51 protein-coding genes, 1 tRNA gene and 1 pseudogene (2 of these 53 only partly in view) are annotated in these 56,037 nt (G+C 72.5%); 26 read left to right on the top strand and 27 right to left on the bottom strand.

Going from position 1 to position 56,037, the window contains the following annotated elements:
* Positions 1 to 254: the beginning of an acyl-CoA dehydrogenase family protein gene (locus ABZ937_RS15550; RefSeq protein ID WP_361691492.1), read on the bottom strand. Its footprint begins 700 nt before the window's first position; only the first 254 of its 954 coding nucleotides appear in the window; its start codon is at positions 252 to 254; its stop codon lies beyond the left edge, outside the window.
* Entirely contained in the window at positions 254 to 1,393 is a 1,140-nt protein-coding gene (locus ABZ937_RS15545; protein WP_361691650.1) for an acyl-CoA dehydrogenase family protein, read from the bottom strand. The genes ABZ937_RS15550 and ABZ937_RS15545 overlap by 1 nt, the downstream gene beginning before the upstream one ends.
* A 50-nt stretch (positions 1,394 to 1,443) precedes the next feature.
* Between ABZ937_RS15545 and ABZ937_RS15540 the strand changes: the two genes are divergently transcribed.
* From ABZ937_RS15540 to ABZ937_RS15530, 3 genes are read left to right on the top strand one after another with little or no spacing between them, the layout of a single operon-like run.
* Positions 1,444 to 2,229, top strand: a complete 786-nt coding sequence (locus ABZ937_RS15540) for an SDR family oxidoreductase (RefSeq protein WP_361691489.1) — start codon at positions 1,444 to 1,446, stop codon at positions 2,227 to 2,229.
* Between the two features lie 26 nt (positions 2,230 to 2,255).
* Positions 2,256 to 2,867, top strand: coding sequence for a TetR/AcrR family transcriptional regulator (locus ABZ937_RS15535; protein ID WP_361691486.1), 612 nt, complete (start codon positions 2,256 to 2,258; stop codon positions 2,865 to 2,867).
* A 24-nt stretch (positions 2,868 to 2,891) separates the two neighbouring features.
* On the top strand, positions 2,892 to 4,049 hold the full coding sequence (locus ABZ937_RS15530) for an acetyl-CoA C-acetyltransferase (RefSeq protein ID WP_361691483.1): 1,158 nt from the start codon (positions 2,892 to 2,894) through the stop codon (positions 4,047 to 4,049).
* Positions 4,050 to 4,094: 45 nt separating this feature from the next.
* Here the strand turns inward: ABZ937_RS15530 and ABZ937_RS15525 are convergent, their stop codons facing one another.
* The 5 genes from ABZ937_RS15525 to ABZ937_RS15505 are packed head-to-tail and all read right to left on the bottom strand — an operon-like array spanning position 4,095 to position 8,129.
* Positions 4,095 to 4,736: an SIMPL domain-containing protein gene (locus tag ABZ937_RS15525; protein ID WP_361691480.1), complete on the bottom strand. Its 642-nt coding sequence runs from the start codon at positions 4,734 to 4,736 to the stop codon at positions 4,095 to 4,097.
* On the bottom strand, positions 4,733 to 5,797 hold the full coding sequence (locus ABZ937_RS15520; protein ID WP_361691477.1) for a nitronate monooxygenase: 1,065 nt from the start codon (positions 5,795 to 5,797) through the stop codon (positions 4,733 to 4,735). The genes ABZ937_RS15525 and ABZ937_RS15520 overlap by 4 nt, the downstream gene beginning before the upstream one ends.
* Entirely contained in the window at positions 5,797 to 6,537 is a 741-nt protein-coding gene (locus ABZ937_RS15515) for a CoA-transferase (RefSeq protein WP_361691474.1), read from the bottom strand. The genes ABZ937_RS15520 and ABZ937_RS15515 overlap by 1 nt, the downstream gene beginning before the upstream one ends.
* Complete coding sequence (locus ABZ937_RS15510; RefSeq protein WP_361691471.1) at positions 6,534 to 7,385, bottom strand: CoA-transferase; 852 nt, start codon at positions 7,383 to 7,385, stop codon at positions 6,534 to 6,536. Before ABZ937_RS15510 ends, ABZ937_RS15515 begins: the two co-directional genes overlap by 4 nt.
* A complete protein-coding gene (locus ABZ937_RS15505; RefSeq protein WP_361691468.1) occupies positions 7,386 to 8,129 on the bottom strand; it encodes an enoyl-CoA hydratase family protein in 744 nt (247 codons plus the stop codon).
* An 86-nt stretch (positions 8,130 to 8,215) separates the two neighbouring features.
* On the opposite strand from ABZ937_RS15505, the gene ABZ937_RS15500 reads away from it, so the two are divergent.
* On the top strand, positions 8,216 to 9,007 hold the full coding sequence (locus ABZ937_RS15500) for an SDR family oxidoreductase (RefSeq protein WP_361691465.1): 792 nt from the start codon (positions 8,216 to 8,218) through the stop codon (positions 9,005 to 9,007).
* Position 9,008: 1 nt separating this feature from the next.
* Positions 9,009 to 9,914, top strand: coding sequence for an SDR family oxidoreductase (locus tag ABZ937_RS15495; protein ID WP_361691462.1), 906 nt, complete (start codon positions 9,009 to 9,011; stop codon positions 9,912 to 9,914).
* Positions 9,915 to 9,938: 24 nt separating this feature from the next.
* Here ABZ937_RS15495 and ABZ937_RS15490 read toward each other — a convergent pair whose 3' ends face one another.
* Both ABZ937_RS15490 and ABZ937_RS15485 read right to left on the bottom strand, forming a co-directional pair.
* Complete coding sequence (locus ABZ937_RS15490; RefSeq protein ID WP_361691459.1) at positions 9,939 to 10,820, bottom strand: hypothetical protein; 882 nt, start codon at positions 10,818 to 10,820, stop codon at positions 9,939 to 9,941.
* Between the two features lie 67 nt (positions 10,821 to 10,887).
* On the bottom strand, positions 10,888 to 12,645 hold the full coding sequence (locus tag ABZ937_RS15485) for a beta-galactosidase family protein (protein ID WP_361691456.1): 1,758 nt from the start codon (positions 12,643 to 12,645) through the stop codon (positions 10,888 to 10,890).
* 128 nt (positions 12,646 to 12,773) lie between these two features.
* Between ABZ937_RS15485 and ABZ937_RS15480 the strand changes: the two genes are divergently transcribed.
* From ABZ937_RS15480 to ABZ937_RS15455, 6 genes are all read left to right on the top strand, one after another.
* On the top strand, positions 12,774 to 13,664 hold the full coding sequence (locus ABZ937_RS15480; RefSeq protein ID WP_361691453.1) for an AraC family transcriptional regulator: 891 nt from the start codon (positions 12,774 to 12,776) through the stop codon (positions 13,662 to 13,664).
* A 34-nt stretch (positions 13,665 to 13,698) separates the two neighbouring features.
* Positions 13,699 to 14,049, top strand: coding sequence for a chorismate mutase (locus tag ABZ937_RS15475; protein ID WP_361691450.1), 351 nt, complete (start codon positions 13,699 to 13,701; stop codon positions 14,047 to 14,049).
* 115 nt (positions 14,050 to 14,164) lie between these two features.
* Complete coding sequence (gene pepN / locus ABZ937_RS15470) at positions 14,165 to 16,669, top strand: aminopeptidase N (RefSeq protein WP_361691446.1); 2,505 nt, start codon at positions 14,165 to 14,167, stop codon at positions 16,667 to 16,669.
* 119 nt (positions 16,670 to 16,788) lie between these two features.
* The gene (locus tag ABZ937_RS15465; RefSeq protein ID WP_361691443.1) at positions 16,789 to 17,613 is read left to right on the top strand and encodes an NAD(P)H-binding protein; all 825 of its coding nucleotides are present in this window, start codon (positions 16,789 to 16,791) and stop codon (positions 17,611 to 17,613) included.
* A gap of 222 nt (positions 17,614 to 17,835) precedes the next feature.
* The gene (locus ABZ937_RS15460; protein WP_361691648.1) at positions 17,836 to 19,194 is read left to right on the top strand and encodes an aminotransferase class V-fold PLP-dependent enzyme; all 1,359 of its coding nucleotides are present in this window, start codon (positions 17,836 to 17,838) and stop codon (positions 19,192 to 19,194) included.
* Positions 19,191 to 20,603: a SidA/IucD/PvdA family monooxygenase gene (locus tag ABZ937_RS15455; RefSeq protein ID WP_361691440.1), complete on the top strand. Its 1,413-nt coding sequence runs from the start codon at positions 19,191 to 19,193 to the stop codon at positions 20,601 to 20,603. Before ABZ937_RS15460 ends, ABZ937_RS15455 begins: the two co-directional genes overlap by 4 nt.
* A gap of 130 nt (positions 20,604 to 20,733) precedes the next feature.
* On the opposite strand, the gene ABZ937_RS15450 is transcribed toward ABZ937_RS15455, so the two are convergent.
* Positions 20,734 to 22,539, bottom strand: coding sequence for a 5'-nucleotidase C-terminal domain-containing protein (locus tag ABZ937_RS15450; RefSeq protein WP_361691437.1), 1,806 nt, complete (start codon positions 22,537 to 22,539; stop codon positions 20,734 to 20,736).
* 149 nt (positions 22,540 to 22,688) lie between these two features.
* Between ABZ937_RS15450 and ABZ937_RS15445 the strand changes: the two genes are divergently transcribed.
* Together ABZ937_RS15445 and pyk are read left to right on the top strand one after the other, a co-directional pair.
* Positions 22,689 to 23,372, top strand: coding sequence for an SIMPL domain-containing protein (locus ABZ937_RS15445; protein WP_361691434.1), 684 nt, complete (start codon positions 22,689 to 22,691; stop codon positions 23,370 to 23,372).
* 139 nt (positions 23,373 to 23,511) lie between these two features.
* The gene (pyk, locus tag ABZ937_RS15440; RefSeq protein ID WP_361691431.1) at positions 23,512 to 24,948 is read left to right on the top strand and encodes a pyruvate kinase; all 1,437 of its coding nucleotides are present in this window, start codon (positions 23,512 to 23,514) and stop codon (positions 24,946 to 24,948) included.
* 76 nt (positions 24,949 to 25,024) lie between these two features.
* Here the strand turns inward: pyk and ABZ937_RS15435 are convergent.
* Positions 25,025 to 25,099: transfer RNA gene (locus ABZ937_RS15435), tRNA-Leu, on the bottom strand.
* Positions 25,100 to 25,199: 100 nt separating this feature from the next.
* On the opposite strand from ABZ937_RS15435, the gene ABZ937_RS15430 reads away from it, so the two are divergent.
* On the top strand, positions 25,200 to 25,856 hold the full coding sequence (locus ABZ937_RS15430) for a response regulator (protein ID WP_361691427.1): 657 nt from the start codon (positions 25,200 to 25,202) through the stop codon (positions 25,854 to 25,856).
* A 69-nt stretch (positions 25,857 to 25,925) separates the two neighbouring features.
* On the opposite strand, the gene ABZ937_RS15425 is transcribed toward ABZ937_RS15430, so the two are convergent.
* The 9 genes from ABZ937_RS15425 to ABZ937_RS15385 form a co-directional block, all read right to left on the bottom strand.
* Entirely contained in the window at positions 25,926 to 26,642 is a 717-nt protein-coding gene (locus ABZ937_RS15425; protein ID WP_361691424.1) for an ABC transporter ATP-binding protein, read from the bottom strand.
* Complete coding sequence (locus ABZ937_RS15420; RefSeq protein ID WP_361691421.1) at positions 26,639 to 27,637, bottom strand: ABC transporter ATP-binding protein; 999 nt, start codon at positions 27,635 to 27,637, stop codon at positions 26,639 to 26,641. The genes ABZ937_RS15425 and ABZ937_RS15420 overlap by 4 nt, the downstream gene beginning before the upstream one ends.
* A 5-nt stretch (positions 27,638 to 27,642) precedes the next feature.
* The gene (locus ABZ937_RS15415; protein ID WP_361691418.1) at positions 27,643 to 29,472 is read right to left on the bottom strand and encodes a branched-chain amino acid ABC transporter permease; all 1,830 of its coding nucleotides are present in this window, start codon (positions 29,470 to 29,472) and stop codon (positions 27,643 to 27,645) included.
* 5 nt (positions 29,473 to 29,477) lie between these two features.
* Positions 29,478 to 30,407: a branched-chain amino acid ABC transporter permease gene (locus ABZ937_RS15410; RefSeq protein ID WP_361691415.1), complete on the bottom strand. Its 930-nt coding sequence runs from the start codon at positions 30,405 to 30,407 to the stop codon at positions 29,478 to 29,480.
* A gap of 111 nt (positions 30,408 to 30,518) precedes the next feature.
* On the bottom strand, positions 30,519 to 31,754 hold the full coding sequence (locus ABZ937_RS15405; protein ID WP_361691412.1) for a branched-chain amino acid ABC transporter substrate-binding protein: 1,236 nt from the start codon (positions 31,752 to 31,754) through the stop codon (positions 30,519 to 30,521).
* Positions 31,755 to 32,044: 290 nt separating this feature from the next.
* Entirely contained in the window at positions 32,045 to 32,680 is a 636-nt protein-coding gene (locus ABZ937_RS15400) for a Tat pathway signal sequence domain protein (protein ID WP_361691409.1), read from the bottom strand.
* A complete protein-coding gene (locus ABZ937_RS15395; protein WP_361691406.1) occupies positions 32,677 to 33,138 on the bottom strand; it encodes a hypothetical protein in 462 nt (153 codons plus the stop codon). Before ABZ937_RS15395 ends, ABZ937_RS15400 begins: the two co-directional genes overlap by 4 nt.
* 54 nt (positions 33,139 to 33,192) lie before the next feature.
* On the bottom strand, positions 33,193 to 33,684 hold the full coding sequence (locus ABZ937_RS15390; protein WP_361691402.1) for a hotdog fold thioesterase: 492 nt from the start codon (positions 33,682 to 33,684) through the stop codon (positions 33,193 to 33,195).
* A 48-nt stretch (positions 33,685 to 33,732) separates the two neighbouring features.
* The gene (locus ABZ937_RS15385) at positions 33,733 to 36,045 is read right to left on the bottom strand and encodes an FdhF/YdeP family oxidoreductase (protein WP_361691399.1); all 2,313 of its coding nucleotides are present in this window, start codon (positions 36,043 to 36,045) and stop codon (positions 33,733 to 33,735) included.
* Positions 36,046 to 36,271: 226 nt separating this feature from the next.
* Between ABZ937_RS15385 and polA the strand changes: the two genes are divergently transcribed.
* Complete coding sequence (polA, locus tag ABZ937_RS15380) at positions 36,272 to 38,998, top strand: DNA polymerase I (protein ID WP_361691396.1); 2,727 nt, start codon at positions 36,272 to 36,274, stop codon at positions 38,996 to 38,998.
* 666 nt (positions 38,999 to 39,664) lie between these two features.
* Positions 39,665 to 40,066, top strand: coding sequence for a hypothetical protein (locus ABZ937_RS15375; RefSeq protein WP_361691393.1), 402 nt, complete (start codon positions 39,665 to 39,667; stop codon positions 40,064 to 40,066).
* Here the strand turns inward: ABZ937_RS15375 and ABZ937_RS15370 are convergent.
* Complete coding sequence (locus ABZ937_RS15370; RefSeq protein ID WP_361691390.1) at positions 39,984 to 40,844, bottom strand: DUF4184 family protein; 861 nt, start codon at positions 40,842 to 40,844, stop codon at positions 39,984 to 39,986. The genes ABZ937_RS15375 and ABZ937_RS15370 overlap by 83 nt on opposite strands.
* Before the next feature lie 317 nt (positions 40,845 to 41,161).
* On the opposite strand from ABZ937_RS15370, the gene ABZ937_RS15365 reads away from it, so the two are divergent.
* The 3 genes from ABZ937_RS15365 to ABZ937_RS15355 all read left to right on the top strand — a co-directional run bounded on the left by ABZ937_RS15365 (position 41,162) and on the right by ABZ937_RS15355 (position 44,275).
* On the top strand, positions 41,162 to 42,940 hold the full coding sequence (locus ABZ937_RS15365) for a lytic transglycosylase domain-containing protein (protein ID WP_361691387.1): 1,779 nt from the start codon (positions 41,162 to 41,164) through the stop codon (positions 42,938 to 42,940).
* 180 nt (positions 42,941 to 43,120) lie between these two features.
* A complete protein-coding gene (locus ABZ937_RS15360) occupies positions 43,121 to 43,255 on the top strand; it encodes an SPW_0924 family protein (RefSeq protein WP_361691384.1) in 135 nt (44 codons plus the stop codon).
* A 27-nt stretch (positions 43,256 to 43,282) separates the two neighbouring features.
* Positions 43,283 to 44,275: a DUF3068 domain-containing protein gene (locus ABZ937_RS15355; RefSeq protein ID WP_361691381.1), complete on the top strand. Its 993-nt coding sequence runs from the start codon at positions 43,283 to 43,285 to the stop codon at positions 44,273 to 44,275.
* On the opposite strand, the gene hrpB is transcribed toward ABZ937_RS15355, so the two are convergent.
* Positions 44,265 to 46,790 (bottom strand): ATP-dependent helicase HrpB, encoded by a 2,526-nt coding sequence (hrpB, locus tag ABZ937_RS15350; RefSeq protein ID WP_361691378.1) that lies wholly within the window; start codon positions 46,788 to 46,790, stop codon positions 44,265 to 44,267. The two genes, ABZ937_RS15355 and hrpB, sit on opposite strands and share 11 nt — an antisense overlap.
* 87 nt (positions 46,791 to 46,877) lie before the next feature.
* On the bottom strand, positions 46,878 to 47,714 hold the full coding sequence (locus ABZ937_RS15345; protein ID WP_361691645.1) for a class I SAM-dependent methyltransferase: 837 nt from the start codon (positions 47,712 to 47,714) through the stop codon (positions 46,878 to 46,880).
* A 364-nt stretch (positions 47,715 to 48,078) separates the two neighbouring features.
* Here ABZ937_RS15345 and rpsA point away from each other — a divergent pair, with 364 nt between their 5' ends.
* On the top strand, positions 48,079 to 49,569 hold the full coding sequence (rpsA, locus tag ABZ937_RS15340; RefSeq protein ID WP_361691375.1) for a 30S ribosomal protein S1: 1,491 nt from the start codon (positions 48,079 to 48,081) through the stop codon (positions 49,567 to 49,569).
* A 125-nt stretch (positions 49,570 to 49,694) separates the two neighbouring features.
* Here rpsA and ABZ937_RS15335 read toward each other — a convergent pair.
* Positions 49,695 to 49,823: pseudogene (locus ABZ937_RS15335) on the bottom strand (sheath polysaccharide-degrading enzyme); the annotation flags it as partial.
* A gap of 262 nt (positions 49,824 to 50,085) precedes the next feature.
* On the opposite strand from ABZ937_RS15335, the gene ABZ937_RS15330 reads away from it, so the two are divergent.
* From ABZ937_RS15330 to ABZ937_RS15320, 3 genes are all read left to right on the top strand, one after another.
* Complete coding sequence (locus ABZ937_RS15330; RefSeq protein WP_361691372.1) at positions 50,086 to 51,024, top strand: PAC2 family protein; 939 nt, start codon at positions 50,086 to 50,088, stop codon at positions 51,022 to 51,024.
* A 195-nt stretch (positions 51,025 to 51,219) separates the two neighbouring features.
* The gene (gene coaE / locus ABZ937_RS15325) at positions 51,220 to 51,837 is read left to right on the top strand and encodes a dephospho-CoA kinase (protein ID WP_361691369.1); all 618 of its coding nucleotides are present in this window, start codon (positions 51,220 to 51,222) and stop codon (positions 51,835 to 51,837) included.
* Between the two features lie 49 nt (positions 51,838 to 51,886).
* Positions 51,887 to 52,267, top strand: coding sequence for a tetratricopeptide repeat protein (locus ABZ937_RS15320; RefSeq protein WP_361691366.1), 381 nt, complete (start codon positions 51,887 to 51,889; stop codon positions 52,265 to 52,267).
* A 78-nt stretch (positions 52,268 to 52,345) separates the two neighbouring features.
* On the opposite strand, the gene ABZ937_RS15315 is transcribed toward ABZ937_RS15320, so the two are convergent.
* Positions 52,346 to 52,642, bottom strand: a complete 297-nt coding sequence (locus ABZ937_RS15315; protein WP_361691363.1) for a DUF6343 family protein — start codon at positions 52,640 to 52,642, stop codon at positions 52,346 to 52,348.
* A 193-nt stretch (positions 52,643 to 52,835) separates the two neighbouring features.
* Between ABZ937_RS15315 and ABZ937_RS15310 the strand changes: the two genes are divergently transcribed.
* Positions 52,836 to 53,516, top strand: coding sequence for a class I SAM-dependent methyltransferase (locus tag ABZ937_RS15310; protein WP_361691360.1), 681 nt, complete (start codon positions 52,836 to 52,838; stop codon positions 53,514 to 53,516).
* Positions 53,517 to 53,628: 112 nt separating this feature from the next.
* Positions 53,629 to 54,078, top strand: coding sequence for a DoxX family protein (locus tag ABZ937_RS15305; protein ID WP_361691357.1), 450 nt, complete (start codon positions 53,629 to 53,631; stop codon positions 54,076 to 54,078).
* A gap of 118 nt (positions 54,079 to 54,196) precedes the next feature.
* On the opposite strand, the gene ABZ937_RS15300 is transcribed toward ABZ937_RS15305, so the two are convergent.
* On the bottom strand, positions 54,197 to 54,901 hold the full coding sequence (locus ABZ937_RS15300; RefSeq protein ID WP_361691354.1) for an RNA-binding S4 domain-containing protein: 705 nt from the start codon (positions 54,899 to 54,901) through the stop codon (positions 54,197 to 54,199).
* 255 nt (positions 54,902 to 55,156) lie between these two features.
* Between ABZ937_RS15300 and ABZ937_RS15295 the strand changes: the two genes are divergently transcribed.
* On the top strand, positions 55,157 to 55,864 hold the full coding sequence (locus ABZ937_RS15295) for a uracil-DNA glycosylase (protein ID WP_361691351.1): 708 nt from the start codon (positions 55,157 to 55,159) through the stop codon (positions 55,862 to 55,864).
* Positions 55,865 to 55,885: 21 nt separating this feature from the next.
* On the opposite strand, the gene ABZ937_RS15290 is transcribed toward ABZ937_RS15295, so the two are convergent.
* Positions 55,886 to 56,037: the 3' portion of a GntR family transcriptional regulator gene (locus ABZ937_RS15290; RefSeq protein WP_361691348.1), read on the bottom strand. It continues 532 nt past the right edge of the window; only the last 152 of its 684 coding nucleotides appear in the window; its start codon lies beyond the right edge, outside the window — the gene reads right to left on this strand; its stop codon occupies positions 55,886 to 55,888.

Genomic DNA, 56,037 nt, shown 5'->3' with positions numbered 1-56,037 from the left:
CCGGGCACCGCGTGCCGGCCCAGCTCCACGAACGCCACCGCCAGTTCCACCGGACGCGGCCCCAGCCCGCCGTACTCCTCCGGCACCGCGAGAGCGAACACCCCGGCCCCGGCGATCCGCGACCACAGCGCGCGCCCGCGCGCGTGGTCGCCGCGGCTCCAGTCCCGGATCACCGCCGGGGTGTCCGCGGCGGTCAGCAGCGCGTGCAGCGAATCGGCGAAGGCTCGCTGGTCGGCGTCGAGGAGGAAGCGCATCAGCGGCGTCCCTTCGGCAGGCCGAGGAGCCGCTCGGCGACGATGTCCCGCTGGATCTCGTTCGTGCCCGCGTAGATGGGCCCGGCCAGGGAGAAGACGTACCCCTCGGACCAGGCGCCGTCCGCCAGTTCGCCCTCCGTGCCCAGCAGATCGAGCGCCGTCTCGTGCAGGGCGAGGTCCAGCTCGGACCAGAACACCTTGTTCATGCTGGACTCCGGGCCGAGCCGGTCGCCGCCCTGGACCCGGGAGGCGGCGGAGTAGGTGAACAACTGGTAGGCACGGGCCGCGACGAGGGCGTCGGCGACCCGGGCGCGGGCGTGCTCCGGCGACCCCTGGGCCCGCCACAGCTCCCGCAGCCGCGCGGCCGAGGCGAGGAAGCGGCCCGGGGAGCGCAGGGTGAGCCCGCGTTCGTTGCCCGCCGTGGACATCGCGATCCGCCAGCCCTGGCCCGGCTCGCCGATCACGTCCTCGTCCGGGACGAACACGTCGTCCAGGAACAGCTCGGCGAAGGCGGGCCTGCCGTCCAGGCGGCCGATCGGGCGGACGGTGACCCCGGGCGCCCGCAGATCGAACATCAGGTACGTGAGCCCCTGGTGCGGCTCGGCGGCGTGGCGATCGCTGCGGAACAGCCCGAAGGCCCGGTCCGCGAAGGCCGCCCGCGACGACCAGGTCTTCTGCCCGCGCAAGCGCCAGCCGCCGTCCGTCCGGACCGCGCGGGAGGCGAGCGCGGCGAGGTCGGAGCCCGCCTCCGGCTCGGACCAGGCCTGCGCCCAGACCACCTCGCCCGTGGCCATCGGCGGCAGCACACGCGCGCGTTGCTCCTCCGTGCCGTACTCGAAGAGCGTCGGCGCGAGCAGACTGACGCCGTTCTGCCCGACCCGCCCCGGCGCGCCCGCCGCCCAGTACTCCTCCTCGAACACCAGCCAGCGCAGCAGGCCGGCGTCCCGCCCGCCGTACCGCTCCGGCCAGGACACCACCGACCAGCGGTCCGCGGCCAGTTCGGCCTCCCACGCGCGGTGCGCCGCGAAGCCCTCCGCCGTCTCCAGGGACGGCAGCGGCGTGCGCGGGACGTGCGCCTCCAGCCAGGCCCTGGCCTCGGCGCGGAACTCCTCGTCGGCCCTGGAATGGGACAGGTCCACCACCGTCACCGCCCTTCCCTAACAAGTGTTTGGTAGGTTAGCGTGCCCCTATGACAGGCGTCGAGAGCCCGGTCTACGAACCCGGGCACGGACTGCTGCGCGGGCGCACCGCCGTCATCACCGCGGCGGCCGGCACCGGCATCGGCGGGGCCACCGCGCGCCGCTTCCTGGAGGAGGGCGCGCGGGTCCTGATCAGCGACGCCCACCGGCGCCGGCTGAAGGAGCACGAGGCCGAGCTGGCCCGGGAGTTCCCCGGCGCGGTCACCGCGGTGCCGTGCGACGTCACCGACGAGGCCCAGGTGCGGGCCCTGTTCGACGCGGCCGTGGCCGCGCACGGGCGGCTGGACGTCGTCGTCAACAACGCCGGGCTCGGCGGCACTTCGCCCCTCGTCGACATGACGGACGAGCAGTGGTCCCGCGTCCTGGACGTCACCCTGAACGGCACCTTCCGCTGCACCCGGGCCGCCCTGCGCGCCCTGCGCGGGACCGGCGGCGGGGTGATCGTCAACAACGCCTCCGTCGTCGGCTGGCGCGCCCAGGCCGGGCAGGCCCACTACGCCGCCGCCAAGGCCGGCGTGATGGCGCTGACCCGGTGCGCGGCGATCGAGGCCGCCGCGTACGGCGTGCGGGTCAACGCGGTCGCCCCCAGCCTCGCCATGCACCCCCATCTGGAGAAGGTCACCTCCGCCGCCCTGCTCGCCGAGCTGACCGAACGGGAGGCCTTCGGGCGGTACGCGGAGCCCTGGGAGGTGGCCAACGTGATCGTCTTCCTCGCCTCCGGCTACTCCTCCTACCTGACCGGCGAGGTCGTCGCCGTCAGCAGCCAGCACCCCTGACGACCGGAGCAGATCACAATGGGTGTGTGCCGACCAAGAAGAAGCCCCAGGTGACCGCGGCAGCGGCCCGGCGCGGAGAACTCCTCAACACCGCCGCCGAGGTCTTCGCCGAGCACGGCTACAACGCCACCACCGTCCGCAGGATCGCCGACCACGCCGGGATGCTCGCGGGCAGTCTCTACTACCACTTCGACTCCAAGGAGTCGATGCTCGAGGAGATCCTGCGCACCTTCCTCGACGAGCTGTGGGACGGCTACGACACCGTCCTCGCCTCCGGACTCGGCCCCCGCGAGACGCTGGAGGCGCTGGTCACCGAGTCCTTCCGGGAGATCGACCGGCACCGCGCGGCCGTCGCGATCTACCAGAAGGAGAGCAAGCAGCTCGTCGACCAGGACCGGTTCGCCTTCCTCGCCGAGTCCCAGCGCCGGTTCGAGCAGGCCTGGCTCAGCACGCTGGAGCGCGGGGTCGCCGAGCGGGTCTTCCGCGCGGACCTGGACGTCCGGCTCACCTACCGGTTCGTGCGCGACACCGTGTGGGTCGCCGCCTCCTGGTACCGCCCGGGCGGCCGGCACAGCCCCGAGGAGATCGCCCGCCAGTACCTGTCGATGGTGCTGGACGGGATCGCCGTACGTGCATAGCCCTTTCCTCACGAGGGAGTTGTCATGCCCGAGGCCTACATCGTCGAAGCGGTCCGCACACCGGTCGGGCGGCGCGGGGGAGGACTGAGTGCCGTCCACCCGGCCGACCTCGGCGCGCACGTGCTGAAGGCGCTGGTGGAGCGCTCCGGGATCGACCCGGCCGCCGTGGAGGACGTGGTCTTCGGCTGCCTGGACACGGTGGGGCCGCAGGCCGGGGACATCGCCCGCACCTGCTGGCTGGCCGCGGGCCTCCCCGAGGAGGTGCCCGGTGTGACCGTCGACCGGCAGTGCGGCTCCTCCCAGCAGGCCGTGCACTTCGCCGCGCAGGCCGTGCTCTCCGGCACCCAGGACCTGGTGGTCGCGGGCGGGGTGCAGAACATGTCCCAGGTCCCCATCGCCTTCGCCTCCCGGCAGGCGGCCGTCCCGCTCGGCCTGACCGACGGACCCTTCCTCGGCAGCACCGGCTGGCGCGCCCGCTACGGCGACCGGCCCGTCAACCAGTTCGCCGGCGCCGAGACGATCGCCGCCCAGTGGGGCATCGGTCGCGAGCAGCAGGAGGAGTTCGCCCTGCGCTCGCACCGGCGGGCGATCCGGGCGATCGACACCGGCCGCTTCGGACGCGAGACCGTCCCCTACGGCGGAGTCGGCATCGACGAGGGCCCGCGCCGGGACACCTCCCTGGAGAAGATGGCCGCGCTGCGACCCGTCCTCGACGGCGGCACCATCACCGCGGCCTGCTCCTCCCAGGTCTCCGACGGCGCCGCCGCACTGCTGCTCGCCTCCGAGCGGGCGGTCCGGGACCACGGGCTGCGCCCGCGCGCCCGCGTCCACCACCTGTCCGCGCGCGGCGAGGACCCTATCCGCATGCTCTCCGCACCCATCCCGGCCACCGCGCACGCCCTGAAGAAGACCGGCCTGACCATCGACGCCATCGACCTCGTGGAGATCAACGAGGCCTTCGCACCCGTCGTCCTCGCCTGGCTGAAGGACACGGGAGCCGACCCCGACAAGGTCAACGTCAACGGCGGCGCGATCGCCCTCGGCCACCCGCTCGGCGCGACCGGCGCCCGGCTGATGACGACCCTCCTGCACGAACTGGAGCGCACCGGCGGCCGGTACGGCCTCCAGACGATGTGCGAGGGCGGCGGCCAGGCCAACGTGACGATCCTCGAACGGCTCTGAGGGCGGCCCGGGGCCCGGCGGCCCCGGGCCGCGCTGCGAGGCCGCTCAGTCCGCCAGCGCGAACCCCAGCACCACCCCGGCGGACACCTCGACCATCCCGGGGGCCAGATCGCCCGCCGAGGCACCGCCGCCACCGCCGTGACCCCGGTACTGACGGAACTCGTACGACTCGGAGTCCACGTCCTGGATGTGGACCACGGCCCCCAGCGACACCCCGGCCGCCTCCATGTAGACCTCGGCCTTGCGGCGGGCCGCCGCCACCGCCCTGCGGCGCGCCTCGTCCCGCAGCGCCGGCTTGTCGCGCACGTCGAACTTGACCTCCTCCACATGGTGGGCACCGGCGTCGACCGCGTCCACGACGAGCTGCTGAAGTCCGTCGAGCGCCTCCGTCTCCACGGCGTAGGAGGCCCGGCAGCGGTAGCCGAGGAACTTCCGGTCGGCTCCGTAACCGTCGTACTCCGAGGCCAGCTTGAGCCGGGACCCGGACACCGACGCGTCCGGTATCCCGTGCCGGCGCAGGGTCTCCCGCAGCCGGGACACGGCCGCGCCCGCCTCCCGGAACGCCCGGTCCGGAGTGGGTTCCAGCACGTCCACCGTCAGCCTCACCCGCACCAGCTGCGGCTCCACCCGTACGCTGCCCGCCCCGAAGACACTCAGCCCCCACGGCTGTTTGATCGTTTCCGTCATGCGCGCATTGAAGCACCCCCCTCCCGCAGCACACCGATGATTTCCCCGGCCTGTGCCATCACCCGCTCCACCAGCTCCGCGCACGACGGCAGGTCGTCGATCACCCCGGCGACCTGCCCCGCCGCCATCACCCCCAGATCCGTACGCCCGTCCACCATCGCCGACTTGAGCAGCATCGGCGTGTTCGCGGCGAGCAGCACCTGACTCCAGGTCAGCTCCTTGCCGTGTCCGAGGGCGAGGCCGTCACGGACCAGCTGCCGCCAGGTGAGCCCCGACAGCCGCCGGAAGCCCGCCGCCCGCCGCACCGCGTGCACGAAGGCGCGCGTCCGGCCCGACCGCTCCAGCGCCGCGACCAGATCCGTGCGCAGCATCCGGTGCGGCAGGCCGTCCACCGCCCGGGTCACCGTGACGTCCCGGACCGTCGCCGCCAGATACCTGGCCTTCACCGCGTCCGGCACCGTCGAGTCCGAGGTGAGCAGGAACCGGGTGCCCATCGCCACCCCCGCCGCCCCGTACGCCAGCGCCGCCACCAGCCCCCGCCCGTCGAAGAAGCCGCCCGCCGCCACGACCGGTATCCGCACCGCGTCCACCACCTGCGGCAGCAGCACGCTCGTCGCCACCTCGCCGGTGTGCCCGCCGCCCTCGCCGCCCTGCACGAGCACCGCGTCCGCGCCCCAGGCCGCCACCTTCTCCGCGTGCCGCCGCGCGCCGACGGACGGGATCACCACCACGCCCGCCGCCTTCAGCTCGGCGATCAGCTCGGCGGAGGGGGCCAGGGCGAAGGAGGCCACCCGGACGCCCTCCGCCAGCAGGATCCCCACCCGGTCGGCCGCGTCGCCCGCGTCGGCCCGGAGATTCACCCCGAACGGCGCGTCCGTACGGGACCGCACCTCCCGTATCGCGTCCCGGAGTTGGTCGAGTGTCATCGTCGCCGAGGCCAGGATGCCGAGGGCCCCGGCGTTCGCCACCGCCGAGACCAGGCGCGGCCCGGCCACCCAGCCCATCCCCGTCTGCACGATCGGATGGCGGACCCCGACCAGCCGGGTGAGCGCGGTCTCCATCAGCCCCTCACCGCCTCCGGAACCTCGCGCGTCCGCGTCCCGCCCGGGTCCAGCACCTCACGGATCAGCCGCAGCTCCTCCGCCTCGGGCTCGCGGGTGCACGGCACCTCGTCCGGCACGGCGAGCGGGAACCCCGTCGCCTCCCGCACCTGCTCCACGCTCACTCCGGGATGCAGTGCGGCCAGCCGCATCGAGTGGTCCGGTGTGGCGAAGTCGAAGACCCCGAGATCGGACACGACCCGGGTGATGCGGTGGAAGCGGGCCGTCTCCCCGAGGGCCGCCGCCCGGTCGTACCCCACCCCGCACACCATGTCCACCCGCTCCACGAACACCCGCCGGGAGTGTCTCGGGACCCAGTAACTCGTCGGATTGTTGAGCGTGTTGAGCGGCGCCCCGCGCACCCCGAGCAGCTGGCGGCGGGGTCGCGCCCAGTCGCCGACACAGGAGATGTTCTGGTTGCCGTACCGGTCGAGCTGGCTCGCGCCCATCATCACGTGCCGCCGGCCGCCCGCCACCAGCTCCAGGTGCTGCCGGTAGGGCAGCCAGCCCTCCGGGGTGCCGTCCGGGCGGACCAGCAGGGCCTCGCCGTCGGTCAGCATCAGGTCCGGCGCGAAGGTGAGCCGGGCCAGCCGCGCGCCCAGCGAGGGGATCAGGCCCATCGGACTCGCCAGGATCTCCCCGCCGCCGCGCCAGGCCTCGGCGCAGGCGATCACGCAGTACTCGGCGCGGGTGGCCCTCATCGCCCCTGCTCCTTCCGCCATGCCTCCACCGCCGCCCGGTAGCCGGCCTCGTCCCCGCCGAGGAAGCGCCCGGCGAACTCCGGCCAGGGGGTGGCCGCGTACAGCCGCTGGAACTCCTCGTCCCTGCCGTACTCCGGCGCGCAGGACGTGAAGTGCGCGCCGTTCGGCGCCTCCACCACACCCGCCACCGCGAGCCGCTTGAGCAGCAGCGACTGCGGGGCGGCGGCCTTGGTCAGCTCCGCCGTGTCCACGATCTGCTCACAGGAGACGTAGGCCGCGTCCGCCGCCTCGCAGAACAGGTCGTCGAAGTACGGGTCCGGGCCCAGATACTGCCCGTTGCCGAGCCGGTCGGCGCGGTTGACGTGCACCAGGGCCGCGTCCAGCCGCAGCGCGGGCATGGCCACGAACGTCTCCCCGTCCGCGTACGGCGACGTCACCGTCCGCAGCTCGGGACCGACCCGCATCACGTCCGAGCCGAGGCCCGCCCGCACCGGCAGGAAGGGCAGGCGCTGCGCCGCCGCGCGCAGGCCCGACTGGAACATGCCCTCGTCGACCTCCATGAGTTCGAAGCCGCCGCGCTCGCGCGCCGCCCGGTAGTGCGGTTCCAGGGGGATGGAGTCCAGGGTGACGAAGGCGCTGACCAGCTTGCGGATCCGGCCGGCGGCGGCCAGCATGCCGACGTCCGGGCCGCCGTACGAGACGACCGTCAGATCGCCGATGCCGGACCGCAACAGCGCCCGGACCAGCGCCATCGGCTTGCGGCGGGAGCCCCAGCCGCCGATGCCGAGGGTCATCCCGCTCGCCAGCCGGGAGACCACCTCCTCGGCGGTCGTCGTCTTGTCGCCCATCTACACCCCCTCCTTCCCGAACGTGTCGCGCACGCGGTCAGCCAGTCCGCTGAGGTTGGCCTCGAAGGTGAAGCCCTGCTCGAAGCGGTAGCTGCGGCGCACGTCGACCGGATCGATGCCGTTGATGGCGGACTTGGCCATGCGCAGCAGCCGTCCGTCCTTGGCGGCTATCTCCCGGGCCAGCTCCAGCGCCGCCCCCGGCAGCTCCGCGCGCGGCACCACCCGCCAGACCGAGCCGTGCCCGTGCAGCTCGGCGGCGCTCGCCGTGCGCCCCGTGTAGTACAGCGCGCGCATCAGGTGCTGCGGGACCAGCCGGGCCAGGTGCGTGGCCGCGCCCAGCGCGCCCCGGTCCAGCTCGGGCAGCCCGAAGGTCGCGTCCTCGCTGGCCACCACCGCGTCCGCGGTGCCCGCCAGGCCGATCCCGCCGCCCAGGCAGAAGCCCTGCACGGCCGCGACGACCGGTGTCTCGCACTCGTAGACCGCGGCGAACGCCTCCGCGCAGCCCTGGTTGGCGCCGATCAGGACCTCCTGCCCGCCCGCCTGTATCTCCTTGATGTCCACGCCCGCGTTGAACCCCCGCCCCTCGGCGGCCAGGACCACGCACCGGGTCTCCGGGTCCCGGCCGGCCGCGCGCACGGCCTCGGCCAGGGCGAACCAGCCGCGCACCGGCAGCGCGTTGACCGGCGGGAAGTCGACGGTGACCACGGAAATCCCCTTTTCCGGGGACGAACGGGAGACACCCATGGGCGCATCAGCTACCTTTCCACCAAACATTTGTTAGGTGTGATGGCTTCGAAGCTAGCAGTCGGCACGGACAAGCGGGAGGCCCTGTGGACAACCGCCCTGTGGACAACTCACTGCGCGGCAGCACCGTCGTGGTCACCGGCGGCACCCGAGGGGTGGGTGCCGGCATCGCCCGGGCTTTCGCCGAGGCGGGCGCCCGGGTCCTCGCCTGCGCCCGCAGACCGCCCGAACAGCCCGCCGACGGCGTCGAGTTCACCGCTGTCGACCTGCGCGACCCGTCCGCCGTCCGGGCCTTCTTCGCCGGACTGCCCCGGCTGGACGTGCTCGTCAACAACGCCGGCGGCACCCCCCACCGGCGCCTCGCCGACGCCGACGCCGAACGGCACGCCAGGGTCGTCGAGCTGAACCTGATCACCCCGCTGACCGCGTCCCTCGCCGCCTACGACCACCTCAGGCGCAGCAGGGGCTCGATCGTGATGGTCGGCAGCGTCAGCGGGAGCCGCCCCTCGCCCGGATCGGCCGCCTACGGCGCGGCCAAGGCGGGACTCGCGCACCTGGCCGCCTCCATGGCGGTGGAGTGGGCGCCGGAGGTACGCGTCAACACGCTCGTCGCCGGCATGGTCCACACCGAACTGTCCCACCTGCACTACGGCGGTCCCGACGGCATCGACGCCGTCTCCCGCACCGTCCCGCTGGGCCGGCTGGCCCTCCCCGCCGACATCGGCGCCGCCGCCGTCTTCCTCGCCTCCTCCTCCGCCGCCTACATCAGCGGGGCGAGCCTGCACGTGCACGGCGGCGGGGAGCGGCCGGCCTTCCTGGACGCCGCCACCGCCGATCACCACGTCCCCGACGCGTCGACCGCCCGCGAGGAGAGCTGAGATGAGCGGAATCTGCACGGGCCGGGTCGTCGTCGTCACCGGAGCCGGCCGCGGGCTCGGCCGCGCCCACGCCCTCGCCTTCGCGGCCGAGGGCGCCCGGGTGGTCGTCAACGATCTGGGTGTCGGACCGGACGGGGCGCCGGGCGCGACGAGCCCGGCGGACGCCGTCGTGGCGGAGATCCGTGCCGCGGGCGGCGAGGCCGTCGCGCACGGCGGTGACATCGCCACGACCGACGGCGCCGCCTCCCTCGTGCGGACCGCCGTCGAGACGTACGGGCGTCTCGACACCCTGGTGAACAACGCCGGATTCCTGCGCGACCGCATGCTGGTCAACCTGGACGAGGACGACTGGGACGCCGTGATCCGCGTCCACCTCAAGGGTCACTTCCTGCCCCTGAAGCACGCCGCCGCGCACTGGCGGGCCGAGGCCAAGGCGGGCCGCACCCCGGCGGCCCGGGTCGTGAACACCAGCAGCGGAGCCGGCCTGCTGGGCTCGGTCGGGCAGGGCAACTACAGCGCCGCAAAGGCCGGGATCATCGGCCTCACCCTGGTCGCGGCGGCCGAACTCGACCGCTACGGCGTCCAGGTCAACGCCGTGGCGCCGGCCGCCCGCACCCGCATGACGGAACGTACCTTCGCCGCGAGGATGGCGGCACCGGCCGCCGGTTTCGACGCCATGGCACCCGAGAACGTCTCCCCGCTCGTGGTCTGGCTCGGCTCGGCCGGGAGCGCGGGGGTGACGGGCCGGGTGTTCGAGGCGGAGGGCGGCCGGATCACCGTCATGGAGGGCTGGCGCCCCGGCCCCACCACCGACAAGGAAGAGCGCTGGACACCGGCCGGGGCGGGGGAGGCGGCCCGCGCACTGCTCGCGGCGGCGGAGCCACCGGGGCGGGCCTACGGCACCTGAACCCGCAAAGCCACGGCCGACGGACTACGTGTCGCACTCCAGCACCGTCCGGCACAACCCGCACCGCGCCCGTACCCGCCCCCGTACCGGCACCCTGATCCGCTGGTGGCAGGTCGGGCAGGGGAAGGAGACCCGGAGGTGTCCGGCCGGGTCGGGGGTGAAGCTGTAGGGGGCCGTCGGCGGGGCGGCGGAGGCGTACCGGCGGTCGTGGGCGTAGCGGCGGCGGCCCGCCCAGCCGGCCGCGGTCAGCGGCGGCTGCTGCTCGTCCCGGCGGGCCCGGTCCATCCCCCTGGCGTACGCCCGGTAGGCCTGCGGGCTGGTGAACCACACGGACGGGTCCTCCTGGAACAGCAGGGCCCGCTTGGCCAGGACGTAGCCGAACTCCTCCGGGGTGAGATAGCCGAGCTTCTGCGACGAGACCGCGTCCTCCCGGTAGGCGTCCAGCAGCAGCCAGCCCGCGCCCAGGTAGGTCGTCGCCGTGTCCGTGAGGATCTCGTTCTCCGCCGTGGTGGGGAAGGCCAGGTCCAGGCGGTGCAGGTAGACGTGCGCCACCTCGTGGGCGAGCGCCGCCCCGATGTCCCTGCGGTGGGTGCGGAAGCGGTCGTTCAGTTCGACGAAGTACTCGGGACCCGCCGCCAGTTCGACGTTCGCCGCGTGGGTCATCTCCCGGAAGCCGACGATCAGCCGCGCGTCCGGCAGCCGGAAGTGCCGCACGATCTCCCGCGCCACGCGCTGCGCGCCCAGGTGCAGGTCGTCGGTGTCGCAGAAGGCCACGTCGGCGGGGGCCACGCTGGCCGAGAACGTCTCGATGGTGTCGCGGGACAGGCGCCGGTACAGCGCGGTGACGGCGGCCCGCACCGTCTCCAGGTGCGGGTAGCCGTGCTCGACCGGTCCGCCGTCCGCCACGTCGGCACCCCCATAGCCGCCGGAACTCCTCTCCACTGTAGGCGGGCAGCGCGCCCCGCGTGGCGGATCAGGCGGGCAGCAGGCGGGGCGCCGGCCGGTCCGGGCCGGTCTCCTGCAGCTCCAGCAGCCACACCTCGTTCTCGCCCTCGCGCAGCACCGGACCGGGCACGTACAGCGACCGCTGGGGGCCCGCCGACCAGTAACGGCCCAGGCAGAAGCCGTTGATCCAGACGAACCCGCGCGTCAGGCCCGGCAGCTCAAGGCGGGCGTCGCCGGCCCCGCGGACCGTGACCGTGCCCCGGTACAGCCCCGGCGCGCCCTCCTCGGGCGGCGCGCCGAAGGGCACCGCGGCCACGCCGTCGGCGAACGCGTCCAGGTCCAGCCCGCGCGCGCGTACCCCGTGCAGATACTGCCGCTCGTGCAGGATGCCGCCGGTGACGCCCTTGGCCTCGCCGAGCCGCGGCCCGTAGTTCACCCGCCCCAGGGACTCCACCCACAGCTCCACGCGCGCGGGACCCGCGACGGGCTCCTTCAGCCGCGGCTCCTCCTCGGTGAGCACCCCGGCCCGCTCGCCGTCGACGTACACCACCGCGAGGTCCCGCAGCCCGCGCACAGTCAGCGGGTACGGCTGCCGCGGCCCCGGCACGTCCACCGTGTAGCGCACGACGCCCCGGGTGACCCCCAGCTCCTCGAACGTGGGCGGCACGGGCGCGACCGTCTCCGGGCCGCCCAGCGCCTCCAGCACGCCGGTCAGGGGCGCCCAGTCCGGGAGCACGGCCCCGGCCGGGGCGCCCAGCACGGCGGGCCGCGGCGGCGGGGCGGGCAGCGGGCCGGGGTGATACGCGGACAGCACCTCGCGCAGGCGCCAGAACTTCTCCGTGGGGCGGCCGTACTCGTCCACGGGCGCGTCGTAGTCGTACGAGGTCACGTCCGGCTCCAGCGGGCCCTCGTGCAGCTCGCCGCCGCCCCGGTTGGCGCCCGCCCAGCCGCCGAAGCTGGTGCCGCCGTGCGCCATGTAGAGGTTCACCGACGCCCCGCACTCCAGGATCTCCCGCAGCGCCTCGGCGGCCTCGGCCGGATCCCGTACGACATGCTCACCGGCCCAGTGGTCGAACCACCCGCACCAGAACTCCATGCACATCAGCGGGCCCTCGGGGCGGTGGCGGCGCAGCGTCTCGAAGGCCTCGCGCGCGTGGGAGCCGAAATTCACCGTGGCGAGCACCCCCGGCAGCGAGCCCCCGGTCAGCATGTGGTCCTCGGGGCCGTCCGAGGTGAAGAGCGGAACCGTCACGCCCGCGGTGCGCAGGAGGCCGGCCAGCTCCTCCAGATATCCGGTGTCACTGCCGTAGCTGCCGTACTCGTTCTCCACCTGGACCATGATCACGGGGCCGCCGCGGTCCGGCTGGCGGGACACGATCTCGGGCAGCAACCGGCAGAACCAGTTCCGGACATGGCCCAGGTAGCGCTCGTCACGTGTACGCGCGCGCGTGCCCAGCGCGCCCGTCAGCCACGCCGGCAGCCCGCCGTTCTCCCACTCGGCGCAGATGTAGGGACCCGGCCGCACGATCGCCCACAGGCCCGCATCGCGGACCGCGTCCAGGAACCGGCCGACCGCCGGCACGTCCCGGAAGACGCCCGGGCCGGGCTGGTGCAGATTCCACGGGACGTACGTCTCCACGCAGTTCAGACCCATCGCCCGCAGCATCGCCAGCCGGTGCCCCCACTGCGCCTCGTGCACCCGGAAGTAGTGCAGCGCCCCGGACAGCAGCCGCACCGGCCGCCCGTCCAGCAGGAACGCGGACCCGCCCACCGCAAACTCGCTCATGCGCCCACCCCCACCCCGACCTCGCTCATGCCCTCCAGCCTCACCCCCTTCCGGCGACCGGCGCCATGGACGAAGATCGGCGGTGCTTGGACAAAAACGCGCCACGCGGCACGCCGGGAGGAGCGCCGATGTACCAGACCTGGATGCGGTTCTTCAGCCCCGGCCCCGCCCACCACCGCCTCGGCCTGGTCTGCCTCGGCGTCGGCCTGCAACACGGCGCGCTGCCCACGGTCGGCCCGCGCACCCTCGACCACCACGTGGCCGTCGTGATCAGCTCGGGCGGCGGCTGGTACCGGGGCGCCGACGGCCGCCGGACGACCGTCACCGCGCCCGCGCTGCTGTGGCTCACCCCCGGCGTGCCGCACCACTACGCCCCCGACCCGGACACCGGCTGGGACGAGGGCTTCGTGGACTTCACCGGGCCCGCCACGGCCGCGTACGGCGAACTCGGCTACATCGAGCCCGACCGGCCCGTCGTCCCGCTCTCCGACGCCTCCGGCCCCCGCGCGGTCATCGCCCGCGTCGCCCGGGCCGCCCGCCGCGGCAACCCCCTGCTGGAGGTGGAGACCGCCGCCGCCGTCCATGAACTCCTGGTCGCCCTGCGCCGCGCCCGCGCCGATCTCGCCCCCGACGGCGACCAGGTGCTGACAGCCCTGGCCCGGGACGCCTGCACGCCGATGAGCGTCGCCGACCACGCCGCCCGGCACGGGATGACCACCGCCGAGCTGCGCGGCGCGGTCCGCCGGGCGGCCGGGTGCAGCCCGAAGGACTACCTGCTCGGCATCCGGCTCGGCCGGGCCAAGGAACTCCTCGCCGCCACCGAGCTGCCCGTCGCGGCCGTCGCCCGCCGTGTCGGCTACGACGACCCCGCCTACTTCTCCCGGCTGTTCACACGGCGCGTGGGGATCGCCCCCGTCCGGTTCCGCGCGCAGCAGGGCCGTGCCGTCCCCGGCGGCTGGAGCGACCGCGTCCCGGACCCCGGCGATCCGCCGATGATCCAGTCCCCGGACACCCCGTAGGACCTGGCCCGTCCAGCACATAGGGTGGGCCCTCATGACCACCAGCAACACCGGCACCGGTGCCGTGGACCCCGAGGTCCGCAAGGAACTGGAGCGGCTGCGCGACAGCATCGACAACATCGACGCGGCCGTCGTCCACATGCTCGCCGAGCGTTTCAAGGCCACCCAGCAGGTGGGCCGCCTCAAGGCGCTGCACCAGCTGCCGCCCGCCGACCCGGCCCGCGAGGCCCGGCAGATCGAACGGCTGCGCACCCTCGCCGAGAACGCCAGGCTCGACCCCGCGTTCGCCGAGAAGTTCCTGAACTTCATCATCGCCGAGGTGATCCGGCACCACGAGCGGATCGCCGAGGACACCCACAACGGGCAGCCGGCGGACGAGGCCTGAACCACGGCACCGGGCAGGGACAGGACCGGGGGCGGACCAGGGGCGGACCAGGGACAAAAGCCGTGTACCGATCCGCCCCTGTGCGCTGTCGGTCCCATCAGGCAGCATGGCCTGCATGTCCGTACTCACGCGCGATGAAGCGCAGCTCCGAGCACAGTTCCTCGACGTCCACCGCTACACGGTCGAACTGGACCTCACGACCGGTGCCGAGACCTTCGACTCCCGTACCGCGATCCGGTTCACCGCCCGGTCCGACGGGGACACGTTCGTCGAGCTGAAGCCCGCCGAGCTGCGCAGCGTCACGCTCGACGGACAGCCGCTCGACCCGGAGTCGCTGAGCGAGAACCGGCTGACGCTGAAGAACCTCGGCGCCGGCGAGCACGAGCTGCGCGTCGACGCGGCCATGCGCTACTCCCGCACCGGCGAGGGCATGCACCGTTTCACCGACCCCAGCGACGGCGAGACGTACGTCTACACGCAGATGTTCATGGACGACGTCCAGCGGGTCTTCGCCGCCTTCGACCAGCCCGACCTGAAGGCCGTCTTCGAGGTCTCGGTCAAGGCGCCCGAGGGCTGGACCGTGCTCGCCAACGGCGTCACCGAGCGACGCGACGACGGCGTCTGGCACGCCGCGCCCACCCCGCTGATCTCCACCTACCTGGTCGCCGTCGCCGCCGGCCCCTGGCACTCGGTGCGCACCGAGCACCGCGGGCTGCCCTTCGGTATCCACTGCCGCCGCTCGCTCGCGCCCCACCTCGACGCCGACGCCGACGAGATCCTCGACGTCACGCGCGCGTGCTTCGACCGCTACCACGAGAAGTTCGAGGAGCCGTACCCCTTCGACTCCTACGACCAGGCGTTCGTCCCCGAGTTCAACGCCGGCGCCATGGAGAACCCCGGCCTGGTCACCTTCCGGGACGACTTCGTCTACCGCTCCGCCGTCACCGACACCGAGCGGCAGACCCGCGCCATGGTCATCGCGCACGAGATGGCCCACATGTGGTTCGGCGACCTCGTCACCCTCAAGTGGTGGGACGACATCTGGCTGAACGAGTCCTTCGCCGAGTACATGGGCTACCAGACCACCGCCGAGGCGACCCGGTTCACCGACCCCTGGACCGAGTTCGGCGTCACCCGCAAGGCCTGGGGCTACGACGCCGACCAGCGGCCCACCACCCACCCGGTCGCCCCCGAGAACGTCGACGACACCGCCTCCGCCCTGCTCAACTTCGACGGCATCTCCTACGCCAAGGGCGCCTCCGCGCTGCGCCAGCTGGCCGCCTGGCTCGGCGAGAAGGACTTCCTGGCCGGCATCAACACCCACTTCGGGCGGCACCGGTTCGGCAACGCCACCCTCGCCGACTTCATCGACTCCCTCGCCTCCGCAACCGACCGCGACGTGCACGCCTGGGCCGACAGCTGGCTGCGCACCACCGGCGTCGACACGCTCACCCCGGCCGTCGCCGTCGCCGACGGCACCTGCACGCTGACCGCCGACCGCGCGGGCAGCCGCCCGCACCGGCTCACCGCCGGGCTGTACGACCACGACGTCGCCGACGAGGGCCGGCTGGTGCTGCGCGAGCGCATCGGCCTCGACGTCCCGCAGACCGCCCCGCAGCCCATCGGCAAGCGCCCCGCACTGGTCCTCCTCAACGACGGCGACATCACCTACGCCAAGGTCCGCTTCGACGCCCAGTCCTTCGAGACGCTGCGCACCGGCCTGTCCGGCCTGCCCGACCCGCTGACCCGCGCGGTCGTCTGGAACGCCCTCAGGGACGCCGTCCGCGACGGCGAACTCGCGCCCGCCGCCTACCTGGAGACGGCCCGCGCCCACCTGCCGTACGAGACCGACCTGGCCGTCGCCCAGGGCGTCCTCGCCTTCGCCGCCGGCCAGCTCGCCGACGAGTACCTGGCGCCGGAGGACCGCCCGGCCGCCCTGGCCACCCTCACCTCCCTCTGCCGCGACCTGCTGCGCCGCACCGAGGACGGCGACCACCCCGGCCTGCGGCTGATCGCCGTACGCCACCTGATCTCCGTGGCCGCCCACCCGGAGACCATCGCCGCCTGGCTCGCCGACGGCACGGTGCCCGGCGGGCCGGAACTCGACCCCGAGCTGCGCTGGCGCATCCTCGCCCGGCTCGCCGTGCTCGGCGCCACCGACGAGGCCGCCATCGACGCCGAGCTGGCGCGCGACCCGAGCGCCACCGGCCAGGAGGGCGCCGCCCGCTGCCGCGCCGCCCTGCCCGACCCGGAGGCCAAGCGCGCGGCCTGGGCGGCGATGTTCGCCGGAGACGACCTGTCCAACTACCTCTTCACGGCCACCGCCCAGGGCTTCTGGCAGCCCGAACAGGCCGATCTGGTCCGGGAGTACGTGCCGCGCTTCTACCCGGACGCGGTCGCCGTCGCCGCCCGCCGCGGTCCCGCCATCGCCGCCGCCGCGGGCCGCTGGTGCTTCCCGGCCCACGCCGTCGACGCCGAGCACCTGCGGCTCGGCGAGGACTGCCTGCGCGACGCCGACCTCACCCCGGCGCTGCGCCGCACCCTCGCCGACCGCCTGGACGACCTGTCCCGCGCCCTGAGGGTGCGCGACGCGGAGCGGGGCGAGGAGGGGGCGGAGTAGGTCCGGCGACGTAGGGCGCGGCTGGTCCCTGCCGACGATGCGACGGACCGGCCGCCGTTCCTAGGCTCGTGCGGTCAGTGCTCGACCGAGCCGACCAACGAGCTTGTGGAGGCAGCACCGTGATCGTAGTGACCGGCGCGACCGGCAATGTCGGCCGTGCCCTCGTCGACCGTCTCCTCGCCGCAGGAGCGCCCGTCCGGGCGCTGACCCGCGACCCGCGGCGGGCCGCGCTGCCCGAGCGGGCCGAGGTGGTGCGATTCGAGCCGGACGACCCCGCCGCCCTGTTCGCCGGGGCGACGAAGCTCTTCCTGTACGCGCAGGCCGGCGCGGCCCCGCTGCTGGCGGCGGCCCGCGAGCACGGCGTGCGGCACGTCGTCCTGCTCTCCAGCGGTGTCATCCAGGAGGGCGCCGACGAGACCCACCCCATCCACGTCATGCACGCCGCCGCCGAGCGGCAGATCCGCGACAGCGGGCTCGCCTGGACGTTCCTGCGCCCCAACGCCTTCGCGACCAACGCGCTCCAGTGGGCCCCGCAGGTCCGCGCGGGCGACACCGTCCGGGGCGTCTTCGCGGACGGGCTCTCCGCCCCCATCCACGAGGACGACATCGCCGCCGTCGCCGAGCGCGCCCTGCTCGACGACGGCCACGAGGGCGCCGCGCACCGGCTGACCGGGCCCGCGGCGACCAGCAACGCCGACCAGGTCGCGGCGATCGGCGAGGCCCTCGGCAGGAAGCTGACGTTCGTGGAGACCGACCCGGCCGAGGCGGGCCCGGAGCTGTTCCCGTACGTGCCGCCGCAGATGCTCGAACGGCTGCTGCGGACCTTCGCGGAGACCGTGGGCGTGCCCCCGGAGATCACCGACACGGTGGAGCGGCTCACCGGCACCCCGGCCCGCACCTTCGACCGGTGGGCCCGCGACCACGCCGGGGACTTCCGGGCCTAGGTCCGGTCGTCGGACTCCCGCCCGCCGCGCACCACTCCCGCCTCAACAGCCCCTCCCGGTACGGCAGTACACACTTTCGGGTTCCGTTCGCCGGGCTTTCGGGACACCGGGCTCTCTTCCGGTACAAGCTGGAACTCCACCCACCAGCCGGAAGCCCGGGCCCCGCAGGCCCGCCGGGCTTTCCCGTGCCCCGGAGGAGAGCCCATGAGCGCAGGAGAGGCCATGAGCATGCCGCCCCTCGCCTCGGGCCCCGGCGGCCCCGACGCCCTGCGCCCCCTCCTCGCCACCGTGCTCGACGCGCTCGCGGCCGGCGACGGCGAGCGCGGCGGCCCGCTGCCCGCCGGCGGACCGGAGGCCGTCGCCGCACGCGTCGCCGACGCCCTCGGGGACGCCCTGCCGGACACCGGCGACCCGGACGCCCTGCGCGCGCTGGTGCACGCCCTCGCCGCGGGCGCCGCCGACCCCGCCGACCCGCTCTGCGCGGCCCATCTGCACTGCCCGCCGCTCGCCGTGGCCACCGCCGCCGACCTCGCCGCGAGCGCCCTCAACCCCTCCCTGGACTCCTGGGACCAGGCCCCGGCCGCCTCCGCCCTGGAGGCCGCGGTCGCCCGCACCCTCGCCCGTACGGCCGGTCTCGCCGACGCCCTCGTCACCACCGGCGGCACCGAGTCCAACCAGCTCGCCCTGCTGCTCGCCCGCGAGGCGCACGGCGGCGGCGTGCGCCTCGTCTGCTCGACCGGCGCCCACCACTCACTGCCGCGCGCCGCCTGGCTGCTCGGCCTCCCCGACCCGGTCGTCCTCCCGGCCCCGAACGGCACCCTGGACCCGGCCGCCCTCGACGCGGCCCTCACCGCGCTCCCCGGCCCCCTGCTGGTCGCCGCCACCGCCGGCACCACCGACGCCGGCCTGATCGACCCGCTGCCCGAGATCGCCGGCCTGTGCACCGCCCACGGCGCCCGCCTGCACATCGACGCGGCCTACGGCGGCGGCCTCCTCCTCAGCGACCGGCACCGCGACAAACTGGCGGGCCTCGAAGCCGCCCACACCGTCACCCTCGACCTGCACAAGCTCGGCTGGCAGCCCGTCGCCGCCGGACTCCTCGCCGTCGCCCGCCCCGGCGAACTCGCCGTGCTCCACCAGCGCGCCGACTACCTGAACGCCGACGACGACACCGAGGCCGGACTCCCCGACCTGCTCGGCCGCTCCCTGCGCACCACCCGCCGCGCCGACATCCTCAAGATCGCCGTCACCCTGAAGACGCTGGGCCGCGGCGGGCTCGGCGCCCTGGTCGACCAGGTCTGCGCCCGGGCCCGCGAGTTCGCCGCACTCGTCCGCGAGCACCCCGGCTTCGAGCTGTACGACCGGCCCGTCATCAGCACCGTGCTGTTCCGGCCCGCCGGGGCCGACGACACCGCCGTGGCCGCCGCACGCCGGCGGCTGCTGCACGAGGGCAGGGCCGTCCTCGGCCGCGCCCGGCTCGACGGCCGGCTCTGGCTCAAAGCCACCGTCCTCAACCCCCACAGCCGGCCGGACGACCTGGCCCACCTGCTCAAACTCGTCGAAGGAAGCACCCCCGGATGACCCACCCGCCACGCCACGAGCCCGCCTCCCCACGCGACCTGGTCGGCATCGGCATCGGCCCCTGCAACCTCTCCCTCGCCGCCCTCGCCCACCCGCTCGCCGAACTCGACGCCGTCTTCTACGAACAGCGCCCCGGCTTCGACTGGCACCCCGGGCTGCTCATCGACGGCGCCACCATCCAAGTGCCCTTCCTCGCCGACCTGGTGACCCTCGTCGACCCCACCAGCCCCTGGAGCTTCCTCAACTACCTCAGGAACCGCGAGCGGCTCTTCCCCTTCTACTTCGCCGAGCGCTTCCACATCCAGCGCGCCGAGTACGACGCCTACTGCCGCTGGGTCGCCCAGCAGCTCCCCGGGCTGCGCTTCCGCCACCAGGTCGACGCCGTCCGCTGGAACCCCGAACGGGACGCGTTCGAGGTCGACTTCACCGAGCTCGACGCCGAGGGCGAGGCCGAGGCCCTCGGCCGTACGTACACCCGCAACATCGTCCTCGGCATCGGCACCGCCCCCTACGTGCCCGACCCCCTCAGGCCCCTGGTGGACGCGCCCGGTGTGCCCGTCGTCCACGCCGCCGACTACCTCGACCACCGTGACGCCGTCCTCGCCGCCGGGCATGTCACCGTCGTGGGCTCCGGGCAGTCCGGCGCCGAGGTCTTCCTGGACCTGCTCCGGCACCGCCCGGCCGGCCGGGAGCGGCTGCACTGGATCGGCCGCACCGAGGCGTTCGCGCCGATGGAGTACTCCAAGCTAGGCCTGGAGCACTTCACCCCCGACTACACGCGCTACTTCCACGCCCTCCCCGAGCCCGTCCGCGACCGGCTGATCGCCGCCCAGGGGCAGCTGCACAAGGGCATCGACGCCGGCACCCTCGCCGCCATCCACGACGAGCTGTACCGGCACACCCTGCACGGCGGCTGGCCCGACGCCGTCCTCACCCCCGGTGTCCGCGTCCGCACCGCGGGCCGCATCGCCACCACCAGGATCGAGCTGCACCTGGAGCACCTCCAGCAGGGCGACCGCTCCCGGCTCACCACGGACGCGGTCGTCCTCGCCACCGGCTACCGCGACCGCCCCCTCGACCACATCCTCGTCGGCCTCGATCCCTACGTCCGCCGCGACAACAGCGAGCGCCCGCGCATCGACGAGGACTTCCGGCTCGTCCTGGACCCCTCGGTCACCGGCTCGGTCTACGTCCAGAACGCCGAGCTGCACACCCACGGCGTCGGCGCCCCCGACCTGGGCCTGGCCGCCTGGCGCAGCGCCACCATCCTCAACTCGCTCATCGAGAAGGACCCCTACCCGCTGCCGTCCCGAACCGCCTTCACCTCGTTCGGACTTGAGGAGCGGGCCGCCCGGGTGCCGCAGGCCAGGCAACCGAAGCGGCTCACTCCGCTCGTCGACGGAAGGTGAGCGACCCAGGCCGGAACAAGCCCTCCGACGGCGGTGTCGGTGCTGTCCGCACGTCAACGACGCCGGCGCGAAGGCGATGGCCGACGCCGTGGACGTGTCCCTGCTGGACCTCCAGATCCCTGCTGGACCTCTAGAACACCGGCGTGCCGTTCCGCACCAGCTTCCAGTCCGCCGACGCGAAGTCCTTCGGGTCCAGGACACCCTTCGAGGTCACCCACTCCGCGATCCGGGTGCGGATCTCCGTCGACTCCGACCACAGCTCCTTGGCGGAGGCGACGTGCGGGAAGGCACCGCCGCCGTTGGCGCGGTAGTTGTTCACCGCGAACACGAACTGCTGGGCGTCGTCCAGCGCGGCCCCCTTGAAGGCGAGGTTCTTGATCCGGGAGCCGGCCGGCTGGGCGATGTCGATGTCGTACGTCAGGCCCGAGACGTAGTCGTAGTTGTAGTCCGGGCGGTTGTTCGCGTTGGTCAGCTTGTCGACGTCGACCGTGGCGTCGGCGGCCGTCTGGACGTAGTACTCCGCCGAGTACTCCAGGTAGGCGCGCACCTGGGCGCCCGTCAGCAGCTTGGCGACCAGCGTGTTGTCGTACACGTACAGGCTCGACAGGTCCCGGATGGTGACGTCGCCGGCCGGGATCTCGGAGGTCCGGGAGAACGGCGAGGCCTGGGCGATGACCGGCAGCGAGGCGTACTCGGTGCCGGCGAGCGCGGCCTTGACCACGTCCTCCTGGACCTTGGTGATCAGGTCGATGATCGGGGCGTCCTTGTAGCGGGCCTCGACGGTCGTGAGGGTCTCGGTCGCCCGGCCCACGACCTGGTTGACGTACGCGACGACCTTGTCGTGCTCGTCCTTCAGCAGCTTGGTGATCTTCGGGTCGTCGGCGACCGTGTTGGAGTTGCGCAGCGAGGCGGAGACCGACTCGACCTCCCAGCGGCCCTTGCTGAACACCAGCTCGATGTCGAAGAGGGTGAGCCGCTCGGCGTAGCACAGCGGCTCGGACAGCACGACGGTCCTGCCGGTCTGCTCGTTGACGACCTTCAGCTCCGGGATCTCCACGTGCGCGTGGCCGACCAGGATCGCGTCGATACCGGGCACCTGCTTGGCGACGTTGGCCGCCGCGTTCTCCACGTACGGCACCTGGTCGCCGTACGACGACGTGCCCGAGCTGCCCGAGTGCGCCGAGACGACGACCACGTCCGCGCCCATCGACTTCAGCTTGGGCACCCACTTGGCGGCCTGCTCCTCCAGGCCCGGGAACGCGAGCTTGCCCTGGACGTAGGCCTTGTCCCAGATCGCGATGCCCGGGTTGGTCAGGCCGAGGACGGCGACCTTGACCGGCTTGGCGCCCGGAACGTGGAACGTCTTCATGAAGTACGGCGGGAAGGCCGGCCGCAGCGTCTTCGCGTCCACGGCGTTGGCGCCGAGCAGCGGGAAGTCGAGCTGGTCCTCGAACTTCCGCAGGGTCTCGATGCCGTAGTTGAACTCGTGGTTGCCGAGGGCCGCCGCGTCGTACCCGATCGCGTTCATGGCCTGCGCCATCGGGTGCACCGGGCCGCCCTTGGCGGTGATCGGGTCGACCTTGGCGTAGTAGTAGGTCAGCGGGGTGCCCTGGATGGTGTCACCGGCGTCCAGCAGCAGGGTGTTGCAGCGGCCCTTCTCCTTGCGGACCTGGTTCACCAGCGTCGAGATGCGCGCCAGGCCCATCGCGTTGCCCGCCTTGTCGGCGTACTCCGCGTCCTTGAAGTAGTCCCAGTTGAAGACGTGGCCGTGCAGGTCGGTGGTGCCCATGACGGTGAGGGAGTAGCGCTTCACGGGGTGGCCGGGCTGCGCGCCCTCCGCCGCCTCGGCCGCCGGGGCCGCCGCCGCACCGGCGATCGCCACTCCTGCTCCGGTGGCGGCGGACTTCTTCAGGAACTTCCGGCGGTTCAGCGCCATGTCTCGGTCTCCTCGGCGAATGGTCAACAACGCGCGTAGATTCTGACCTGAGCATGACTTGCGGCAACAGGTCCAGGAGGTTGCGATCTGGTGACCTGTTCCCCGAGCCTCCGCCGCCGGGGCGGCGACCCCGTGCCAGAGTGGGACGCATGACCACCCCGTACGGCACCGCCGACGCCCCGCTCCTCGTGGTCCGCGGCGAGGCCGCGTTCGACGTCGAGCCCGAACTCGCCCGGATCGCCGTCACGGTGAGCGCCCGGGGCCGCGACCGCCGGGCCACGCTCGACGACCTCACCCGTCGCAACACCCTCGCCCTCGACCTGGTGAGGTCCTACGGGGACGCCGTGGCCCACCTGTCCACCGGCGCCGTCTCGATCACCCCCGAACTCTCCGACCACGGCAGGGGAGAGCGCGTGCGCAGCCACCACGGCCGGGTCCAATGCGGCGCCGAGCTGACCGACTTCACGATCCTCGGCGAACTGACCGCGCGCCTCGCCGACTTGGAGATGACCCGGATCGACGGCCCCTGGTGGTCGCTGCGCCCGGACTCACCGGTGCACGCCGAGGCGCGGCGGCGGGCGGTCGGGGACGCGCTCCAGCGGGCCCGGGAGTACGCCGAGGCCCTCGGCACCTCGATCGCCGCCCTCCTCGAACTCGCCGACACCGGCGTCGAGCGCCCCCATCCGGCCCGTGCCCCCGTCGAACGCGGGATGCGCCGGGCCGCCTTCGCCGACCAGGACCAGCCCGCCGAGCCGCTTGATCTGGAAGTGCCGCGACTGCGGATCTCCGCTCAGGTGAGCGCGCAATTCAGCATGCGGCCCCCTCGGTTGTGATCACCGGCCCCTCGGGAATTCGCTCATAAGAGCGACCGGCCGCACAATTCAACACTTGTCAATATCCCTTTGCCGAAAGTCTGTTGAGTAGTCATACGGGGCCAATTCTCTACCCGCGAGTAAGTCATAGGCTCGACTCATGCGCCGAGCAAAGATCGTCTGTACATTGGGGCCCGCCACCGACTCGTACGACCAGATCAAGGCACTGGTCGAGGCCGGAATGGACGTCGCCCGGTTCAACCTCAGCCACGGCACGCACGCCGAGCACGAGGAGCGTTATCAGCGCGTGCGAAAGGCGGCCGACGAAACCGGCCGCAGCGTCGGAATCCTCGCCGACCTTCAGGGTCCGAAGATCCGGCTCGGCCGCTTCGCCGAAGGACCGGTACTCCTTGAACGCGGCGACACCTTCACCATCACCGTGGAGGACGGCGTCGAGGGCGACCGACACCGCTGCGGCACCACCTACACCGGCCTCGCCGCCGACGTCACCCCCGGCGAGCGCATCCTCGTCGACGACGGCAAGGTCTGCCTGGAGGTCACCGCCGTCGACGGCCCCCGCGTCCGCACCCGCGTGATCGAGGGCGGCGTCGTCTCCGACCACAAGGGCCTGAACCTCCCCGGCGTCGCCGTCTCCGTCCCCGCCCTCTCCGAGAAGGACGCGGACGACCTGCGCTGGGCGCTGCGCACCGGCTTCGACGTGATCGCCCTCTCCTTCGTCCGCAGCGGCGACGACGCGGCGGCCGTGCACCGGATCATGGCCGACGAGGGCCGCCGCCTCCCGGTGATCGCCAAGGTGGAGAAGCCGCAGGCGGTGGAGAACCTCGACGGCATCGTGGCCGCCTTCGACGGGCTGATGGTCGCCCGCGGCGACCTGGGCGTCGAGATGCCGCTGGAGCAGGTGCCGATCGTCCAGAAGCGCGCCGTCAAGCTCGCCAGGCGCAACGCCAAGCCGGTGATCGTCGCCACCCAGATGCTCGACTCGATGGTCGAGAACTCCCGGCCCACCCGCGCCGAGGCCTCCGACGTCGCCAACGCCGTCCTGGACGGCACGGACGCGGTGATGCTCTCCGGCGAGACCAGCGTCGGCAAGTACCCGGTCGAGACCGTCCGGACCATGGCGAAGATCGTCGCGGCGGCCGAGGAGGACATGCTGGCCAAGGGCCTGCCACCGCTGACCGAGCGGAACAAGCCGCGCACCCAGGGCGGCGCGGTCGCCCGGGCCGCCGCCGAGATGGGCGACTTCCTGGGCGCGAAGTTCCTGGTGGCCTTCACCCAGTCGGGAGACACCGCCCGCCGGCTCTCCCGCTACCGCTCGCCGATCCCGCTGCTCGCCTTCACCCCGGAGCCGGCCACCCGCTCCCAGCTCAGCCTGACCTGGGGCGCGGAGACCTTCCTCGGCCCGCACGTGGACTCCACGGACGCCATGGTCGACCAGGTGGACGAGCTGCTGCTGAAGTACGGCCGCTGCGCGAAGGGCGACGTCGTCGTGATCACGGCGGGCTCCCCGCCCGGGGTCTCCGGCTCGACCAACATGGTCCGGGTCCACCACATCGGGGAGGACGACAGTCCCCGGTAGCGCAGACGGGCACGAGAAAGGGCCCCTCACCCGGAGGGGCCCCGCACATACGCTGACCTTGGAATCCAAGGAAAAGTGCCCCGGGTCGGACTCGAACCGACACTGTACGGGTTTTGAATCCGTTGCCTGCTGCCAATTGGGCTACCGGGGCTCGCAGAATCCAAGGTTTCCCCCGACCCTCCGCGCGTCCACCATACCGTAGCTAGGTAGGCTCTTGTCAGCAGTACCCCTGCCCTGAACGAGGAGCCCCCGTGACCGCCGAGTCGCCCCAGCCCGTAGACGCGCCCGACGACGACAAGTCGCACGTGCCTCCGCTGACGACCCGTGTCGTCATCGCCGAGGACGAGGCCCTGATCCGGCTCGACCTGAAAGAGATGCTGGAGGAGGAGGGGTACACCGTCGTCGGCGAGGCCGGGGACGGTGAGCAGGCCGTCGAGCTGGCCCGCGAGCACAGGCCGGACCTGGTCATCCTGGACGTGAAGATGCCCAAGCTCGACGGCATCTCCGCGGCCGAGAAGATCGCCGAGGAGTCCATCGCGCCGGTCCTGATGCTCACCGCCTTCTCGCAGCGCGACCTCGTCGAGCGCGCCCGGGACGCCGGTGCCATGGCGTACCTGGTCAAGCCGTTCAGCAAGAGCGACGTCGTCCCGGCGATCGAGATGGCCGTCTCCCGGTTCACCGAGCTGAAGCAGCTGGAGAAGGAGGTCGCCGACCTCACCCAGCGGCTGGAGACCCGCAAGCTCGTCGACCGCGCGAAGTCCATCCTGCAGACCGAGTACGGCCTGACCGAGCCGGCCGCCTTCCGCTGGATCCAGAAGACCTCCATGGACCGCCGCCTGTCGATGCAGCAGGTCGCCGAGGCGGTCATCGCGGACAACGACGAGAAGAAGTCCGCCAAGAAGGGCTGACGCCGCACACGTACGACGAGGCCCGCGCCCCGGAGAAGAGGGGCGCGGGCCTCGTCGTGTCCGAACGGGTCAGTCCTCGCCCAGGTAGGCCTTGCGGACCGACTCGTCGTGCAGCAGGTCCTGCCCCGTGCCGGACAGGACGATGTTGCCGACCTCCATCACATGGCCCTGGTCGGCGAGCGAGAGCGCCGCCTGGGCGTTCTGCTCGACCAGCAGGATCGTGGTGCCCTGCGCCTTCAGCTCGGCGATCGTCGCCATGATCTTCTGCATCATGATCGGCGACAGACCCATCGACGGCTCGTCCAGCATCAGCAGCTTCGGCTGGGACATCAGCGCCCTGCCCATCGCCAGCATCTGCTGCTCACCGCCCGAGAGGGTGCCCGCGGCCTGCTTCCTGCGCTCCCCGAGGATGGGGAACAGGTCGTAGGCGCGCTGGATGTCCTTCTCGATGCCCGGCTTGTCGTTTCGCAGGAACGCGCCGAGGCGCAGGTTGTCCTCGATGCTCATGCGCGGGAAGATGTGCCGCCCCTCGGGGGAGTGGGCGAGGCCCAGCGAGACCACCTCGTGGGGCGGGACCTTCTTCAGCGATCTGCCGTTGAACCTGATCTGCCCGCCGACCGGCTTCAGCAGCCCGGACAGCGTGCGCAGGGTGGTCGTCTTGCCGGCGCCGTTGGTGCCGATGAGGGTGACCACCTGACCGGCGTCGACCTTGAAGGAGATGCCCTTGACGGCCTCGATCTTGCCGTAGGCGACCCTCAGGTCCTCGACTTCGAGCAGTGCGGTCATCGGTCGTTCTCCTTGCCGGGCGCGGCGTCCGTCGTGGTCTCGGCCGGGGCCTCGGCGTCCTCGGCCTCCACCTCGGCGTGCGCCTCGGCGTCCTCGGCCGGGGCCTCGGCGTCCTCGGCCGGGGCCTCGGCGTGCGCCTCGGCGGCCTCCACCTCGGCCACCTCCTCGGCGCCGGGCGCGTCCTCGAAGGGCTCGCCGAGGTAGGCCGCGACCACGCGCTCGTCGCCCTGGACGGTCGCGCTGTCGCCCTCGATCAGCTTCTCGCCCTGCACGAGCACGGCCACCCGGTCGCACAGGTTGAAGATGAAGCGCATGTCGTGCTCGATGACGAGGACGGCGATGCCCATGTCGCGGATGGCGAAGACCAGTTCCTCGGTGGTCCGGGTCTCCTGCGGGTTCATGCCGGCCGTCGGCTCGTCGAGCAGCAGCAGACCGGGCTCGCTGGCCAGGGCGCGCGCGATCTCCAGCTTGCGCTGCTCGCCGTAGGGCAGGTTGCGGGCGAGGTGCTCGGACTTGTGGTCCAGGCCCACGAACCGCAGCAGCTCCATGGCCCGGTCCCGGGAGGCCTTCTCGGCCTTGTGGAAGCCGGGGCCGCGCAGCACGGCCGACCAGAAGCCCTCCTTGGTGCGGGTGTGCCGGCCGACGAGCACGTTCTCCAGGACGGTCATGTTGGCGAACAGCCGGATGTTCTGGAAGGTGCGCGCGATGCCGGCCGCGGTGACCTTGAAGGACTTGGGCGGCAGGACGTCGCCCTTGTACCGGACCTCGCCCTCGGTGGGGACGTACAGGCCGGTCAGGCAGTTGAAGAAGGTCGTCTTGCCGGCGCCGTTGGGGCCGATCAGGCCGACGATCTCGCCGGCGTTCACGGTGAGGTCGACGCCGCGTACGGCGGTCAGGCCGCCGAAGCGCATGGTCACGCCGCGGGCGTCGAGGACGGTCTCGCCGGGCGCGGCGGCGCCGGCGGCGGTGTCCTTGGTGGTGGTGTCGGTCGTCATGGTGGTCAGGCCCCCGCCTTCGTCAGGAGGGTGGGTGCTTCCGCCTCTTCGTGGAATTCGAGCTGGCGGCGCCGGTTCGGGATGAGGCCCTCGGGGCGGAACCGCATCAGCAGGATGAGCGCGAGACCGAAGGCGAAGAGCTGGTAGTTGCCCAGGAACTGGAGCTTGTTCGGGATCAGGAAGAGCAGGGCCGCGCCGATCAGCGGACCGCTGATGGTGCCCATGCCGCCGAGGACGACCGCGGCGAGCAGGAAGGCCGAGTTGGGCGGGATGGGTCCGGCGAACAGGTACTGCTCGGGCGTCACCGTGTAGGTGACGTGGGCCTGGACCGTGCCCGCGAGACCGGCGAGCGAGGCGCCGACGGCGAAGGCGATGAGCTTGACCCGGAAGCCGTTGATGCCCATGGCGAGCGCGGCGGTCTCGTCCTCGCGGATGGCCACCCAGGCGCGCCCGATACGGGAGTTGCCGCTGCGGCGGAACACCAGCACCACGACCGCGGTGATGAGCAGCATCAGGAAGAAGTAGTTGGCGAACCGGCCGATGGTGAAGCCGCCCATGTCGTGCTGGGCGCCGAAGTCGAAGCCGAGGACGTCGAGGTTCGGGATCGAGGAGACACCGTTCGAGCCGTTGGTGATGTCGGGTCCGGAGGTGCCGTCGAGGTTGTTCGCCGTGATGCGGAAGATCTCACCGAAGCCGAGGGTGACGATGGCGAGGTAGTCGCCGCGCAGCCGGAGCGTCGGGGCGCCGATCAGCACACCGAAGACCAGGGAGGCGGCCGCGCCGACCAGGACCGCGGCCCAGAACGGGAAGTGGACGTCGAACGGCGAGCTGGGGGAGCCGGAGACCAGGGCCGCCGCGTAGGCGCCGACGCCGAGGAAGGCGACGTAACCGAGGTCGAGGAGGCCCGCGAGGCCGACGACGATGTTCAGGCCGAGGGCGACGGTGGCGAAGATCAGGATGTAGACGCCGAGGGTCGCGTACTGGTCGTTGGTCTGGGTGAAGGGGAACAGCGCCGCCGCGACGAAGGCGCCGCAGATGGTGATGTTCTGGTGCCGGGAGGTGATCTGCGAGGCGTGGGCGATCAGGCCGGACTTGTTGAGAGCGGCGAAGCCGAAGCCGGCGGTGATCAGGAAGCCGATGAACAGCTCGTCGTACTCGGTGCCGATGCCGTAGGTGAAGACGACCAGGCCGAGCGCGAGGACCGCGACGATGATCAGGATCTCGGCGTACGACGGCAGGGCGGCCACGGGCCGCGGCGAACCGGGGGCGGCGAAGACCGCCTTGGTGATCTCCCACTTGTGCGCGGCGCTCTGCTTGAACTTCTCCCAGCCGGTGTCGTCCGGGTCGGCCGGGTCGGGCTCGGGCCGCTGGAAGGGCAGGGCGAGTGCGCCGGCGAGGGCGGCGAGGCTGCTGACGGCGACCAGGAAGCCGCCCGGTTCGAGGTTGACGACTCCGCCGAGGTCGGCGCTGATCGCGATGACCGTGTACCAACTGGTGGCGAAGGTGGCCAGGGTGGCGAACCGCAGGGCCGCGTCGGGGCCGGCGGGCACCAGCCAGCCGAGGCCGCGGACACCGTAGGAGGCCACGGCGAAGAGGGTGGCGAGGATCGCGCCGATGAGGACGAGGACCTGCAGTCCGCCCGGGTAGCCGTAGACGGTGAGGTCGCCGGGGAACTCGGAGGTCCATGTCCAGGCGAGGAAGGTGGAGACGATCGTCAGCGCGCTGCCGCCGAGGGCGAGGGCGCGGGCGGCCTTCTCCGGCAGGGGCAGCAGGCCGGACGGGGCCTCGGCCTTGCGGGCGCCGGGAGTGTCGGGTGCGGTGGTCTGTGTGGTCATCGGTCTCACGCCCTGTCCGCGACGCGCTCGCCGAGCAGGCCCTGCGGCCTGAACAGCAGTACGAGGATGAGGAGTACGAAGGCCCAGACGTCGGCCCAGGACTGGCTGCCGAACTTGTCCATGCCCGGGATGTCGGCGATGTAGGCGGTGGCCAGGGTCTCGGCCACGCCGAGGACCACGCCGCCGATCATGGCGCCGTAGATGTTGCCGATGCCGCCGAGGACGGCCGCGGTGAAGGCCTTCAGACCGAGGATGAAGCCCATGCGGAAGTTGATCTCGCCGTACTTCAGGCCGTAGGCGACGGCTCCGACCGCGGCGAACGCGGCGCCGAGCGCGAACGCGATCACGATGATGCGGTCGGTGTTGACGCCCATCAGCTTGGCGGTGTCCGGGTCCTGGGCGGTGGCCTGCATACCGCGGCCGGTGCGGGTCTTCATCACGAAGTAGGCGAGGACGGCCATGCTGATGGGGGCCGCGACCACCAGGAAGATGTCACCGGTCTGGATGGTGACGCTGCCGATCTCGAACGGGCCGCCGGAGATCTGCGGGAAGGTGCGCGCCGACTTCGCCTCCGGGTACCAGGCCCACACCGCCTGCTGCAGCGCGAGGGAGAGGCCGATGGCGGTGATCAGGGGGGCGAGGCGTGGGGCGTTGCGGAGGGGTCGGTAGGCGAACCGTTCCGCCCCGACGGCGATGGCGACCGCGACGATCACGGCGCCGACGATCATCAGCGGCAGCGCGAGCCACATGCTGGTGCCGCCGGGAAGCCAGAGCCAGACGGTGAGCGCGCCGAACGCTCCCGTCATGAATATCTCGCCGTGGGCGAAGTTGATGAGCTGGACAATGCCATAGACCATCGTGTAGCCGATGGCGACCAGCCCGTACATGGATCCTAGTAGCAGGCCGTTGACCAGCTGCTGCGGCAGTTCGTTCACCGCATGTCCTCCGAGCGTTCGGAAAGTGCGAGGGATGTGGCCGGATGCGAGTCCGCGCGGGGCGCCAGTGGAACAGCGCCCCGCGCGGCTCTTGAGTGGATCGGGCGTGGATCAGCCGGTGTAGGTACCGGACTTGACGGGCACCCAGGCACCGTTCTTCACGGCGTACACGGTGAGCTGCTTGTTGGTGGCGTCACCGAACTCGTCGAAGGAGACCTTGCCGGTCACACCGTCGAAGGACACACCCTGCATGGCCTCGGTGATCTTGGCGCGGGCGTCGTCGGGGAGCTTGCCGCCGTTGCCGTCGACGACCTTCTTCACGGCCTCGATGACCGCCCAGGCGGAGTCGTAGGCGTAGCCGCCGTAGGCGGAGTACTCCTCCTTGTAGCCGGCCGCCTTGTAGTCGGCGACGAACTGCTTGGCGGAGGGCAGGTCCTCGACCGGGGCGCCGACGGAGGTGGCGAGGTCGCCCGTGGCCTCGGAGCCGGCCAGCTTCATGAAGGTGTCGTCCTTGATGCCGTCGCCGCCGACCAGCGGGATCTTGGCGCCGGCGGCCTTGATCTGCTTGCTGAGCGGGCCGGCCTGCGGGTACTCACCGCCGTAGTAGACGACCTCGGCACCGGAGTTCTTCACCTTGGTGGCGACCGCGGAGAAGTCCTTGGCGTCGGGGTTGATGTGCTCGGTGCCGACCACCTTGCCGCCGAGCTTCTTGTACTCCGCGGTGAAGGTGGCGGCGAGGCCGGAGCCGTAGGTCTTCTTGTCGTCGATGACGAAGACCTTCTTCTTCTTGGCGGTGTTGTAGACGTACTGGGCGGCGAACGGGCCCTGGATGGCGTCCGTGGTCGCCGTGCGGAAGTACGACTTGTACCCGCGGACCTTCTTGGTCTGCCAGTCCGGGCCCTGGGTGAGGGCGGGGCCGGTGTTGGCCGGGGAGACCTCGACCAGCTTGGCGTCGTCGAAGACCTTCTGCATCGACTCGGCGACCGAGGAGTTCAGCGGGCCGACGACACCGAGAACCTCCGGCTCCGAGACGAACTTGGAGGCGTTCTGCTGGCCCGCGGACGGCTGGGCCTGGTCGTCGAGGGACTCGACCTTGAAGGTGACGCCCTTGACGAAGTTCTGCTTGTTGGCGTTCTTGGCGGCCAGGTCCGCCGAGTTCTTGATACCGAGGCCCATGGCGGACAGGTCGCCGGTCAGAGGGGCGTCGACGCCGATGACGACGGTGGTGCCGCCGTTGCCGGAGTCCGAGCCCTTCTTGTCGCCGCTGTCGCGCGAGCCGCAGGCGGTGAGGGTGAGCGCTCCCGCCGCCAGCGCGGCGGTGATGGCGATAAGCGAACGTTGACGCACGATCAGTCCTTTCCCCAGGCACAACCGCATCCCCATGGAAGCGGCCGAGTCGCGCGCCGCGCTGAATTGGACAATCCGAAGGCGCGGTGACTGGCCGTGACTCTAAGCGTGTGTGGGGAACGTGGAGGAGTGTCTGAGCGAGGCTGTGACTCTCTTGTTATGACACGCCGTAATACAGAGCGGTACACCGTGGGCGGGAAGGAGGAATTCAGGTGGATTCGCGCCGTCCGCATTCTGAGAATCCGCAGGACGGGCCGTGATCCATCCAGGTGTCTCGGCTGTTTTGGTGATTACCCGGAACTGTTGCTGCAGGCTACCTCCAGGGCGTGGGAGAGGTCCTGGGCGTAGCGCGGGCCCGGGATGAAGCTCTGCGTCTGTATTGCGCGCGTATTACGCAGAGTTACGTCCAGGAAAGGGAGGCTGGCGTTCCTGGGCGCTTTTCCACATTTCGTGACGCGCATCGTGATGGTGATCTTGCGGGCGGAACCAGCCTTTGTCTGGAACGGAATTGACGGTTCCGTGGTCAGTGACAGCCCCGCGTACGGCTGCGTCACACGGGTCACCGTGACCGGCGGCCCGGACGTCACGCTCAGTAGGACCGTGAAGCTGAAGCTGCGCGGCGGGGCGCCCGCCGGCGGGGTCCGGCCGTCGAGATAGGTCACGTCCACCACCTGGACGGGGTACGGCGTCTGCGGGCGGGGATGCGCGGCGCGCGGGGGCGGCTGCTGCGGCCGGCTCGCGTAGAGATAGCCGCCGCCTCCCAGGAGGGCGATCGCGGCGAGCGCGGCGAAGGTGATCCGCCGGTGGCGGGCGTACCAGGCGGCCAGGGTCGCGCGCGTTCCTCGGGCCGGGCGCGGGTCCTCCGGCTGCCGGCCGTCCCACGCGCGCGTGCCGTCGCCCGGCTCCAGCGGGCCGATGCCGCTCATGTCCAGGGACCTCCGCTCGGGGTCCCGTGCCGATAGCGCTCGGCGCAGGCCCGGCGTGCCTGACGCGCCATCAAAGCATCGGCGGCATCGGCCCCTTGGCGTCGTCCGGCGGCCCGTCCGGCGTCGACGACGTCCATCAGGATCTGGTACTGCCCATGGGACAGACCCATCGACTGGTAGTCCCCGTACGTGTCGCCGCCGAGCACCTCGCGGGCCCAGTGGATGACGATCCTGGCGCACAGGCCGGCATCGGAGGCGGGGGACGCGGAGGCCCGCGAGGGGGAGGCCGTGGAGGCCTGCGAGGCGGACGTCGGGGCGGGCGCGGGGGCGGCGGAGGCGTGCGCGGAGTCCGGGGGGCGGCCGGGCCGGTCGCAGCCCGACGCGCACAGTACGGCCGGCAACGCCAGCCCGAGCACCAGGAACCTCACCCCCGGCGGGGGGCCTCCTCGCCGTCCCATGTGCCGAAGCTAAGGGCAGGGACGGCGAGGGGCAACGCTCCGGCGGAGCCGGGCTCAGCTTCCGGCGGACTCCGCGGGCACCCCGTCGCCCGGCCGTACGTCCCGCAGCAGGCAGGTCAGCCGGGCGCTGCAGACCCGGCGGCCCTCCTCGTCGCTGATCACGATCTCGTACGTCGCCGTCGACCGGCCCCGGTGCACCGGCGTGGCCACGCCCGTCACCAGGCCCGAGCGGACCCCGCGGTGGTGCGTGCAGTTCAGGTCCACGCCGACCGCGATCTTCGAGCTGCCGCCGTGCAGCATGGAACCGACCGAGCCCAGGGTCTCCGCCAGCACCGCGGAGGCGCCGCCGTGCAGCAGGCCGTACGGCTGGGTGTTGCCCTCCACCGGCATCGTCCCGACGACCTTCTCCGCCGAGGCCTCCAGGATCTGCACCCCCATGCGCGTGCCCAGATGGCCGGCCGAGAACAGGGCGGGCAGGTCCACACCGAGCGCCGCGTACTCGTCGATGACCGCCTGCGGGAACTTCACTTGCTGCTGCTCACCCATGGGCCGGGCTCCGTTCGTCGTCCGCCTGTCTGCGCACTGAGCAAACGCTCAGTCGGTCGCCGATTGTTCCAGACGGCCCACCGCGTCCCCGGTGCGGCCTTCGAGACGTACGACGACGGACTTGCTGGCCGGGGTGTTGCTGGTGTCGGCGGTGGCGTCCAGCGGCACCAGGACGTTCGTCTCGGGGTAGTACGCCGCCGCGCACCCCCGGGCCGTCGGGTACAGCACGACCCGGAAACCGGGCGCCCGCCGCTCCACCCCGTCCTGCCACTCGCTCACCAGGTCGACGTACGCCCCCTCGGCGACCCCGAGCGAGCGCGCGTCCTCGGGATGCACCAGCACCACCCGCCGCCCGCCCGAGATGCCCCGGTAACGGTCGTCCAGCCCGTAGATCGTGGTGTTGTACTGGTCGTGCGAGCGCAGGGTCTGCAGCAGCAGCCGGCCCTCGGGCAGCCTCGGGTACTCCACCGGCGCCGCCGTGAAGTTCGCCTTGCCCGTGGCGGTCGGGAAGCGGCGCTCGTCGCGCGGTGCGTGCGGCAGCGCGAAGCCGCCGGGCCGGGCCACGCGCGCGTTGAAGTCCTCGAAACCGGGGATCACGCGCGCGATGCGGTCCCGGATGGTCGCGTAGTCCTTCTCGAACTCCTCCCACGGCACCACGCTGCGCTCGCCGAGCACCCGGCGCGCGAGACCGCAGACGATCGCCGGCTCGGACTTCAGCTGCGGACCGGCGGGCCTCAGGCGCCCGCGCGAGGCGTGCACCATGCCCATGGAGTCCTCGACCGTCACGAACTGCTCGCCGCTGTCCTGGAGATCGCGCTCGGTCCGGCCCAGCGTCGGCAGGATCAGCGCCCGCGCGCCGGTGACCACGTGCGAGCGGTTCAGCTTGGTCGACACGTGCACGGTCAGCCGCGCGCGGCGCATCGCCGCCTCGGTGACCTCGGTGTCGGGCGAGGCGGAGACGAAGTTGCCGCCCATGGCGAAGAAGACCTTCGCCTCGCCGTCGCGCAGCGCGCGGATGGCCCGGACGACGTCGAAGCCGTGCTCCCGGGGCGGAGCGAACCCGAACTCCTTCTCCAGGGCGTCCAGGAAGGCCGGGGCGGGCCGCTCGAAGATGCCCATGGTGCGGTCGCCCTGGACGTTGCTGTGCCCGCGCACCGGGCACACGCCCGCCCCCGGGCGGCCGATGTTGCCGCGCAGCAGCAGGAAGTTGACCACCTCGCGGATGGTCGGGACGGCGTGCTTGTGCTGGGTGAGGCCCATCGCCCAGCAGACGATGGTCCGCTTCGAGGCGAGGACCATGCCGAGGGCGTCCTCGATCTCCTTCCGGGTGAGCCCGGTGGCGGCGAGCGTCTGATCCCAGTCGGCGGCGCGGGCGGCCTCGGCGAACTCCTCGAAGCCGTGCGTGTGTTCGCGGACGAACTCCTCGTCGACCGCGCCCTCGGTCTCGAGGACCAGCTTGTTCAGGAGCCGGAAGAGGGCCTGGTCGCCGCCGATGCGGATCTGCAGGAACAGGTCGGTGAGGGCGGCGCCCCTGAGGAGGCCCTGCGGGGTCTGCGGGTTCTTGAAGCGCTCCAGGCCCGCCTCGGGCAGCGGGTTGACGCTGATGACCTTCGCGCCGTTCGCCTTCGCCTTCTCCAGCGCGGAGAGCATGCGCGGATGGTTCGTGCCCGGGTTCTGGCCCGCGACGATGATCAGGTCCGCCTGGTACAGGTCCTCCAGCAGGACGCTGCCCTTACCGATGCCGATGGTCTCGTTGAGCGCCGACCCGGACGACTCGTGGCACATGTTCGAGCAGTCCGGCAGGTTGTTCGTGCCCAGCTCGCGCGCGAACAGCTGGTACAGGAACGCGGCCTCGTTGCTGGTGCGGCCCGAGGTGTAGAAGACGGCCTCGTCCGGGGAGCCGAGGGCGGCGATCTCCTCGGCGACGATCCCGAAGGCCCGCTCCCAGGAGACCGGCTCGTAGTGCGTGCCGCCCTCGGGGAGGTACATGGGGTGCGTGAGCCGGCCCTGCTGCCCCAGCCAGTAGCCGCTGCGGCCGGACAGGTCCGCCACGGAGTGCGCGGCGAAGAACTCCGGCGTGACCCGGCGCAGGGTGGCCTCCTCGGCCACCGCCTTCGCGCCGTTCTCGCAGAACTCCGCCGCGTGCCGGTGGTCCGGCTCCGGCCAGGCGCAGCCCGGGCAGTCGAACCCGTCCTTCTGGTTCACGCGCAGCAGCGTCAGCGCGGTGCGCTTCACACCCATCTGCTGCTGGGCGATGCGCAGCGTGTGCCCGATGGCCGGGAGCCCCGCCGCCGCGTGCTTCGGCTCCGTGACCTGCGGCGCGTCCTGAACCGGATCACCCTTGGGCGGCTTCGTCGCCATCGCACGGTCCCCTTCGACTGCGTGTGAGAAGTACGGTGCCGATCCTCCCACGAGCGACTGACAACGGTGCCGCCCCCTTCCCCTCTCCCTTCCTCTCCCTTCCTCTCCCTTCTGCACCGCTCTCCCGCGACAGCGGCAGCGCACCGGGTAACGGTCCGGCCACCCTCGGTGCCCTGTCACCGGCATGCCGCCCGGACTGTCAGTGCGGCGTGGCAGGATCGGGGGCGTGGCAGAGACAGCATCGAAGCAGACCGACAAGACCCCCGGCGGCACCCGTCCCCGGCTGATGCTCATGGACGGGCACTCGCTGGCCTACCGCGCGTTCTTCGCGCTGCCCGCGGAGAACTTCACGACCGCGACCGGCCAGCCGACGAACGCGATCTACGGCTTCGCGTCGATGCTGGCCAACACCCTGCGTGACGAGGCGCCCACGCACTTCGCGGTGGCCTTCGACGTCTCCCGCAAGACCTGGCGCTCCGAGCGGTTCACCGAGTACAAGGCGAACCGCTCCAAGACCCCGGACGAGTTCAAGGGCCAGGTCGAGCTGATCGGCGAGCTGCTCGACGCGATGCACGCACCGCGCTTCGCCGTGGAGGGCTTCGAGGCGGACGACGTCATCGCCACCCTCGCCACCCAGGCCGAGGCCGAGGGCTTCGAGGTGCTGATCGTCACCGGCGACCGTGACTCCTTCCAGCTGGTCACCGAGCACACCACCGTGCTCTACCCGACGAAGGGCGTCTCGGAGCTGACCCGGTTCACCCCGGAGAAGGTTCTCGAGAAGTACGGACTGACGCCCGCCCAGTACCCGGACTTCGCGGCCCTGCGCGGCGACCCGTCCGACAACCTGCCCGGCATCCCCGGCGTCGGCGAGAAGACCGCCGCGAAGTGGATCAACCAGTTCGGCTCGTTCGCCGAGCTGGTCGAGCGGGTCGACGAGGTCAAGGGCAAGGCCGGCCAGAACCTCCGCGACCACCTGGAGTCCGTCAAGCTCAACCGCGTCCTCACCGAGCTGGAGCGCCAGGTCGAGCTGCCGAGGACGGTCACCGACCTGGAGCGGGCCCCGTACGACCGCAAGGCCGTCGCGATGGTCCTGGACACCCTGGAGATCCGCAACCCGTCCCTGCGCGAGCGCCTCTTCGCCGTCGACCCCGGCACGGAGGAGGCGGAGCCCGCCCCGGCCGCCGCCGGCGGCGTGGAGATCGACGGCACGATCCTGCGCACCGGCGAGCTGGCCCCCTGGCTCGCCGGGCACGGCACCGGGCCGCTGGGCGTCGCCACCGTCGACACCTGGGCGCTGGGCACCGGCTCGGTCGCCGAGGTCGCGCTCGCCGCGGCCGGGGGAGCGGCGGCCTGGTTCGACCCCTCCGAGCTGGACGAGGCCGACGAGAACGCCTTCGCGGCCTGGCTGGCCGACGCGGACCGCCCCAAGGTGCTCCACAACGCCAAGGGCGCCATGCGCGTCTTCGCCGAGCACGGCTGGCGCGTCGAGGGCGTGACCATGGACACCGCGCTCGCCGCCTACCTGGTCAAGCCGGGCCGCCGCTCCTTCGACCTGGACGCGCTGTCCCTGGAGTACCTGCACCGCGAGCTGGCCCCGGCCGCCGCGGCCGACGGCCAGCTGGCCTTCGGCGCGGACGACGGCGCCGAGGCCGAGGCCCTGATGATCCAGGCCCGCGCCGTCCTGGACCTCGGCACGGCCTTCGAGAGCCGCCTTGAGGAGGTGGGCGCCGCCGACCTGCTCCGCGACATGGAGCTGCCCACCTCCGCGCTGCTCGCCCGCATGGAGCGCCACGGCATCGCGGCCGACCGCGCGCACCTCGAAGCGATGGAGCAGATGTTCGCGGGCGCTGTGCAGCAGGCCGTGAAGGAGGCGCACGCGGCGGCCGGGCACGAGTTCAACCTGGGCTCGCCCAAGCAGCTCCAGGAGGTCCTCTTCGGCGAGCTGGCCCTGCCGAAGACGAAGAAGACCAAGACCGGCTACACCACCGACGCCGACGCCCTCGCCTGGCTCGCCACCCAGACCGACAACGAACTGCCGGTGATCATGCTCCGGCACCGCGAGCAGGCGAAGCTGCGGGTCACCGTCGAGGGCCTGATCAAGACCGTCGCGGGCGACGGCCGTATCCACACCACGTTCAACCAGACGGTGGCCGCGACCGGACGCCTGTCCTCCACGGACCCGAACCTGCAGAACATCCCCGTCCGTACGGACGAGGGCCGGGCGATCCGCCGCGGCTTCGTGGTCGGCGAGGGCTTCGAGTCCCTGATGACCGCGGACTACAGCCAGATCGAGCTGCGCGTGATGGCCCACCTCTCCGAGGACGAGAGCCTGATCCAGGCGTTCACCTCCGGCGAGGACCTGCACACCACGGCCGCCTCCCAGGTCTTCGGTGTCGAGCCCGGCGCGGTGGACGCGGAGATGCGCCGCAAGATCAAGGCGATGTCGTACGGCCTCGCCTACGGCCTGTCCGCGTTCGGCCTGTCCCAGCAGCTGAACATCGAGGCGGCCGAGGCCCGCGCCCTGATGGACGCGTACTTCGAGCGCTTCGGCGGGGTCCGGGACTACCTCCGCCGAGCGGTCGACGAGGCCCGGGCCACGGGCTACACGGCGACGCTCTTCGGCCGCCGCCGCTACCTGCCCGACCTCAACAGCGACAACCGCCAGCGCCGCGAAGCGGCCGAGCGCATGGCCCTCAACGCGCCCATCCAGGGCACGGCGGCGGACATCGTCAAGATCGCCATGCTCAAGGTGGACGGCGCGCTGCGCGAGGCGGACCTCAAGTCCCGCATGCTGCTCCAGGTCCACGACGAAATCGTCCTGGAGATCGCCCCCGGCGAGCGGGCGGCCGCGGAGGAGATCGTCCGCCGCGAGATGGCCGGCGCCGTCCAGCTGAGGGCCCCGCTCGACGTCTCGGTGGGCGTGGGCCCGGACTGGGAATCGGCGGCCCACTAGCCGACGTAGCGCCACCGGAGGACGTTGCCGGCGGAGGGAACGTTGCAGCTTTCCCTCCGCCGGCAAGGGCGATCAACCGCCCACGGCGCGTCCCGGCGGTGCCGCCCCCATCGCCACCCGACCGGCCCCCGGCCCCTTCGGCGGGGCCGCACGGTCTTTCTCCGCCGCGACGGCGATCACCCACTGCGGCGGGTCCGGGCGGTGCAGTCCCCATCGCAACGCCGACCGGCCCCTGGCCGCACGAGCCCCCTTCGGCGGGGCCGCGTGGTTTTTCTTCGCCGCGACGGCGGTCAACCGCCCGCGGCGTGTCCGGGCGGTGCCGACCTCACTGCACCCCGACCGGCCCCCGGCCCCTTCGGCGGGGCCGCACGGTCTTTCTCCGCTGCGACGGCGGTCAACCGCCCATGGCGTGTCCGGGCGGTGCAGTCCTCATCGCAACGCCGACCGGCCCCTGGCCGCACGAGCCCCCTTCGGCGGGGCGGCGCGGTCTTTGTCCGCCGCGATGGTGGTCAACCGCCCGCGGCGTGTCCGGGCGGTGCCGACCTCACCGCACCCCCGACCGGCCCCCACCCGTACCGAGAAGCCGACCGGAGCCGCGGCGGGACCGTCACTCTCGTGGCCCCCGCCAAAACGCCCCCCACCCCTCGCAGCCGCAACACTGCGGGCATGGGTATACGCATGCTTCACCACCGGACGCCCGAGGCAGCCACCGGGGCCTGGGCGGACACCGCCTCGGCGCAGGCCGTGCCCGCCACGCCGGTCCCGGCCCTCGCGGCCGACGCAAGCACCGCCCGCATCCCGGCCGATCTGGCCACGACCGTCCGCAAGGTCACCAAGGATCTCCGGCGCGGGCTCACCGTCCGCCCGGCCCACCGGCCCGACTGGCGCCAGTGGGCCGACCTGGCCCGCGGCTACCTCGCCCTCACCCTCGCTGCGATCCCGAGATCGCACCCCCGGCCCACGCTCACGGTCTTCGTCGCGCCCCTCACCGAGCGAGGGGCCGCTCCCGGTCCGCACCGACCACCGCACCGGGATCCCGGGGACCAGCGCCCGGACGCCGGACCCTGACCCCGACGGCGTACACCAGCAGCCCCAGGACCATCCCGGCGCCCACCCCGAAGCACAGGGTGGGCACCAGCTCCCACGGCCGTACGGTCGTGCCCCGCCGCTCCCACCACTGCGCCGTCCGCTGCACCGCCCCGGCCAGCGCACAGCCACCGATCACCGCGAGCGCCCGCCACCGGTCCCGCACGGACAGCACCGGCACCCCCGCCGGCTCCCCACCCGGCGCCCGCCGCAGAGCACGCACCACGAACACCGCGATCAGCACGGCACCCGCCACCGACGACCCGTACTGCAGCCAGGTGAACAGCGGCATGCCCGCCACGCTGTCCCGCCCGATGGCCGGAACCAGCCGCACACCCCACCGATCGTGATGCGTGAACGCGTCCCACACCACATGCGTGAGCGCGCCGAGCACCGCGGAGCCGTACCACCACCCCACCGACGCGGCCCGCACGCGCGCGCGTGGCGCGCCGCAGCGCAGCAGGGCGGCCGGCCGTCCCTGCCGGGCCCGCGGCAGCAGCGCAAGCAACGGCTCCCGGACCAGCAGCCACAGCCCCACGAGGGCCCAGGCGATGAGCACGTCGACCGTGACGACCCCGGTGAACGCGTGCGTGACCGAGCCGAACTCCATGCCGCCCGGCAGGACACCGGCCGCGTAGTAGGGCATGTCGGGCGCGAAGGAGCCCGCGACGAGCAGCGCGGGCACCAGCCGGCCCCGCCCGCGCCCGTCCCGGCGGATCGCGGGCAGCACGGCCGCCGCATGACTGAGCGTGAACGGCAACAGAGCCCCCAAGGCGGTCGACGGCCCGGACTCCGGCGCCGGTGATCAGCTCCGCCCAGTATGCGTGACCGCCTTCGAGTGAGTTCACGGCAACGACAGTCGGCCAACCGGTTAAATCCGGGCGCGAACCGGTGCCCGCTCAAAGCAAGTTGTCGTAGGGTCACCTGGGTCGCCCTTGAGGACGCGGCGTCCGTACACCCGTCGCAGGGATGGAAGGGCGTAGCAGGGGCAACCAGATCACCGGGTCAACCGTCACACCAGAGCGAGGCAGACAGGCGGAGACGGACGCGCGGGCGTCCACGGGAGGGATTCACTCTATGGCGGCGCATTTCGGCAGGCGGCTGCGCAAGGGAGCGGCGACCACCGCCGTGGCCGCGGCGGCGGTCGCGGCTCTCTCCGCGTCCCAGGCTCCGGGAGCGACCGGCGAGGACCACGGCAGACAGACGACGGCCGGTGCCTCCAACCCCCTGCCGGACGGGTCCGCCGACGGCAACGCCACCGGCAACTCGCCCTACTACACGGACCTGCCGCCCCTCAAGAGCCCCGCCCCCAGCCCCTCGTCGAGCGTCGGCACGCCCGTCTCCCGGGGCGAGGGCGAGGCCGGCATCCCGGCGACCGTCCTTGACGCCTACAAGAAGGCCGAGGCCTCACTGCGCTCCTCCAAGCCCGGCTGCAACCTGCCCTGGCAACTGCTCGCCGCCATCGGCAACGTCGAGTCGGGGCAGGCCCGCGGCGGGCAGGTCGATGCCGACGGCACCACCCTGCACCGGATCCTGGGCCCGCAGCTCGACGGCAACGGCTTCGCGCTCATCGCGGACACCGACGGCGGCGCCTACGACGGCAACAGCACCTACGACCAGGCCGTCGGCCCCATGCAGTTCATCCCGTCCACCTGGGCCTGGGCCGGCCGCGACGGCAACGGGGACGGCAAGAAGGACCCCAACAACGTCTACGACGCCGCGCTCGCCGCGGGCCACTACCTGTGCCGCAACGACTGGGACATGTCCACCGAGGGCGGCCTGCACCGCGCGATCCTCAGCTACAACAACTCGCAGGAGTACCTCAACCTCGTCCTGAACTGGATGGAGTACTACCGCAAGGGCACCCACTCCGTCCCCGACGGCTCCGGCGACGTGCCCGAGCACCGCAGCGACGGCGGCTCCGGCCGCACCACCTCCCCGAGCCCCTCGAACCCGCCGGAGACCAAGCCGAAGCCGAAGCCCCACAAGCCCGGGCACGACAACGGCGGGAACGAGAACGGGAACGGCGGGAACGAGAACGGGAACGGCGGGAACGAGTCGCCGAACCCGAAGCCGCCCAAGCCGCCGAAGCCGCCCGTCCCGCCGACTCCGCCCACTCCGCCGACCCAGACCGACCTGGTGGACCACCTGGTGGGCGCGGGTACCGGCAAGCTCACCGCGATGGCCGGCGACGCCTTCACCGAGCCGGTCAGCGTCCGCGCCGAGACCAAGGCCGGCAAGTCCGTCGCCAAGATCCGGATCCGCTTCACCCTCACCGGCGACACGGACGCCACCTTCGCCGGCGGCGAGACCGTGGCCACGGTCGCCACCGACGCCAAGGGCATCGCGCTCGCCCCGGCGCTCCAGGCCGGCGAGAAGACCGGCGACTTCAAGGTCACCGCCACCGTCGTGGGCCGCTCGGTCAAGGGCGTCGACTACACGGCCACCGTCACCCCGCGCGCCGCCGACACCCTGGCCCGCACCAGCGACACCCCGCTGACCTGCACCCCGGGCGGCGAGTTCGCCGACCAGGTCCAGGCGAAGGCGACGTACAAGGGCGCCGTCGCGGACAAGGTCGCGGCCACCGCCACCCTGATCAAGTCCGACACCGACGCCACGGAGAACGACAAGGGCCCCTACTTCAAGGACGCCGACGGCAAGGCCGTACGCACCCTCACCGGCCTCCAGACGGACGCCAAGGGCCTGCTCACGCTGCCGAAGCTGTACGCGGACGACACCACCGGCACCTTCCTGCTCCGCATCACCACCACGGGCGGGGCGACGCTCACGGTGGAGCTGAAGGTCGAGGCCGCCGCCTCCCCGGCGAGCCCGACCTCCAGCCCGTCAGCCTCCTGACGCACAGCACGCACAGGACACACAGCAGCTCAGAGGGCGCCCTCCCCGGCTCCGGCGGGAAGGGCGCCCTCGTTCGTGCGTGCACCGCTGTTCTCATCTCGACCGCCCGTTGCTACGGTGCCTGACCTGACGAGCCGTCAGAACCAGTCAGGACACCGACCGTCCGCCGGGAGGCCCCGCATGCGCGCTCTGATCGCCGCCGCGACCGGTCTCGCCCTCGCGCTCGCCCTGGTCCTCGCGATCAGCGCGCTGGGCTCGCCGTCGGGCCGGACGTCCCCCAAGCCGCTGCTGACGACGGTGCCCCCGCACCCGTAGCCGCGCCCGTCCGGGAGGGAGGCCGGAATGCGCCGCAAGGCAAGCCTGGTCCTGCTCGCCTGCACCGTGTTCTTCGCGGCACTGGCCCCGCTCATGCGCTGGTACGCCTTCCCGCGCCTGGCCCGGATCCCCGCGAACCAGTACCAGGACATGGTTCTGGAGGCCAAGGACGCCACCCTCCTCGACTACGGCACCATGCGCGCGAGGAAGGTCTCCAAGGTCACCATCGTGCAGACCCTCAAGGGCGACGTGGAGGCCGCGAAGAAGGTCGAGAGAACGGCCGGCCGGCCGGTCGTCGTCTGGGACGGACTGTCCTACGTCCAGGGCCCCGACGGCAAGATGGTCTCCAAGGTCCCCGAACGCTACATCTTCGACGCCCACAGCCAGGACCCCGTACACGCCACCGGCGAGATGGTCGACGGCGACCCGGTGAAACGCGAGGGCATCGAGTTCAAGTGGCCCTTCCTGACGCAGAAGCGGGACTACGAGTACTTCGACGCGCAGACCCGCACCACCAGCCCCATCCACTACAAGGGCACCCGGACCTTCCGCGGCCTGCCGGTCTACTACTTCGAGCAGACCGTCCCGTGGACGAAGGTCCCCATGCCGAAGACCATGCCGGTGCAGGGCATCACGCCGGAGTCGGTCGCCGGAACGGGCACGACCCGCTGGTACTCCACCGTCCGCAGGTTCTGGGTCGAACCGGTCACCGGCGCACCCGTCTACGGCGAGGAGAGCCACCAGGAGGAACTGCGCGGCGGCACCCTGCTCGGCGGCCGGGCCAAGGTCACCGCCTTCTCCGGGCACGTGAAGATGCGCGAGGACTACGTCGACCACACGGTCGCCCTGGTCAAGCACAACCGCACCCTCGTGCTGGCCCTCACCTCGTACACCCCCTGGGGCTCCCTCACCCTCGGCGTGCTGCTCCTCGCCCTCGCCCTCTACCTGGAGGCCCGCGCCCGCCGCCCACAGGATCCGGCGCCCACGCAGACCGAGGAACCCGAACCGGTCAGCGCCTGAGCCGCGCGTTGGTGTGCCGCGTGGGCTCCGCGGTCGCCGGGTCCTCGGGCCACGGATGCTTGGGGTACCGGCCGCGCAGCTCCGCGCGCACGCCCTGGTAGCCGTCCCTCCAGAAGGAGGCGAGGTCGGCCGTGACGGCGGCGGGCCGCCCGGCCGGCGACAGCAGATGCACCAGCAGCGGCACGCCCGCCACACTCGGCGTCTCCCGCAGCCCGAACATCTCCTGCAACTTGACCGCGAGGACCGGCCGGTCGGGCTCCTGATAGTCGATCCGGATCCTGGACCCGCTCGGCACGGTGATCCGCTCGGGCGCCAGCTCGTCCAGCCGCGCGGCCTCCCCGCTCGCCCAGGGCAGCAGCCGCGCAAGCGCCTGCCCGGCGTCGATCCGTCCGAGGTCGGCCCGCCGCCGGGCCCGGCCCAGCTCCGGCTCCAGCCACTCGTCCACGCGCGCGTGCAGCGCCGCGTCCGACACGTCCGGCCACGGCTCCCCGAGGCGGGCACGCAGGAACGCCAGCCGCTGCCGCAGCACCTCCGCGTCGGGCGACCACCGCAGCAGCCCGAGCCCCTCCTGCCGGAGCCCTTCCAGGAGGGCGCCGCGGACCAGGGCCGGGTCGGCGTCCCGCAGCGGCCGTACGGCCAGCTCGATCGCCCCGAGCCGTTCGACATGCCGGGCCACGACGTCCCCGCCGGCCCAGTGCACCTCGTCCCGCTCCTCCAGCAGCGCCCCCGCGGCGGCCCGCGCCACGTCCTCGCCCACGGCGGCCCCGAGCCGCACGCGCGCGTGCCCCTTCCCCGTGGGCCGGTCGGCGACGGCGACGACGATCCAGGGGGCACCCCGCAGAGCGGACCCCTCGGCGATCTCGGCCCGGGTCCCGGACGCCATGAGGTACGACCCGCCGTCCAGCCTGGCGACCCGCTCGGGGAAGGCGAGGGCGGCAACGAGCCCGGCGAGCCCGTCGTCGTGGGTGCCTGGTACGAGGTCCACGCACCCCGGCAGCCGAAAGGCACGGGTGGACGGGTGGGAAGACTCCGTCGAGACCGCCCGCAGCCGCCGCACTTCCGCGGCCCACCGCCCCGCGTAGGCGTCACCCCCGCCCCGGGCCCGCCGCAACGCACCGGCGAGATCATCGCCGTACTCCCGCGGCACCTCCTCCGACAGCAGGGCGACGACGGAGGCCCCCTCGCCGGACGTGTCCAGCAACGCCCGCCCCAGCCGGGGGTGCACCCCCAGCCTGGCCAACCGCGCCCCGACCTCCGTGGCCCGCCCGACGGAATCCACCGCCCCCACGGCCGACAGAACCTCCCGCGCCGCGGTCATCGCCCCACCGGGCGGCGGGTCCAGCAACGCCAGCCCGGAGGCGTCCGGATCGCCCCAGCAGGCCGCCTGAAGCGCGAACGCGGTCAGATCGGCCACCTTGATCTCGGGCGCCGGAAAGGCCGGCAGACGGCCGTCCTCGGCCTCCGCCCAGCACCGGTACACCGCACCCGGCGCCTCACGCCCGGCCCGCCCCGCCCGCTGCCGCCCGGCCGCCCGCGACGCCCGCACGGTCGTCAGCCCGCTCAGCCCGCGCGCGTGATCCACCCGCGGCTCCCGCGCCAGCCCGGAGTCGACCACCACCCGCACCCCGGGCACGGTCAGCGACGACTCCGCCACCGCCGTCGCCAGCACCACCCGGCGCCGCTGCCCGGCCGTCAGCACCGCGTCCTGCACCGCGGCCGGCGCCCGCCCGTGCACCTGGAGCACCTCGACGTCGCCCGGATCCCCCAGCAGGCCCGCCACGCGCGCGATCTCACCCACGCCGGGCAGGAAGCACAGCACGTCCCCGTCCCGTTCGGCCAGCGCCCGCCGCACCACCGACGCCACGTGCGCCAGCAGCGCCGGATCCACCCGCATCCCGTGCGGCGGCCGTACCGGACGGGCCGGGGGAGCCCACACCTCCTCCACCGGATACGCCACACCCGCCGCCTCGACCACCGGCGCCCCGCCGAGCAGCCGCGCCCACCCCGCCGCGTCCGTGGTCGCCGACGCGGCCACCAGCCGCAGCTCCGGCCGCAGCGCCTCCCGGACGTCCCACAGGAACGCGGCGACGGTGTCGGCGTCCAGATGCCGCTCGTGGACCTCGTCGAGGACGACGACGTCCACCCCGGCCAGCTCCTGGTCGCGCTGGAGCCGCTGCAGCAGGACACCGGTCGTGACGACCTCCACGCGCGTGTGCCGCCCCACGCTCCGCTCGCCGCGCACCGTGAAGCCGACGCTCCGCCCCGGCTGCTCGCCCAGCAGCCACGCCATGCGCCGGGCCGCCGCCCGCGCCGCGATCCGCCGCGGCTCGGCCACCACGACCCGCCGCGCGGGACCGCCCCCGACCAGCCCCGCGAGCACCAGCGGCACCAGCGTCGTCTTGCCGGTGCCGGGCGGCGCCACGAGGACGGCGGTGCCGTCCCCCTCCAGGGCGTCGGTCAGAGCGGGCAGGGCGGACCGCACGGGCAGTGCGTCCAGAGCGTCGTAACGGATCACGCCCCCAGTGTCGTACGACAGCGAAAGCGGCCCCTCACGCGCGCGTGAGGGGCCGCGAAAAGAAGCCCGGACCGGAACCCGCGCGCTTCAGTCCCGCTCGCACACGAAGATCGCCGTGCCGGGGATCAGGTTCCCGCGCAGCGGAGACCAGCCGCCCCACTCCGAGGTGTTCCAGGCCGGCCACTCCGGCTCCACCAGGTCCACCAGCCGGAAACCGGAGGCCACGATGTCCCGCACCCGGTCGCCGAGCGTCCTGTGGTGCTCGACGTAGACCGCGCGGCCCTCCTCGTCCTGCTCCACGTAGGGCGTGCGGTCGAAGTACGACGCGGACACCGACAGGCCCTCGGGGCCCGGCTCGTCCGGGAACGCCCAGCGGATCGGATGCGTCACCGAGAACACGAACCGCCCGCCCGGCCGCAGCACCCGGCGCACCTCGCGCAGCACCAGCCGCGGATCGGCCACGAACGGCAGCGCCCCGTACGCGGAGCACGCCAGATCGAAGGAGCCGTCCGCGAAGGGCAGCGCGCCGGCGTCGGCGCAGACCAGCGGAAACGATCCGCCTATCCGCAGCGCGTGCTGCAGCTGGCGGTGCGAGAGGTCCAGGGCCACCGGACGGGCGCCCCGCGCGGCCAGCCAGCGCGCGCACTGCGCCGCGCCCGCGCCGATCTCCAGGACGTCCTTGTCCTTCAGCTCCTCCGGCGGGCCGAGCAGCTCGGCCTCCACCTCGTCCAGACCCTCCGGGCCCCACACGAAGCGGTCGTCGCCCAGGAACGTGCCGTGCTCGATCTGGTACTCGTCCGCGTTGCGGTCCCACCAGCCACGGTTGGCCCGGCTGCTCTCCGTGACGTCCGCGTCGCGCCGGGTGGCTTCCGGCTCGTGATCCTCGGACCCCGCCGGGTTGTGCGCTTCAGGCTCTTGGATGATCGGCTCCCTCGTCGTACTCTTCCGTCCAACCCGCCGGGGGTTCGTACGGAAGGAATCCCATGGGCCGTGTGGCCTGTTGGGACGATTCTTCTGCCGGGTATGCGGCGATCCGCCCCGGGTATGCGCCTTCGCGCATTGACCATGTCCGGCTGCCCCCGTATGCTACAAGTTGCGCTGCGGGCCTGCGCACCTCAGACGTAGCAGGCTGCGCTCGCATCTGTTGTATGTCCCCTCGGTTGTCGAGGCGCCATCACCAGTTTCTGGTGGGGCGCTTCCTTGGCTGTCCGGCTTCTGCAGAGCGAAACGGGCTCCCGGCGTAAGCAGTACCTACGACTTCAATGTCCGTACCGGAGCCCTTTCCCACATGACGAGCAGCACCGAGACCACCGCCACCACCCCGCAGGTAGCGGTCAACGACATCGGTAACGAGGAAGCCTTCCTCGCAGCGATCGACGAGACGATCAAGTACTTCAACGACGGCGACATCGTCGACGGCGTCATCGTGAAGGTCGACCGGGACGAGGTCCTGCTCGACATCGGTTACAAGACCGAAGGTGTCATTCCGAGCCGCGAGCTCTCGATCAAGCACGACGTCGACCCGAACGAGGTCGTCGCCGTCGGCGACGAGATCGAGGCCCTGGTCCTCCAGAAGGAGGACAAGGAAGGCCGCCTGATCCTCTCGAAGAAGCGCGCCCAGTACGAGCGTGCCTGGGGCACCATCGAGAAGATCAAGGAAGAGGACGGCATCGTTACCGGTACCGTCATCGAGGTCGTCAAGGGTGGTCTCATCCTCGACATCGGCCTCCGCGGCTTCCTCCCGGCCTCCCTGGTCGAGATGCGCCGTGTCCGCGACCTCCAGCCCTACGTGGGCAAGGAGCTCGAGGCGAAGATCATCGAGCTGGACAAGAACCGCAACAACGTGGTCCTGTCCCGCCGTGCCTGGCTGGAGCAGACCCAGTCCGAGGTCCGCCAGACGTTCCTCACGACCCTCCAGAAGGGTCAGGTCCGCTCCGGTGTGGTCTCCTCGATCGTCAACTTCGGTGCCTTCGTGGACCTGGGTGGCGTCGACGGTCTGGTCCACGTCTCCGAGCTGTCCTGGAAGCACATCGACCACCCCTCCGAGGTTGTCGAGGTCGGCCAGGAGGTCACCGTCGAGGTTCTCGACGTCGACATGGACCGCGAGCGCGTCTCCCTGTCGCTGAAGGCGACCCAGGAAGACCCGTGGCAGCAGTTCGCCCGCACCCACCAGATCGGCCAGGTCGTGCCCGGTAAGGTCACGAAGCTGGTTCCGTTCGGTGCGTTCGTCCGCGTGGACGAGGGCATCGAGGGTCTGGTCCACATCTCCGAGCTGGCCGAGCGCCACGTGGAGATCCCGGAGCAGGTCGTCCAGGTCAACGACGAGATCTTCGTCAAGGTCATCGACATCGACCTCGAGCGTCGCCGCATCAGCCTCTCGCTGAAGCAGGCCAACGAGTCCTTCGGTGCCGACCCGTCCGCGGTCGAGTTCGACCCGACCCTGTACGGCATGGCCGCGTCCTACGACGACCAGGGCAACTACATCTACCCCGAGGGCTTCGACCCGGAGACCAACGACTGGCTGCCGGGCTACGAGAAGCAGCGCGAGGAGTGGGAGCGCCAGTACGCCGAGGCGCAGGCCCGCTTCGAGCAGCACCAGCAGCAGGTCATCAAGTCCCGCGAGGCCGACGCCGCTGCTGCGGCCGAGGGTGGCGAGGCTGCGGCTCCGGCCGCGACCGGCGGTTCGTACTCCTCCGAGGGCGCGGACACCTCCGGTGCGCTCGCCTCGGACGAGGCGCTCGCCGCGCTGCGCGAGAAGCTCGCCGGCGGCCAGAGCTGAGCTCTGCGACTGAGCTGAGGCTCGGTCGGTAGTGTGAGGGCCCGTACCTTTCGAGGTGCGGGCCCTCGGACGTTCCCCCTCAGGGCGTGACCGCGATGTTGGTCAGGCCCTTGCCGCCTGTCACCGACGAGGACATCGTTGCCCTTCACGTCGACCCGGGAGTCGTCGTAGCTGGCGCCGGTCAGGCCGCTGCCGTCGAAGGTGTTCCCGGTGATCCGGGCGCCGGTCGTGCCCTCCTTGATGTCTACGTGTTCGCGATCCCCACGTAGGTGCCGTCCGCCAGATGGAGCGTGTCGCCGGGCTCGGCGGCGCCGAGCGCGGTCTTCGGCTGGGCCGCGGACCGTTTCTCCTACATGAACGATAAACGTCAATGTGAACGCCTCTGCTCGTGAAGGTGCGGACCGGCTGACGGGGCGTCAAGGTGTCCCGCGCGGGATCGCAGTTCAGGGCGTGTGGCGGGAATTCCCGCGTTCCAGGGCGCGTTGTCGATGTCGGACACGAGGAGGAGCGGTCACAGTGCTTGATCCGCAGGGTTTGTACGCATGGGAGCCGAAGGGCCTCGCCGTGGTCGACATGGCGCTCGCCCAGGAGTCGGCCGGTCTTGTCATGCTCTACCACTTCGACGGATACATCGACGCGGGTGAGACCGGGGACCAGATCGTCGACCGGCTGCTCGACTCACTGCCCCACCAGGTCGTCGCCCGATTCGACCACGACCGGCTCGTGGACTACCGGGCCCGCCGGCCCCTGCTGACCTTCAAGCGGGACCGCTGGACCGACTACGAGGTCCCGGCCATCGAGGTGCACCTCGTCCAGGACACCACCGGCGCCCCGTTCCTGCTGCTGTCCGGCCCCGAACCGGACGTGGAGTGGGAGCGGTTCGCGGCGGCGGTGCGGCAGATGGTGGAGCGGCTCGGCGTGCGCCTGTCCGTGAACTTCCACGGCATCCCGATGGGCGTCCCGCACACCCGCCCGGTGGGCCTGACCCCGCACGGCAACCGCACCGACCTGATCCCCGGCCACCGCAGCCCCTTCGACGAGGCGCAGGTGCCCGGCAGCGCCGAGTCGCTGATCGAGTACCGGCTCATGGAGGCCGGGCACGACGTCCTGGGCGTCGCCGCGCACGTCCCGCACTACATCGCCCGGTCCGCGTACCCGGACGCCGCGCTGACCGTCCTGGAGGCCATCACGGCCGCCACCGGCCTGGTCCTGCCGGGCGTCGCGCACTCCCTGCGCACGGACGCCCACCGCACCCAGACCGAGATCGACCGGCAGATCCAGGAGGGCGACGAGGAGCTGACCGCGCTCGTCCAGGGCCTTGAGCACCAGTACGACGCCGCGGCGGGCGCCGAGACCCGGGGCAACATGCTGGCCGAGCCCGTGGACATCCCGTCGGCCGACGAGATCGGGCGCGAGTTCGAGCGGTTCCTGGCGGAGCGCGAGGGCGACAACTGACGCGCGCCCGCGGGGGCGCGGGCCGTGGCACAGGGTCGCGGGCCGTTGCGCTGTGCGGCGCCGCCGCGAGGGGCGCGCCCCGCGTCCGAGCGGAGCCGAGAGCCCGGGGAGCAACCGGCCCCCATCGGCCCGCACCTGCCGCACCCGCTGCACCTGCCGCGCCCGCCCATCGGCGCAGCGTCTAGGCTTCCGCTCATGCTGACAGTGGGCCTGACCGGCGGGATCGGCGCCGGCAAGAGCGAGGTGTCGCGGCTGCTCGTGGAGCACGGGGCCGTACTGATCGACGCGGACCGCATCGCCCGCGAGGTCGTGGCGCCCGGCACCCCCGGCCTCGCGGCCGTGGTCGACGCCTTCGGAACGGACATCCTCGCCGCGGACGGCAGCCTGGACCGGCCCCGGCTCGGCTCGATCGTCTTCGCCGACCCCGAGAAGCTCGCCGTCCTCAACTCGATCGTGCACCCCCTGGTGGGCGCCCGCTCCCGCGAGCTGGAGAGCGCCGCGGCCGAGGACGCCGTGGTGGTCCACGACGTCCCGCTGCTCACCGAGAACGGCCTCGCACCCCTCTACGACGTCGTGGTCGTCGTGGACGCGAGCCCCGAGACCCAGCTCGACCGGCTGGTACGGCTGCGCGGGATGACCGAGGAGGACGCACGCGCGCGTATGGCCGCGCAGGCGACGCGCGAGCAGCGCCGGGAGATCGCGGACATGGTGATCGACAACGACGTCCCGCTGGACGCGCTGAGGAAACGCGTCGCCGAGGTGTGGGACGACCTCGCACGCCGGGCCCGACAGGGCGACACGGGCGAGGAATAGGCGGCCGGTTCGGGGCGTTGAACGGCTGGAGCAAGGGAAGGACTCAGCCGTGCCCGAGACCAGCGGTTCCACCGGACGTACTCCGGAAACGCATGTCATCGACTTCCGTGCCGCCGAGCAACTGCTCAACGCGCGGGATCCGCGGGGCGCGGTGAAGCTGCTCGACGGAGTCATCGCCGCGCATCCCGAGAACACCGCCGCCCGCCTGCTCCGCGCGCGTGCCTTCTTCGCCGCGGCGCAACTGCGGCCCGCCGAGCTGGAGTTCACCATCGTGCTGGAGCGCGAGCCGGACAATGCGTTCGCGCACTTCGCCCTGGCCCGCACCTATGAGCGGCAGGGCCGGCCCGACCAGGCCAAGCGCCACTTCCGGCTGGCCGCCGCGCTCGACCCCAACCCGCAGTATCTGAAGGCGGCGCGCTTCGAGGAGTGAGGGGGCGACGGTCCTCCGGTCGGTGATGGACAGTGGGCGACGGCCCTCCGGGCCGGCCGGGCGGCGGACCCCCCGGGGTCACGGGTGGCGGTGCCTCGGCGGCCCCGGGTACGGCGGCCGGCTGTCCGGCGGCCGGTACGGCGGTACGTCACGCCCCGGCTGGTAGTGCGGTCCCTGCCGGATGTGCCGGAGGATCACGGTCATGTCGATCGTGGCCAGCAGCCACAGCACTCCGCAGGCCGCCGCCCAGCCCGGGCGCCCGACCAGCGCGAACGCCGCTGTGCCGAAGATCGCCCAGCCCAGTCCCCACACGCTCAGCCACAACCGCGCCCGCAGTGCACTGCGCGCGGTCGCAGGCTCACTGCCCGTACGCATCGGATCACCACTCCTGGTGGCAACGTACTCTTCGAGAACGACACGCATCAAGGCAAGGACGGCTCCCGTTCCGGGCCGCATCACCGTCCACGGAGAGTTCCCGTTCCGGGGCCGAATGACTCGAACGAGTGAACTGGGGGAGGACGGGAACGGGCGTGCGGGGACCGGCCGTTGTCCGGGCATGAGGATCGACATGCGTGAGGGATACGAGGGCACGGGACCGGGGTCGATCACCCCGGACGGCTGCGCGGTCGAGCTGTACGAGCGGCTGCCGGTGGGGGACGAGCCGGAGATCATCGCGGCGGCGGTGCCCGCCGGGGCGCACATCCTGGAGCTGGGCAGCGGGGTGGGCCGGGTGACCCACCCACTGCTGGAGCGCGGCTTCACGGTCACGGCGGTGGACGAGTCCGCCGACATGCTAGCCCGGATCCGCGGGGCCCGCACGATATGCGCCTCCATCGAGGATCTCGACCTCGGCGAGAAGTTCGACGTGGTGATGCTCGCGTCGTTCCTGGTGCACGCCGGTGACGAGGAGGTGCGCAGAGGCATGCTGCGCACCTGCGCCCGGCATGTGGCGGAGGGCGGCTGTGTGCTCATCCAGCGGGAGGGCCCGGACTACCACACCAACGTGCCCAGGGAGCGGGTCGACCCGAGCGGCTTCACCGTACGGATCGCCGCGGTGGAGCCGGCCGGGGACGGGGTGGACTCGGTCCGCGCGGAGTATGTGTTCCCGGACGCGGTCTGGACCCAGACGTTCCTGTCCAGGCCCCTGACGAAGGAGCGGTTCGAGTCGGCACTGGCGGAAGCGGGACTGGAGGTGGACACCTATCTGACACCGGACGGGATCTGGGTGAGGGCAGTGCCCATGGCGTGACGGCGGTCGGGACGGCCAGACGCTACGGAGCGCCGGGTGGGCGATGAGTTCTCGACACCTGACCGGTCTACCTCGGTGACAGCAACCGGGACCGCTTCACCAGGAGACCCTCATGTCCGAGACCACCGCCTCCGTCGGCTCCACGTCGTCCGCGACCACCACCGCCTCGCCCACCGGCCGGGTGCGCGGAGCCCGGGTCGCCCTGCGCTCCGTGCAGGTGCTGCTCGCCCTGTTCTACGGCATCGCGAGCGCCCTGCCCAAGCTCATAGCGCACCCGACGGCCGTCGAGTCCTTCGACAGGATCGGCTGGGGCAGCGGGGCCATGTACACCATCGGCGCGCTCGAACTCGTCGGCGGCATAGCGCTGTTGATCCCCGTGCTGCAGTCGGTCGCGGCGCTCGCCCTCAGCGCGCTCATGGTGGGGGCGTTCATCGTCCAGCTCACCGCGTTCGACGGCCAGAACGCGGCGACCCCGCTGATCCTGATCGCACCGCTCGCCCTGATCGCCTGGACCCGCCGGGCACACAACGGGGACCTGCTGAGACTGCTGCGCCGACGCTGACACCACACCACCGCCGTCACGCCGCCGCTGCCGCCGACCGGGTTTCCGATCCCCGGCCAGGGGCAGCGGCGGGCGTGGCGGGGAGGGCGGGTGCTCCTACGGACCTGCTCCCGTCAGCTCACCGACCGCGCGGGCGTCCACCGGAGCCACCGGAGCCACCGGGCCCGCCGGCGCCACCGCGTCCGCCGCGGTCGCCGGACCCGTCAGCTCCGCCACGGCCGCCGGATCCGCCGGCTCGACCCCGGCCGCCGGATCCGCCAGGGCCCCCCGGCTTGGCGTAGTCGGCGAAGCCTCCCGGGGCGCCCTGGGCGAGGCCGCGGAGGCGTTCCATCTCTCGGCGGTCCCGCTTGGTGGGGCGGCCGGTGCCACGGTCGCGGAGACCGGCGGGAGCGATGGCCTCGCGGGGCGGAGGCGGAGGGGAGTTGTCGATGTAGCACTGGGTGGCCACAGGAGCGCCGACCCGCTTGCGGATCAGGCGCTTGACGATCACGACCCGTTCCCGGCCCTCGTGGCGCAGCCGTACCTCGTCGCCGACGCGTACGGAGTAGGCGGGCTTCACCCGCTCGCCGTTCACATGCACATGTCCGCCCCGGCAGGCGGCGGCACCGAGGGAGCGGGTCTTGATCAGGCGGACGGCCCAGATCCAGCTGTCGATGCGGACGGTCTCGCCGCCCGCGGGCCGAGCGGCCTCGGCGGCGGCCACGGCAGCGGCGATCTTGGGATCGAGCGACTGGTCGACAGGGGCGGAGGTCGTGCCGTCCGGCCCGCCGGTTCCCTCGCCGGTCCCACGGTCCACGTTGTCGTCCGCATCCTCGGAAGCCATGTCCCGACCTTAACGCCCCGGGGCTGCTGAGCCGGAAGCGATTTTCCGGCGCCCGCGGGCGGGCCGGGAGGCACCTCCGTGGCCCCTGCCCCGCCCGCACCACCCAGGGTGCGCCGCATCCCCGCGACGCCGAGGCGCCGCACCCGGCATCCCGTCCCCTCGGTCCCGTGCCGGCGATCCTGGCCCCGCTGATCTGCGGCTTCGTGGCGCCGGGCGCTGCGCTCGGCCGAGCCGCCCGGGGCATACGGTGGCTGCATGGACGACAGCTGCGCCCTCGCTCGGCTCGACCGGCGTGTCGCGGACTGCCGGGCCTGTCCCCGGCTGGTCGCCTGGCGTGAGGAGGTGGCCCGTACGAAGCGGACCGCGTTCGCGGACTGGACGTACTGGGGTCGGCCGGTGCCCGGGTTCGGCCCGGCCGACGCGCGGCTGGTGATCATCGGGCTGGCCCCGGCCGCGCACGGCGGGAACCGGACCGGCCGTATGTTCACGGGCGACCGCTCGGGAGACGTGCTGTACCAGGCGCTGTACGACGTGGGGCTCGCCTCGCAGCCCACCTCCGTCAGCGCCGACGACGGTCTCGAGCTGTACGGGGTGCGGGTCACCGCGCCCGTGCACTGCGCCCCGCCCGCCAACAAGCCGACGCCGGGGGAGCGCGACACCTGTCGGCCCTGGCTGGTCCAGGAGCTGACGCTGCTCCGGCCGACGCTGAAGGCCGCGGTCGTCCTCGGCGCCTTCGGCTGGCAGGCCGCGCTGCCCGCGTTCGCGGAGGCGGGCTGGACCGTGCCGCGCCCGCGCCCGGCCTTCGCCCACGGCACCCGCGTCTCGCTGGACGGCCTGGACCTCTTCGGCTGCTTCCACGTCAGCCAGCGCAACACCTTCACCGGCCGGCTCACCGCCGAGATGCTGCGCGAGGTGCTGCGCAGGGCGGCGGAGGCGGCCGGGCTGTCCGGCGGGCTGCCGTAGCGAGTCGGCAGTGAGCCCCGCTCAGTCCGCTGCGGCTTCCTGGCCGAACAGGTGCCGTACCGTCGAGCGGTAGTTGGCGCGGACGTGATCGAGGGCGTGGGCGCGGGCGCGGTCCGGGTCGCCGGAGGCGATGGCCTCGTACAGCTCGCGGTGTTCGGCGAGGAGCTGGGGCC

The organism is Streptomyces sp. NPDC046727, from assembly GCF_040645635.1.
Lineage (GTDB): Bacteria > Actinomycetota > Actinomycetes > Streptomycetales > Streptomycetaceae > Streptomyces.
The sequence above is the reverse complement of the archived record's forward strand: the minus strand, read 5'-3'. Positions and strand labels throughout refer to the sequence as shown.

Excerpts from the sequence above, each read along its gene's own strand:
- ABZ937_RS15540 (WP_361691489.1), top strand. The coding sequence starts at position 1,444 with ATGACAGGCGTCGAGAGCCCGGTCTACGAACCCGGGCACGGACTGCTG.
- ABZ937_RS15530 (WP_361691483.1), top strand. The coding sequence starts at position 2,892 with ATGCCCGAGGCCTACATCGTCGAAGCGGTCCGCACACCGGTCGGGCGG.
- ABZ937_RS15525 (WP_361691480.1), bottom strand. The coding sequence starts at position 4,736 with ATGACGGAAACGATCAAACAGCCGTGGGGGCTGAGTGTCTTCGGGGCG.
- ABZ937_RS15520 (WP_361691477.1), bottom strand. The coding sequence starts at position 5,797 with ATGGAGACCGCGCTCACCCGGCTGGTCGGGGTCCGCCATCCGATCGTG.
- ABZ937_RS15515 (WP_361691474.1), bottom strand. The coding sequence starts at position 6,537 with ATGAGGGCCACCCGCGCCGAGTACTGCGTGATCGCCTGCGCCGAGGCC.
- ABZ937_RS15510 (WP_361691471.1), bottom strand. The coding sequence starts at position 7,385 with ATGGGCGACAAGACGACGACCGCCGAGGAGGTGGTCTCCCGGCTGGCG.
- ABZ937_RS15505 (WP_361691468.1), bottom strand. The coding sequence starts at position 8,129 with ATGGGTGTCTCCCGTTCGTCCCCGGAAAAGGGGATTTCCGTGGTCACC.
- ABZ937_RS15495 (WP_361691462.1), top strand. The coding sequence starts at position 9,009 with ATGAGCGGAATCTGCACGGGCCGGGTCGTCGTCGTCACCGGAGCCGGC.
- ABZ937_RS15485 (WP_361691456.1), bottom strand. The coding sequence starts at position 12,645 with ATGAGCGAGTTTGCGGTGGGCGGGTCCGCGTTCCTGCTGGACGGGCGG.
- ABZ937_RS15480 (WP_361691453.1), top strand. The coding sequence starts at position 12,774 with ATGTACCAGACCTGGATGCGGTTCTTCAGCCCCGGCCCCGCCCACCAC.
- ABZ937_RS15475 (WP_361691450.1), top strand. The coding sequence starts at position 13,699 with ATGACCACCAGCAACACCGGCACCGGTGCCGTGGACCCCGAGGTCCGC.
- pepN (WP_361691446.1), top strand. The coding sequence starts at position 14,165 with ATGTCCGTACTCACGCGCGATGAAGCGCAGCTCCGAGCACAGTTCCTC.
- ABZ937_RS15460 (WP_361691648.1), top strand. The coding sequence starts at position 17,836 with ATGAGCATGCCGCCCCTCGCCTCGGGCCCCGGCGGCCCCGACGCCCTG.
- ABZ937_RS15455 (WP_361691440.1), top strand. The coding sequence starts at position 19,191 with ATGACCCACCCGCCACGCCACGAGCCCGCCTCCCCACGCGACCTGGTC.
- ABZ937_RS15450 (WP_361691437.1), bottom strand. The coding sequence starts at position 22,539 with ATGGCGCTGAACCGCCGGAAGTTCCTGAAGAAGTCCGCCGCCACCGGA.
- ABZ937_RS15445 (WP_361691434.1), top strand. The coding sequence starts at position 22,689 with ATGACCACCCCGTACGGCACCGCCGACGCCCCGCTCCTCGTGGTCCGC.
- pyk (WP_361691431.1), top strand. The coding sequence starts at position 23,512 with ATGCGCCGAGCAAAGATCGTCTGTACATTGGGGCCCGCCACCGACTCG.
- ABZ937_RS15425 (WP_361691424.1), bottom strand. The coding sequence starts at position 26,642 with ATGACCGCACTGCTCGAAGTCGAGGACCTGAGGGTCGCCTACGGCAAG.
- ABZ937_RS15420 (WP_361691421.1), bottom strand. The coding sequence starts at position 27,637 with ATGACGACCGACACCACCACCAAGGACACCGCCGCCGGCGCCGCCGCG.
- ABZ937_RS15415 (WP_361691418.1), bottom strand. The coding sequence starts at position 29,472 with ATGACCACACAGACCACCGCACCCGACACTCCCGGCGCCCGCAAGGCC.
- ABZ937_RS15400 (WP_361691409.1), bottom strand. The coding sequence starts at position 32,680 with ATGAGCGGCATCGGCCCGCTGGAGCCGGGCGACGGCACGCGCGCGTGG.
- ABZ937_RS15395 (WP_361691406.1), bottom strand. The coding sequence starts at position 33,138 with ATGGGACGGCGAGGAGGCCCCCCGCCGGGGGTGAGGTTCCTGGTGCTC.
- ABZ937_RS15390 (WP_361691402.1), bottom strand. The coding sequence starts at position 33,684 with ATGGGTGAGCAGCAGCAAGTGAAGTTCCCGCAGGCGGTCATCGACGAG.
- ABZ937_RS15385 (WP_361691399.1), bottom strand. The coding sequence starts at position 36,045 with ATGGCGACGAAGCCGCCCAAGGGTGATCCGGTTCAGGACGCGCCGCAG.
- ABZ937_RS15375 (WP_361691393.1), top strand. The coding sequence starts at position 39,665 with ATGGGTATACGCATGCTTCACCACCGGACGCCCGAGGCAGCCACCGGG.
- ABZ937_RS15365 (WP_361691387.1), top strand. The coding sequence starts at position 41,162 with ATGGCGGCGCATTTCGGCAGGCGGCTGCGCAAGGGAGCGGCGACCACC.
- ABZ937_RS15360 (WP_361691384.1), top strand. The coding sequence starts at position 43,121 with ATGCGCGCTCTGATCGCCGCCGCGACCGGTCTCGCCCTCGCGCTCGCC.
- ABZ937_RS15355 (WP_361691381.1), top strand. The coding sequence starts at position 43,283 with ATGCGCCGCAAGGCAAGCCTGGTCCTGCTCGCCTGCACCGTGTTCTTC.
- rpsA (WP_361691375.1), top strand. The coding sequence starts at position 48,079 with ATGACGAGCAGCACCGAGACCACCGCCACCACCCCGCAGGTAGCGGTC.
- coaE (WP_361691369.1), top strand. The coding sequence starts at position 51,220 with ATGCTGACAGTGGGCCTGACCGGCGGGATCGGCGCCGGCAAGAGCGAG.
- ABZ937_RS15315 (WP_361691363.1), bottom strand. The coding sequence starts at position 52,642 with ATGCGTACGGGCAGTGAGCCTGCGACCGCGCGCAGTGCACTGCGGGCG.
- ABZ937_RS15310 (WP_361691360.1), top strand. The coding sequence starts at position 52,836 with ATGCGTGAGGGATACGAGGGCACGGGACCGGGGTCGATCACCCCGGAC.
- ABZ937_RS15305 (WP_361691357.1), top strand. The coding sequence starts at position 53,629 with ATGTCCGAGACCACCGCCTCCGTCGGCTCCACGTCGTCCGCGACCACC.
- ABZ937_RS15300 (WP_361691354.1), bottom strand. The coding sequence starts at position 54,901 with ATGGCTTCCGAGGATGCGGACGACAACGTGGACCGTGGGACCGGCGAG.
- ABZ937_RS15295 (WP_361691351.1), top strand. The coding sequence starts at position 55,157 with ATGGACGACAGCTGCGCCCTCGCTCGGCTCGACCGGCGTGTCGCGGAC.